Here is a 57114-nt window from a genome sequence, read left to right as displayed (position 1 = left end):
CCGACGTCCTGACGGTCCTCGCCGACTGGGTCCGGCACTCCCGGTCCGACACCCGGCAGCCGCCGGTGAGCGAGTACACGATGGAGCTGGTCGAGGGCTACGCCGAGCGCGCCGAGCGTGTCGACGAGCTCATCGCCCAGTACTCGGTCGGCTGGACGCTCGACCGGATGCCGGTCGTCGACCGCAACATCCTGCGCCTGGGCGCGTACGAGCTGATCTGGGTCGACGAGACCCCGGACGCCGTCGTCCTGGACGAGATGGTGCAGCTGGCGAAGGAGTTCTCCACGGACGAGTCGCCGGCGTTCGTCAACGGCCTGCTCGGCCGGCTGAAGGACCTCAAGCCTTCACTGCGTCGCGAATAGCTCCACGACGTGCCAAAACCGCCGGGGTGGCGGGAACCGAACGGTTCCCGCCACCCCGGCGGCACGTTTCTGCTGAGGCTGCTGCGGCTCAGATCTCCTCGTGGGACGCCACCGCGCGGCGCGCGTCCGCGTCCAGGACACCCCAGCTGATGAGCTGCTCGGTCAGGACCGAGGGCGACTGGTCGTAGATGACGGCGAGCGTGCGCAGGTCGTCCTGGCGGATCGACAGGACCTTGCCGTTGTAGTCACCGCGCTGCGACTGGATCGTGGCCGCGTAGCGCTGGAGCGGGCCCGCCTTCTCGGCCGGCACCGTGGCCAGCCGCTCCAGGTCCAGGACCAGCTTCGGCGGGGGCTCGGCGGCACCGCCCGGGGTGGTGCCCGGGAGCAGCTCCTGCACGGGAACGCCGTAGAAATCCGCCAGCTCGGCGAGGCGCTGCACGGTCACGGCGCGGTCGCCGCGCTCGTACGAACCCACCACCACGGCCTTCCAGCGGCCCTGGGACTTCTCCTCGACACCATGGAGGGAAAGGCCCTGCTGGGTGCGGATGGCCCGGAGCTTGGCCCCGAGCTGTTTGGCGTATTCGCTGGACATATGGCTCCCCGGACAAGGTGTCGACGCGGTCCGCACTGGTGCGCACCCGCGCGGCTGGTAACTCACTGTGAGGTTACGCAGCGTTACTCTTCTGCGTCAAGCCGAATGGTCCGCACCGACTCTTCCGTGGTATCCGCCGCCCGTTGCTCCGAACGGGTGGTGCCGGGGTGTCGTAAGGGTGACGCGCGAGCGTCCTGGGGGTCGCGAAGGCGGGTCTGTGGGCCTGGTACCGTGGACGGCGCACATCCCGACGTCCTTTAAGGTCCGTCCCGTGAGGCGGAGAAGGAGGTCCGTTTCGTATGGACAAGCAGCAGGACGCGTCTTCGGGCGCGCAATCCGATGCGCGGCCCGTTCTCGAAGGCCCCGACATCGCCCGGGTCCTGACCCGCATCGCCCACGAGATCGTCGAACGCGCCAAGGGCGCCGACGACGTGGTGCTCCTCGGTATCCCGACCCGCGGCGTCTTCCTCGCCCGGCGGCTCGCCGACAAGCTGGAGCAGATCACCGAGCGCAAGGTGCCGGTCGGCTCGCTCGACATCACCATGTACCGCGACGACCTGCGCATGCACCCGCCCCGCGCCCTGGCCCGCACCGAGATCCCCGGTGACGGCGTCGACGGCCGCCTGGTCGTCCTCGTCGACGACGTGCTCTTCTCCGGCCGCACCATCCGCGCCGCCCTCGACGCGCTGGGCGACATCGGCCGCCCGCGCGCGGTGCAGCTCGCCGTCCTCGTCGACCGCGGCCACCGCGAACTGCCCATCCGCGCCGACTACGTCGGCAAGAACCTCCCGACGTCGCTGCGGGAGACGGTCAAGGTCCAGCTCGCCGAGGAGGACGGTCGCGACACCGTGCTGCTCGGCGCCAAGCCGGCCGCCCAGGGCGCCCACCCGTAGCACCCGCGCGTACGCGCCCACTTGTGCCGTACGCCTGCTCGGTGTGCCCGCACGCACGCCCGGCCGCCCGAATTATCCCGCTCTTCCGCATGAATCGCCCTACGGAGCCTGACAGATGCAGCGTCATCTCATCTCGGCCGCCGACCTCACCCGCGACGACGCCGTCCTGATCCTCGACACCGCCGAGGAGATGGCCCGGGTCGCCGACCGGCCGATCAAGAAACTGCCGACCCTGCGCGGCCGGACCGTCGTCAACCTCTTCTTCGAGGACTCGACCAGGACCCGGATCTCCTTCGAGGCCGCCGAGAAGCGCCTGTCGGCGGACGTCATCAACTTCACCGCCAAGGGTTCCAGCGTCTCCAAGGGCGAGTCCCTCAAGGACACCGCCCAGACCCTGGAGGCCATGGGCGTCGACGCCGTCGTCATCCGGCACAGCGCCTCCGGCGCCCCCTACCGCCTGGCCACCTCCGGCTGGATCGACGCCCACGTCATCAACGCCGGCGACGGCACCCACCAGCACCCCACCCAGGCCCTGCTGGACGCCTTCACCATGCGCCGCCGCCTGGTAGGCCCCGACGCCGGCCTCGGCAAGGACCTCGACGGCCGCCGCGTCACCCTGGTCGGCGACATCCTGCACAGCCGCGTCGCCCGCTCCAACGTCGACCTGCTGCACACCCTCGGCGCCGAGGTCACCCTGGTCGCCCCGCCCACCCTGCTGCCCGTCGGCGTCGAGACCTGGCCCTGCGAGGTCTCCTACGACCTCGACTCCACCCTGACCAAGTCCGACGCGGTGATGCTGCTGCGCGTGCAGCGCGAGCGCATGAACGCCGCCTTCTTCCCCACCGAGCGCGAGTACTCCCGCCGCTACGGCCTCGACGGCGAGCGCATGGCGAAGATGCCCGACCACGCCATCGTGATGCACCCCGGCCCGATGGTCCGCGGCATGGAGATCACCGCCGACGTCGCCGACTCCGACCGCTGCACGGTCGTCGAGCAGGTCACCAACGGCGTCTCCGTCCGGATGGCAGTCCTCTACCTGCTGCTCGGCGGAGCCGAGCCCGCCGTCACCCACGCCCGCCCCACCGAGGAGAAGTAAGAACATGAGCAAGATCCTGATCCGCGGTGCGAAGGTGCTCGGCGGCGAGCCGCAGGACGTGCTGATCGACGGCACCGTCATCGAGGCGGTCGGCCAGAACCTGTCCGCCGAGGGCGCCGAGGTGATCGAGGCCGGCGGCAAGGTGCTGCTGCCGGGCCTGGTCGACCTCCACACCCACCTGCGCGAACCCGGCCGCGAGGACTCCGAGACCGTCCTGACCGGCACCCGCGCGGCGGCGAGCGGCGGCTACACCAACGTCTTCGCCATGGCCAACACCTTCCCGGTCGCCGACACCGCCGGTGTCGTCGAGCAGGTGTGGCGGCTCGGCAAGGAGTCCGGCTACTGCGACGTACAGCCCATCGGCGCCGTCACCGTCGGCCTGGAGGGCGCCAAGCTCGCCGAACTGGGCGCCATGCACGAGTCCGCGGCGGGCGTCACCGTCTTCTCCGACGACGGCAAGTGCGTCCACGACGCCGTGATCATGCGCCGTGCCCTGGAGTACGTGAAGGCCTTCGGCGGCGTCGTCGCCCAGCACGCCCAGGAGCCCCGGCTGACCGAGGGCGCCGAGATGAACGAGGGCGTCGTCTCCGCCGAGCTGGGCCTCGGCGGCTGGCCGGCCGTCGCCGAGGAGTCGATCATCGCGCGGGACGTGCTGCTCGCCGAGCACGTCGGCTCCCGCGTCCACATCTGCCACCTGTCGACCGCGGGCAGCGTCGAGATCGTCCGCTGGGCCAAGTCCCGGGGCATCGACGTCACCGCCGAGGTCACCCCGCACCACCTGCTCCTCACCGACGAGCTGGTCCGGTCGTACAACCCGGTCTACAAGGTCAACCCGCCGCTGCGCACCGAGCGTGACGTCCTGGCGCTGCGCGAGGCGCTCGCCGACGGCACGATCGACATCGTCGCCACCGACCACGCCCCGCACCCGCACGAGGACAAGGACTGCGAGTGGGCCGCCGCCGCCATGGGCATGGTCGGCCTGGAGACCGCGCTGTCGGTGGTCCAGGAGACCATGGTGGACACGGGCCTGCTGGACTGGGCCGGCGTCGCCGACCGGATGTCCTTCAAGCCCGCCAGGATCGGACAGGCCACCGGACACGGCCGTCCCGTCTCGGCTGGTGAGCCCGCCAACCTCACCCTCGTCGACACGGAATACCGTGGCCGGGTGGACCCCGCGGGCTTCGCCTCGCGCAGCCGCAACACCCCGTACCAGGGGCGTGAGCTGCCGGGCCGTGTGACGCACACGTGGCTGCGGGGCAAGGCCACGCTCGTCGACGGGAAGCTCACGTGACATCTGTAGCACCGGTAATCCTGCTGGCCGCCGAGAAGGAATCGGCGGAAGTGACCGACTGGGCCGCCCGGATCGGCTGGGTGGTCGGCCTCGGCCTGTTCGTCGCGCTCGTCTACTGGCTGATGCGCGAGGGCTGGAAGTGGCGCGGCACCCTCCAGGGCGACCTCCCGGAGCTGCCCAGCGCGCCGGACGCCCCCGGCCCGGCGAAACTGACCCTGAGCGGCCGCTACCACGGCTCCACCACCGCCGGGCAGTGGCTGGACCGCATCGTGGCGCACGGCCTGGGCACCCGCAGCCGGGTCGAGCTCACCCTGACGGACGCGGGCCTGGACGTCGTACGCCCCGGCGCGGACGACTTCTTCGTCCCCGTCTCCGCGCTGCGCGAGGCCCGGCTCGACAAGGGCATCGCCGGCAAGGTGCTCACCGAGGGCGGCCTGCTGGTCGTCACCTGGGAGCACGGCGACAAGCTGATCGACTCCGGCTTCCGCTCCGACCACGCGGCCGAGCACAACGAGTGGGTCGAAACCCTGAACGACATGATCAACAAGACGGAAACGGAAGGCGCACGATGACGACCTCCACCCGGGGAGCCGGCAAGGCTCCCGCCGTACTCGTCCTGGAGGACGGCCGGATCTTCCGCGGCCGCGCCTACGGGGCCGTGGGGGCCACGTTCGGCGAGGCCGTGTTCTCCACCGGCATGACCGGCTACCAGGAGACCCTCACCGACCCGTCGTACCACCGCCAGGTCGTCGTGATGACCGCCCCGCACATCGGGAACACGGGCATCAACGACGAGGACATGGAGTCCAAGAAGATCTGGGTCTCCGGGTACGTCGTGCGCGACCCCGCGCGCGTGCCCTCCAGCTGGCGCTCCCGCCGCACGCTGGACGACGAGCTGGCCGCCCAGGGCGTCGTCGGTATCTCCGGCATCGACACCCGCGCCCTCACCCGCCACCTGCGCGAGCGCGGCGCCATGCGCGTCGGCATCTTCAGCGGCGACGCCATCCAGGACGACGCCGCACTGCTGGCCCGCGTCCAGGAAGCCCCCGAGATGACCGGCGCCGACCTCTCCGCCGAGGTCGCCACCACCGAGGCGTACGTCGTCCCCGCGATCGGCGAGAAGAAGTTCACCGTCGCCGCCGTCGACCTCGGCATCAAGGGCATGACCCCGCACCGCATGGCCGAGCGCGGCATCGAGGTGCACGTCCTGCCCGCCACGGCGACCGTCGAGGATGTCTACGCGGTCGACCCGGACGGTGTCTTCTTCTCCAACGGCCCGGGCGACCCGTCCACCGCCGACCACCCCGTCTCCGTCATGCGGGGCGTCCTGGAGCGCGGCACCCCGCTCTTCGGCATCTGCTTCGGCAACCAGATCCTGGGCCGCGCCCTCGGCTTCGGCACCTTCAAGCTGAAGTACGGCCACCGCGGCATCAACCAGCCCGTGCAGGACCGTACGACCGGCAAGGTCGAGGTCACCGCGCACAACCACGGATTCGCTGTCGACGCCCCGCTCGACAAGGTCTCCGACACCCCCTACGGCCGCGCCGAGGTCTCCCACGTCTGCCTCAACGACAACGTGGTGGAGGGCCTCCAGCTTCTCGACAAGCCGGCCTTCAGCGTCCAGTACCACCCCGAAGCGGCAGCGGGCCCGCACGACGCCGCCTACCTGTTCGACCGCTTCGTTTCTCTGATGGAGGGCCAGCGTGCCTAAGCGCACCGATATCCAGTCCGTCCTGGTCATCGGCTCCGGCCCGATCGTCATCGGCCAGGCCGCCGAGTTCGACTACTCCGGCACCCAGGCGTGCCGGGTCCTGAAGTCCGAGGGCCTCAGGGTCGTCCTCGTGAACTCCAACCCGGCGACGATCATGACGGACCCGGAGATCGCCGATGCCACCTACGTCGAGCCGATCACCCCGGAGTTCGTCGAGAAGATCATCGCCAAGGAGCGTCCCGACGCGCTGCTGCCCACCCTGGGCGGCCAGACGGCCCTCAACACCGCGATCTCCCTGCACGGCAACGGCGTCCTGGAGAAGTACGGCGTCGAGCTGATCGGCGCCAATGTGGAGGCCATCAACAAGGGCGAGGACCGCGACCTCTTCAAGGAGGTCGTCGAGGAGGTCCGCAAGAAGATCGGCCACGGCGAGTCCGCCCGGTCCTACATCTGCCACTCCATGGACGACGTCCTCAAGGGCGTCGAGGAGCTCGGCGGCTACCCGGTCGTCGTCCGCCCGTCCTTCACCATGGGCGGCGCCGGCTCCGGCTTCGCGCACGACGAGGAGGAGCTGCGCCGCATCGCCGGCCAGGGCCTCACCCTCTCGCCGACCACCGAGGTGCTCCTGGAGGAGTCCATCCTCGGCTGGAAGGAGTACGAGCTGGAGTTGATGCGCGACAAGAACGACAACGTCGTGGTCGTCTGCTCCATCGAGAACTTCGACCCCATGGGCGTCCACACCGGCGACTCGATCACCGTGGCGCCCGCGATGACGCTGACCGACCGCGAGTACCAGGTGCTGCGCGACGTCGGCATCGCGATCATCCGCGAGGTCGGCGTCGACACCGGCGGCTGCAACATCCAGTTCGCGGTGAACCCCGAGGACGGTCGCGTGATCGTCATCGAGATGAACCCGCGCGTGTCGCGCTCCTCGGCGCTCGCCTCCAAGGCGACCGGCTTCCCGATCGCCAAGATCGCCGCGAAGCTCGCCGTGGGCTACACGCTGGACGAGATCCCGAACGACATCACGCAGGAGACCCCGGCCTCCTTCGAGCCCACGCTCGACTACGTGGTCGTGAAGGCCCCGCGCTTCGCCTTCGAGAAGTTCCCGAGCGCCGACTCCACCCTCACCACCACCATGAAGTCGGTCGGCGAGGCCATGGCCATCGGCCGCAACTTCACCGAGGCGTTCCAGAAGGCGCTGCGCTCGCTGGAGAAGAAGGGCAGCCAGTTCACCTTCGTCGGCGAGGCGGGCGACAAGAAGGCGCTGCTGGAGGAGGCCGTCCGGCCCACCGACGGCCGCATCAACGCCGTCATGCAGGCCATCCGCGCGGGCGCCACGCCGGAGGAGGTCTTCGAGTACACGAAGATCGACCCCTGGTTCGTCGACCAGCTCTTCCTGATCAAGGAGACCGCCGACGAGCTGGCCGGCGCCCCGGAGCTGACCGCCGACCTGCTCGCCGAGGCCAAGCGGCACGGCTTCTCCGACCACCAGATCGGCGAGATCCGCGGCCTGCGCGAGGACGTCGTCCGCGAGGTGCGCCACGCGCTCGGCATCCGCCCGGTCTACAAGACGGTCGACACCTGCGCCGCCGAGTTCGCCGCGAGGACGCCGTACTTCTACTCCTCCTACGACGAGGAGACCGAGGTCGCGCGCCGCGAGAGGCCGGCCGTCATCATCCTGGGATCCGGCCCGAACCGCATCGGCCAGGGCATCGAGTTCGACTACTCCTGCGTCCACGCCTCCTTCGCGCTGTCCGACGCCGGGTACGAGACCGTGATGGTCAACTGCAACCCGGAGACCGTCTCCACCGACTACGACACCTCCGACCGGCTGTACTTCGAGCCGCTCACCCTGGAGGACGTCCTGGAGATCGTCCACGCGGAGCAGCAGGCCGGCCCGGTCGCCGGCGTCGTCGTCCAGCTCGGCGGCCAGACCCCGCTGGGCCTCTCCCAGGCGCTCAAGGACAACGGCGTGCCGATCGTGGGCACCTCGCCCGAGGCCATCCACGCCGCCGAGGACCGCGGCGCCTTCGGCCAGGTCCTGGCGCAGGCCGGGCTCCCGGCCCCCAAGCACGGCACCGCCACCACCTTCGCCGAGGCCAAGGCCATCGCCGACGAGATCGGCTACCCGGTCCTGGTGCGGCCCTCCTACGTCCTCGGCGGACGTGGCATGGAGATCGTCTACGACGAGACCCGCCTGGAGGCGTACATCGCCGAGTCGACCGAGATCAGCCCGTCCCGGCCGGTCCTGGTCGACCGCTTCCTCGACGACGCGATCGAGATCGACGTCGACGCCCTGTACGACGGTGAGGAGCTGTACCTCGGCGGCGTCATGGAGCACATCGAGGAGGCCGGCATCCACTCCGGCGACTCGGCGTGCGCCCTGCCCCCGATCACGCTCGGCGGCTTCGACATCAAGCGGCTGCGCGCCTCCACCGAGGGCATCGCCGCGGGCGTCGGCGTGCGCGGCCTGATCAACATCCAGTTCGCGCTGGCCGGCGACATCCTCTACGTCCTGGAGGCCAACCCGCGCGCCTCGCGCACCGTGCCCTTCACCTCGAAGGCGACCGCGGTGCCGCTGGCGAAGGCCGCCGCCCGCATCTCGCTGGGCGCGACCATCGCCGAGCTGCGCGCCGAGGGCCTGCTCCCGGCGAACGGCGACGGCGGCACGCTCCCCATGGACGCGCCGATCTCCGTCAAGGAGGCCGTGATGCCGTGGTCCCGCTTCCGCGACATCCACGGCCGCGGCGTCGACACGGTGCTCGGCCCGGAGATGCGCTCCACCGGCGAGGTCATGGGCATCGACTCCGTCTTCGGCACGGCGTACGCCAAGTCGCAGGCCGGTGCCTACGGCCCGCTGCCCACCAAGGGACGGGCGTTCATCTCGGTCGCCAACCGCGACAAGCGCTCGATGATCTTCCCGGCCCGCGAGCTGGTCGCCCACGGCTTCGAGCTGCTCGCCACCTCCGGCACCGCCGAGGTCCTCAAGCGCAACGGCATCAACGCCACGGTCGTGCGCAAGCAGTCCGAGGGCACCGGACCGAACGGCGAGAAGACCATCGTCCAGCTCATCCACGACGGCGAGGTCGACCTCATCGTCAACACCCCGTACGGCACCGGCGGCCGCCTCGACGGCTACGACATCCGTACGGCGGCCGTGGCCCGCTCCGTGCCGTGCCTGACGACCGTCCAGGCGCTGGCGGCGGCGGTGCAGGGCATCGACGCCCTCAACCACGGTGACGTGGGAGTGCGCTCACTCCAGGAACACGCGGAATTCCTGACCGCGGCCCGCGACTAGCAGCCAGCCCCGAGGGGGACACCGGAAACGGTGTCCCCCTCTTCATGAGGACACCATGTACAAGATCTTCTTCTCCCTCGTCTTCAAGCGGATGGACCCGGAGCGGGCGCACCACCTCGCCTTCCGCTGGATCCGCCTCGCCGTCCGCGTCCCCGTCCTGCGCACCTTCGTCGCGGCCGTGCTCGCGCCCCGCCACAAGGAGCTGCGCACCGAGGCCCTCGGCCTGCGCATGCACGGCCCCTTCGGGCTGGCCGCCGGCTTCGACAAGAACGCCGTCGCCGTCGACGGCATGGCCATGCTCGGCTTCGACCACGTCGAGATCGGCACCGTGACGGGGGAGCCGCAGCCCGGCAACCCCAAGAAGCGGCTGTTCCGGCTGGTGAGCGACCGCGCGCTGATCAACCGCATGGGCTTCAACAACGACGGTTCCCTGACCGTCGCCGCCCGCCTGGCCTCCCGCACGCCCGTGTTCAAGACGGTCGTCGGCGTCAACATCGGCAAGACCAAGGTCGTCCCGGAGGAGGAAGCCGTCGGCGACTACGTGAAGTCCGCCGAACGCCTCGCCCCGCACGCCGACTACCTGGTCGTCAACGTCTCCTCCCCGAACACGCCCGGCCTGCGCAACCTCCAGGCCACCGAGGCGCTGCGCCCGCTGCTGACCGCCGTGCGCGAGGCAGCCGACCGCGTGGTCACCACGCGGCGCGTCCCCCTCCTCGTCAAGATCGCGCCGGACCTCGCCGACGAGGACGTCGACGCGGTCGCCGACCTGGCGGTGGAACTGGGGCTGGACGGCATCATCGCCACCAACACCACCATCGCCCGCGAGGGACTCGGCCTGACCTCCTCCCCGGCCCTCGTCCAGGAGACCGGCGGCCTGTCCGGCGCCCCGCTCAAGGAGCGCTCCCTGGCGGTCCTGCGCCGCCTCTACGCGCGCGTGGGCGACCGGATCACCCTGGTGGGCGTAGGCGGCGTCGAGACCGCCGAGGACGCCTGGCAGCGCATCCTGGCCGGAGCCACGCTGGTCCAGGGCTACAGCGCGTTCATCTACGAGGGCCCCTTCTGGGGCCGGGCCATCCACAAGGGGCTCGCCGCGCGCCTGCGGCAGAGCCCGTACGCCACCCTCGCCGACGCGGTCGGCGCCGATGTGAGGAAGCCCCGATGACCGGTACGAACGAGCCGTTCGGCGCGCGCCTGCGCCGTGCCATGGACGAACGCGGGCCGCTGTGCGTCGGTATCGACCCGCACGCCGCCCTGCTCGCGGAATGGGGTCTGAACGACGACGTGGCGGGGCTGGAGCGCTTCAGCCGCACCGTCGTGGAGGCCGTGGCCGACCGGGTGGCCGTCCTCAAGCCGCAGAGCGCCTTCTTCGAGCGCTTCGGCTCGCGCGGTGTCGCGGTCCTGGAGAAGTCGGTCGAGGAGGCACGGGCGGCCGGCGCGCTGGTCGTCATGGACGCCAAGCGCGGTGACATCGGCTCCACAATGGCCGCGTACGCCGAGTCCTTCCTGCGCAAGGACGCGCCCCTGTTCTCGGACGCGCTGACCGTCTCCCCGTACCTCGGCTACGGCTCCCTGAAGCCCGCCGTCGACCTGGCGCGCGAGAGCGGCGCGGGGCTGTTCGTGCTGGCGCTCACCTCCAACCCGGAGGGTGGCGAGGTCCAGCACGCGGTGCGGGCCGACGGGCGGAGCGTCGGGGCGACGATGCTGGCGCACCTGGCCGCCGAGAACGCGGACGAAACGCCCCTGGGCTCGTTCGGCGCGGTGGTCGGCGCCACACTCGGCGACCTGTCGTCGTACGACCTGGACGTCAACGGCCCGCTCCTCGCGCCCGGCATCGGTGCCCAGGGTGCGACGCCGGCCGACCTGCCGGAGGTGTTCGGAGCGGCGGTGCGCAACGTCGTGCCGAACGTCAGCCGGGGTGTCCTTCGTCACGGTCCCGACGTGACCGGGCTGCGGAACGCGGCGGACCGCTTCGCCGACGAGGTCAGGACCGCGGTGGCGGCCGCCTAGGCTTCCAGACCTTGGAAACATCCTCAAATCCGAGGCAATATGTCTGAAATGTCTGGCCTGACGGAGGCTGACCAGGACTTTTCCGCCGTTCTCGCTGACTCTGGCGGACTTGACCGCTAGTCTCCGTCGAGAGTCAACGGGCAAGCGTGTTGTTCGCGACTCCCCAGGTGTGGGGCGACTAGGTTCCTCACCGGTCCGTATCCGACAGTTCGACATCCGAGGTGACGTAGGCGTGGCTCTTCCGCCCCTTACCCCTGAACAGCGCGCAGCCGCGCTCGAAAAGGCCGCCGCGGCTCGCCGGGAGCGGGCCGAGGTCAAGAATCGACTCAAGCACTCCGGCGCCTCCCTCCACGAGGTCATCAAGCAGGGCCAGGAGAACGACGTCATCGGCAAGATGAAGGTCTCCGCCCTGCTCGAGTCCCTGCCCGGCGTGGGCAAGGTCCGCGCCAAGCAGATCATGGAGCGGCTCGGCATCTCCGAGAGCCGTCGCGTGCGCGGCCTCGGTTCCAACCAGATCGCCTCCCTGGAGCGCGAGTTCGGCAGCACCGGCAGCTGAGTCAGAAGCTGAGTCCGGACCACTGCGGAACAACTGGAATAATCGCCGCATGGCTGCAACATCCCGGGGGACGACCCCCGTACCCCCGGAATCACGTCCGCGGCTGACCGTGCTCTCCGGCCCCTCGGGGGTCGGCAAGAGCACGGTCGTCGCCCATATGCGCAAGGAACACCCCGAGGTCTGGCTCTCGGTGTCGGCGACGACCCGCAAGCCCCGCCCCGGCGAGCAGCACGGAGTCCACTACTTCTTCGTCACCGACGAGGAGATGGACAAGCTGATCGCCAACGGCGAGCTGCTGGAGTGGGCCGAGTTCGCCGGCAACCGCTACGGCACGCCGCGAGCTGCCGTGCTGGAGCGCCTGGAGGCGGGTGAGCCGGTGCTGCTGGAGATCGACCTCCAGGGCGCGCGGCAGGTCAGGGAGTCCATGCCGGAGGCCCAGCTGGTGTTCCTGGCCCCGCCCTCCTGGGAGGAGCTGGTGCGCAGGCTCACCGGCCGGGGCACCGAGCCTCCGGAGGTCATCGAGCGCCGCCTCGCCGCGGCCCGGATCGAGCTGGCGGCCGAGCCGGAGTTCGACCAGACCCTGGTGAACACCTCCGTCGAGGACGTGGCGCGCGAGCTGCTAGCCTTGACGAACGTCGTGTGATCGTCACTGGTCACCCAGCGGTCGTCCCGACTGAATCTTTCCCATCCATCGGAAGGTAGAGCGTGTCCTCTTCCATCTCCGCGCCCGAGGGCATCATCAACCCGCCGATCGACGAGCTCCTCGAGGCCACGGACTCGAAGTACAGCCTCGTGATCTACGCGGCCAAGCGGGCCCGCCAGATCAACGCGTACTACTCGCAGCTCGGCGAGGGTCTCCTCGAGTACGTCGGTCCGCTCGTCGACACCCACGTCCACGAGAAGCCGCTCTCGATCGCCCTGCGCGAGATCAACGCGGGTCTGCTGACCTCCGAGGCCATCGAAGGCCCGGCGCAGTAACCAGTGCCCCGCCGACATCGGCGGTAGTATTTTCAGCCTGAAGCTGACTTATCCACAGGCCCGGCAGTCCGACTGTCGGGCCTGTGGTGTGTGATGGGTCGTACGCGCTGCCCGAGCGCGTCATCCGAGCCGGGGAGAGACGGTGGACAAGCCCAAGGTCGTTCTGGGGGTCAGTGGCGGGATCGCCGCGTACAAGGCCTGTGAGCTGCTGCGCAGACTCACGGAGTCGGGGCACGAGGTCCGCGTCGTCCCCACCGCCTCCGCGCTGCACTTCGTCGGCGCCGCCACCTGGTCGGCCCTGTCCGGCAACCCGGTGTCGACCGAGGTGTGGGACGACGTCCACCAGGTGCCGCACGTCCGCATCGGCCAGCACGCCGACCTCGTCGTCGTCGCCCCGGCCACCGCCGACATGCTCGCCAAGGCCGCCCACGGCCTCGCCGACGACCTCCTCACCAACACCCTGCTCACCGCCCGCTGCCCCGTCGTCTTCGCCCCCGCCATGCACACCGAGATGTGGGAGCACCCGGCCACCCAGGAGAACGTGGCGACACTCCGCCGCCGCGGCGCCGTCGTCATCGAGCCGGCCGTCGGCCGTCTCACCGGCGTCGACACCGGCAAGGGCCGGCTGCCCGACCCGGGCGAGATCTTCGAGGTCTGCCGCCGGGTCCTCGCCCGCGGCGTGCGCGAACCGGACCTCGCCGGACGGCACGTCGTGGTCAGCGCCGGCGGCACTCGCGAGCCCCTCGACCCGGTCCGCTTCCTCGGCAACCGCTCCTCCGGCAAGCAGGGGTACGCGCTGGCCCGCAGCGCCGCCGCGCGAGGCGCCCGCGTCACCCTGGTCGCGGCGAACGCGTCACTGCCGGATCCGGCTGGCGTGGACGTCGTCCCGGTGGGCACCGCCGTGGAGCTGCGCGAAGCCGTGCTGCACGCCGCGGCCGACGCCGACGCCGTCGTCATGGCCGCGGCGGTCGCGGACTTCCGCCCGGCCACATACGCCTCCGGGAAGATCAAGAAGAAGGACGACCAGGAGCCCGCACCGATCGCCCTGGTGCGCAATCCGGACATCCTCGCCGAGATCGCGGGCGACCGGGCGCGCCCCGGCCAGGTGATCGTCGGCTTCGCCGCCGAGACCGACGATGTCCTCGCCAACGGACGGGCCAAGCTGAAGCGCAAGGGCTGCGACCTGCTCGTGGTGAACGAGGTGGGGGAGCACAAGACCTTCGGTTCGGAGGAGAACGAGGCGGTCGTCCTCGGTGCCGACGGCAGCGAGACCCCGGTGACACACGGTCCGAAGGAAGCACTGGCCGAAACCGTGTGGGACCTCGTGGCGGAACGGCTCGGCTGAATGACTCATTCACTCCACGGGCCCCGCCAACCCCGCGCATTCGAGCGTGGCGACCCTGGCCAAGGGCGCTCCGTTCTGGGCAGAATGCCCGTGCCGCAGGTCACAGCCCTTCCGACAGCCGAGACGGGTGGGCCCACGGCGATGCGCGACCGATAAACTGTTCTCGGACGTCGCCGGGTGCAGCTCCCCGTGCCGTCCACCAATGATCAGCCAGCAGCCGCTGCAACCCCAGGGAGCGTTGTGTCCCGTCGCCTGTTCACCTCGGAGTCCGTGACCGAAGGTCACCCCGACAAGATCGCTGACCAGATCAGCGACACCATTCTCGACGCGCTTCTGCGTGAGGACCCGACCTCCCGGGTCGCCGTCGAAACCCTGATCACCACCGGACTGGTGCACGTGGCCGGCGAGGTCACCACCAAGGCCTACGCGGACATCGCCAACCTGGTCCGCGGCAAGATCCTGGAGATCGGCTACGACTCCTCGAAGAAGGGCTTCGACGGCGCCTCCTGCGGCGTCTCGGTCTCCATCGGCGCCCAGTCGCCTGACATCGCGCAGGGTGTCGACACCGCGTACGAGAACCGGGTCGAGGGCGACGAGGACGAGCTCGACCGCCAGGGCGCCGGCGACCAGGGCCTGATGTTCGGCTACGCGTCCGACGAGACGCCCACGCTGATGCCGCTCCCGGTCTTCCTGGCGCACCGCCTGTCCAAGCGCCTGTCCGAGGTCCGCAAGAACGGGACCATCCCCTACCTGCGCCCGGACGGCAAGACGCAGGTCACCATCGAGTACGACGGCGACAAGGCAGTCCGTCTCGACACCGTCGTCGTCTCCTCCCAGCACGCCAGTGACATCGACCTGGAGTCGCTGCTCGCGCCCGACATCAAGGAATTCGTCGTCGAGCCCGAGCTGAAGGCGCTGCTGGACGACGGCATCAAGCTCGACACGGAGAACTACCGCCTCCTGGTCAACCCGACCGGCCGCTTCGAGATCGGCGGCCCGATGGGTGACGCAGGCCTCACCGGCCGCAAGATCATCATCGACACCTACGGCGGCATGGCCCGCCACGGCGGCGGCGCCTTCTCCGGCAAGGACCCGTCCAAGGTCGACCGCTCCGCCGCGTACGCGATGCGCTGGGTCGCCAAGAACGTCGTCGCCGCCGGCCTCGCCTCCCGCTGCGAGGTCCAGGTCGCCTACGCGATCGGCAAGGCCGAGCCCGTCGGCCTCTTCGTCGAGACCTTCGGCACCGCCAAGATCGACGCCGAGAAGATCGAGAAGGCGATCGACGAGGTCTTCGACCTCCGCCCGGCCGCCATCATCCGCGACCTCGACCTGCTCCGCCCGATCTACGCCCAGACCGCCGCGTACGGTCACTTCGGCCGTGAGCTGCCCGACTTCACCTGGGAGCGCACGGACCGCGTGGAGGCGCTGCGGCAGGCGGCGGGGCTGTAAAGAACCCCGACAGGCCACCGCCGTCCCCGCCGGACGGCACGTGACGAGGCCCGGTGTCCCGATGGGGACGCCGGGCCTCGGCGTGTCCGGTGCGGCGGGGCCGCATGGTCCGAGGCGGAGTCGGACCGTCGCTGGTGGGACGCGGTGCGGACCCGGGCGCCGTCGGTTGTCAGTGGCCTTTGGTAAGAATGCAGGCGTGAGCAGCGAGAACGAAGCGACGGGCGGTGGCGCGGGGGACGCGCCGCCCGAGCAGCTCGCGCTCATCCGGGAGAGTGTGCGCCAGGCGAAGACACCGCGGGCCAAGCCGAGGACCTGGCGCGGAGCGGCCCTCGCCAAGGAGCTGCCCGTCGCCCGGGTCCTCGTCGACAAGGGCGTGCTCCATCTCGACCGCTACTTCGACTACGCGGTGCCCGAGGAGCTCGACGCCGACGCCCAGCCCGGAGTGCGGGTGCGGGTGCGCTTCGGGGCCGGGCGGCACCGGGTGCGGGAGGGGCGGCGCGAGGGCGGCGGACTCGTCGACGGGTTCCTGATCGAGCGGCTCGCCGAGTCCGACTACTCGGGCCCCCTCGCCGCGCTGGCCCAGGTCGTCTCGCCCGAGCGGGTGCTCGACAGGGAGCTGCTGGGGCTCGCGCGAGCGGTCGCGGACCGGTACGCGGGCAGTCTCGCCGACGTCCTGCAGCTCGCCGTACCGCCCCGCAGCGCGCGCGCCGAGAAGCGGACGTCGCCGGACCCGCTGCCCCCGCCGCCCGTGCCGGAGCCCGGACCGTGGGCGCGGTACGAGCAGGGGGAGGCGTTCGTGGCGGCCCTCGCCTCGGGCGGTGCGCCGCGTGCGGTGTGGAACGCGTTGCCCGGCCCGCGGTGGGCCGAGGAACTGGCGCTGGCCGTCACGGCGACACTGGCCTCGGGACGGGGCGCGCTCGTGGTCCTGCCCGACGGACGGGCGGTCGCCCGCGCCGACGCCGCGCTGACCGCCCTGCTGGGCGAGGGACGGCACGCGGTGCTCACCGCCGACGCCGGGCCCGAGAAGCGGTACGCGCAGTGGCTCGCGGTACGCCGGGGGGCGGTGCGGGCCGTGATCGGGACCCGGGCCGCCATGTTCGCGCCGGTGCGGGACCTCGGCCTGGTCGCCCTCTGGGACGACGGCGACGACAGCCACAGCGAGCCGCACGCACCGCAGCCGCACGCGCGCGAGGTGCTGCTGCTCCGCGCCGCCCAGGACCGGTGCGCCTTCCTGCTGGGCGGCTGGAGCTGCACCGTCGAGGCCGCCCAGCTCGTGGAGACCGGCTGGGCCCGGCCCCTGATCGCCGCGCGCGAGCAGGTACGGGTCGCCGCACCGCTGGTGCGGACCGTGGGGGACCAGGACCTGGCCCGGGACGAGGCCGCCCGCGCCGCCCGGCTGCCGACCCTCGCCTGGCAGGCCGTCAGGGACGGGCTGCGGCGCGGGCCGGTGCTCGTGCAGGTGCCCCGCCGGGGCTACGTCCCGCGGATGGCGTGCGCCTCGTGCCGGACGCCCGCGCGGTGCCGGCACTGCGCGGGGCCGCTGGAGGGCCAGGAGTCCGGTTCCGCGCTGCGGTGCGGCTGGTGCGGGCGCGAGGAAGGTGCCTGGCACTGCCCGGAGTGCGGGGCGTTCCGGCTGCGCGCCCAGGTCGTGGGGGCGCGTCGCACCGCAGAGGAACTGGGGCGCGCCTTCCCGGCCGTGCCGGTGCGCACCTCCGGACGCGAGCATGTGCTCGACACCGTGTCCGAGGCGCCCGCGCTGGTGGTGAGCACCCCGGGTGCCGAACCCGTCGCCGAGGGCGGCTACGCGGCGGCCCTGCTGCTCGACGGCTGGGCGATGCTCGGGCGGCCCGACCTGCGCGCCGGTGAGGACGCGCTGCGGCGCTGGCTGGCCGCTGCCGCGCTGGTGCGCCCGCAGGGCGCCGGGGGCACCGTCGTCGCGGTCGCCGAGCCGACCCTGCGGCCGGTGCAGGCGCTGGTGCGCTGGGACCCCGTCGGCCACGCGCTGCGGGAGCTGGCCGAGCGGTCCGAGCTGGGCTTCCCGCCGGTTTCGCGGATGGCGTCCGTGGCGGGGCCCGCGGAGGCGGTGGCCGATTTCCTCCGGGCGGCCGGACTGCCGGGCGAGGCCGAGGTGCTCGGCCCCGTGCCGCTGCCGGTCACGGCCGTGGGGCGTCCGCGCCGCGTGGGCGCGCCGCCGCCGGGTGAACACTGGGAGCGCGCGCTGATCCGGGTGCCGCCGGGGCGCGGAGCGGCGCTGGCCGGCGCGCTGAAGGCCGTGCAGGCGGCGAGGATGGCGCGGGGGAGCGACACGGCGGTGTGGGTGCGGATCGATCCGCTCGACATCGGCTGAGACCGTCCGCACACGGCCCGGCCCTCCGCCTGCCCGGGGGAGCGGGGAGGCGGAGGGCCGGTGAGTCCCGGTGCGTGCGGCTCAGCCGTTGCGCGGGCCGGGGAAGGCCGTGGGCCGGACGTCCTCGCGCAGGGCCGGACTGCCCGCCGTCGGCTGGGTCGGCATCGAACGGGCCGCCGGGACGGTGGGCACGGCGGGCAGGCCGGGGCCCACGTTGACCGGGCGGGGGCCGGTCGGCTCCGGTGCGTGCTCGGTGGTCTCGGCCGCGGGCGCCGTCTGGGCGGCGGCACGGCGGGAGCCGTACCGGCGGTGCACCGCCTGCTTGGTGACGCCGAGCGCGGAGCCCACCGCGTCCCACGAGAAGCCGAGCGAGCGGTCGAAGTCCACGGCGGCGGTGACCAGGGTCTCGACACTGTCCCGGAGTTCCTGGGCGAGACGGACCGTCGGGGCGGGGGCGCGTCCGTAGACGACGAAGCCCGTGGAAGGGCCGGAGCGGCGCGGGCGGTAGACGTTGCCCAGCTGGGCAGTGAGGGTGCGCAGTGCGTCCACCTGCCGGCGGACCCGCTCGATGTCCCGCACCAGCAAGTGCAGGCTGGCCCGAGCCTGGGCGTCGTGGGTTGCGTGGTCGGCCATGAACAAGCCTCTCGAACCGGCGTTGAAAGGAATCGGGCCGCGCGGGCGGCCCGGTGGTCAACTCTTCCTTGACCAACGCGTGGGCGCTCCGCTGGTCACGGGGTGGGGGCGTGGCGGCATATGCGTGCGCCTGGTTTCGGGGGGTGTGCGCCTCGGCCTTCGGCCTTCGGCGGGTTCTCTCCCGCCCGCGCACCACTCGTTTCCAGTCGGCCGAGAAGCCGAGGTCTGCCGCGGGGGTGCGTCGCCGTCGGCGGCTACCCGTGTTCTCCGGGCTCGTAGACTGGTGCGCTGCCCGCTGTCCGCCCCTGCCCGAGAGGCCCGTCCCACCCATGAAGCTCGTCTTCGCCGGCACCCCCGAGGTCGCCGTTCCCGCCCTGGACGCCCTGATCGCCTCCGGGCGCCACGAGGTGGCCGCCGTCGTCACGCGGCCCGACGCTCCGGCCGGGCGCGGTCGCCGGCTGGTCGCCTCTCCCGTGGCCGAGCGGGCCGAGGAGGCCGGGATCGAGGTGCTCAAGCCCGCCAGGCCGCGCGAGCCGGAGTTCCTGGAGCGGCTGCGCGAGATCGGGCCCGACTGCTGCCCCGTCGTCGCCTACGGGGCGCTGCTGCCCCGCGTCGCCCTCGACGTGCCCGCCCGCGGCTGGGTCAACCTGCACTTCTCGCTGCTGCCCGCCTGGCGTGGGGCCGCGCCCGTGCAGCACGCGCTGATGGCGGGCGACGAGATCACCGGCGCGTCCACCTTCCTGATCGAGGAGGGCCTGGACTCCGGCCCCGTCTACGGCACGGTCACCGAGACCGTCCGCCCCACCGACACCAGCGGCGACCTGCTGACCCGGCTCGCCTTCGCCGGGGCCGGGCTGCTGGCGGCCACCATGGACGGCATCGAGGACGGCAGCCTGAAGGCGGTGCCGCAGCCCTCCGACGGCGTCACCCTCGCCCCGAAGATCACCGTCGAGGACGCCCGGGTCGACTGGTCCGCCCCGGCGCTGCGCGTGGACCGGGTGGTGCGCGGCTGCACCCCCGCCCCCGGCGCCTGGACCACCTTCCGCGGCGAGCGGCTGAAGCTCGTGCAGGCGGTCCCGGCCCCGGACCGGACCGACCTCGCCCCCGGGCGGCTCGCCGCGGGCAAGAACAACGTGTACGTCGGCACCGGCTCGCACGCCGTCGAGCTGCTGTGGGTGCAGGCCCAGGGCAAGAAGCCGATGCGCGCCGCCGACTGGGCGCGCGGCGTGCGGATCGCCGAGGGCGAGCTGCTGGGCGGCTGACCTGCGCCTGCGCACCACCGTTCACCGGCCCGGCGTACGCTGGTGAGCGCACTTCACCCCACACCCGGAGCACCTTTTTCGTGAGCGAGCAGCCCCGCCGTCCCCGCAAGCCCGGCAAGCCGTACCGCAGGCCCCAGAAGGACCCCGTCCGCATCCTCGCCTTCGAGGCGCTCAGGGCCGTGGACGAGCGGGACGCGTACGCCAACCTCGTCCTGCCGCCGCTGCTGCGCAAGGCCCGCGAGCAGGGGGACTTCGACGCGCGGGACGCGGCGCTGGCGACCGAGCTGGTGTACGGGACGCTGCGCAGGCAGGGCACGTACGACGCGATCATCGCCGACTGCGTCGACCGGCCGCTGCGGGAGGTCGACCCGCCGGTGCTGGACGTCCTCAGCCTGGGTGTCCACCAGCTGCTCGGCACGCGGATCCCGAGTCACGCGGCCGTGTCCGCCTCCGTGGAGCTGGCGCGGGTCATGCTCGGCGACGGACGGGCCAAGTTCGTCAACGCCGTGCTGCGCAAGGTCGCGCGGGACGATCTCGACGGGTGGCTGGAGCGGGTCGCCCCGCCCTACGACGAGGACCCCGAGGACCACCTCGCCGTCGTGCACTCGCACCCCCGCTGGGTCGTCTCGGCGCTGTGGGACTCGCTCGGCGGCGGCCGGGCCGGCATGGAGGAGCTGCTGGCCGCGGACAACGAGCGTCCCGAGGTCACCCTGGTCGCCCGCCCCGGCCGGGCCACCCGCGACGAGCTGCTCGCCGAGGAGGCCGCCGTTCCGGGCCGCTGGTCCCCGTACGCCGTGCGCCTGAGCGAGGGCGGCGAGCCCGGCGCCGTCGAGGCCGTACGGGAGAACCGGGCCGGCGTCCAGGACGAGGGCAGCCAGCTCGTCGCCCTGGCCCTGGCCAACGCGCCCCTGGACGGCCCGGACCGGCGCTGGCTGGACGGGTGCGCGGGCCCCGGCGGCAAGGCCGCGCTGCTCGGCGCCCTGGCCGCCGAACGCGGCGCCTTCCTCCTCGCCTCCGAGAAGCAGCCGCACCGCGCCGGTCTGGTGGCCAAGGCCCTGGACGGCAACCCCGGGCCGTACCAGGTGATCACCGCCGACGGCACCCGCCCCGCATGGCGTCCGGGCAGCTTCGACCGCGTCCTGGTCGACGTGCCGTGCACCGGCCTCGGCGCCCTGCGCCGCCGCCCGGAGGCCCGCTGGCGCCGCCGCCCCGAGGATCTGGACGGCTTCGCCCCGCTCCAGCGGGCCCTGCTGGGCAGCGCGCTCGACGCCGTCCGCGTCGGCGGCGTCGTCGCCTACGCGACCTGCTCGCCCCACCTCGCCGAGACCCGGGCGGTGGTCGCGGACGTCCTCAAACAGCACCCCGACACCGAACTCATCGACGCCCGCCCCCTCCTCCCGGACGTCCCCCATCTCGGCGAGGGCCCCGACATCCAGCTCTGGCCCCACCTCCACGGCACCGACGCGATGTACCTGTCCCTGATCCGCCGCACCGCGTAGACACGGGCCCACGCAGGCGCCGGCAGGGGAGCGCACCCAGCCCCCACCCGACCGACACCCGACGACCATCCCCCCCCCGGGGCCGGACAGAGCCGCTTCACTCACACCCCGCGCCCAGAAGGACACCCCCCAGGGGCGCGGGGAACTGCGCGACCAGCCCCCACCCACCCGCACCCGACAACCGACCCCCACCCCCCGGGACCGATGCCGCTCACCCCCGGAGGGCATGGCAGGCTTGGGGGCATGGCCGCGCAGATCAACCCCAGCATCCTGTCCGCCGACTTCGCCCGCCTCGCGGACGAGGCCAAGGCGGTCGAGGGAGCCGACTGGCTCCACGTCGACGTCATGGACAACCACTTCGTCCCGAACCTCACCCTCGGCGTCCCGATCGTGGAGTCCCTGGCCCGGGCGACGGACACCCCGCTGGACTGCCACCTCATGATCGAGGCCCCCGACCGCTGGGCCCCCCAGTACGTGGAGGCCGGCGCCGGTTCCGTCACCTTCCACGTCGAGGCGGCCACCGCCCCCGTGCGTCTCGCCCGCGAGATCCGGGCCAAGGGAGCCCGCGCCTCCATGGCGCTGCGGCCCGCGACGCCGATCGAGCCGTACGAGGACCTGCTCCCCGAGCTCGACATGCTGCTGATCATGACGGTTGAACCCGGCTTCGGTGGGCAGGCGTTCCTCGACATCATGCTGCCGAAGATCCGCCGCACCCGTGAGCTGATCAAGAAGCATGGTCTGGAGCTGTGGCTCCAGGTCGACGGAGGCGTCTCGGCGTCGACGATCGAGCAGTGCGCCGACGCCGGAGCGGACGTCTTCGTCGCGGGTTCCGCCGTGTACGGGGCGTCCGACCCGGCCGAGGCGGTACGTGCACTGCGCAACCAGGCCGACGCGGCCACCGCCAAGGCGTCCTGGGCGTGCGACCACTGAGGAACAGAACGTGAACGGCTCCCATCAGGGCTGATCAAGCGCGCCGAATCTGCAAGGATGAACGGCGAATCCAGAGTGTGAACAGCAGTGAGGAGAACGCCGTGTCGGGTATGTCGGCGGGCCGTTCAGCCATGCGGATGGGACCCGCTGAGCTGGTCCAGGCGGCGGCCATGGCCCGCCGCTTCTACCTCGAGGGCAAGTCCAAGATCCAGATCGCGGAGGAGTTCGGCGTCAGCCGCTTCAAGGTGGCCCGGGTTCTCGAGACCGCCCTCGAGAGAGACCTAGTACGAATCGAGATCCGGGTGCCGGCCGAGCTGGACGCCGAGCGCTCGGACGCCCTGCGGGCCCGCTACGGCCTCAGGCACGCCGTGGTCGTGGAGTCCCCGGCCGACGCCGAGGAGACGCCCGACCCGGAGAACCTGGGCGAGGTGGCCGCCGACCTGCTCGGCGAGCTGGTCAACGAGGGCGATGTGCTCGGCCTGGCCTGGGGCCGGTCCACCATCCACATGGCGGCGGCGCTGGACCGGCTGCCGCCGTGCACAGTGGTGCAGCTGACGGGCGTGTACGACGCCGGGACCGCCGAGCGCGGCTCGGTCGAGGCCGTCCGCCGCGCCGCCCAGGTGTCGGGCGGCGATGCCCACCCCATCTACGCGCCGATGCTGCTGCCGGACGCGGCGACCGCGCAGGCGCTGCGCCACCAGACCGGGATCGCCCGGGCCTTCGAGTACTTCGACAAGGTCACGGTCGCCTGCGTCTCCATCGGTTCCTGGGAGCCGGGCATCTCGACGGTGCACGACATGCTCAGCGACGAGGAGCGCGCGCACTACGCCTCGCTCGGTGTCGCCGCCGAGATGTCCGCGCACCTCTTCGACGCGGAGGGGCGCCGGGTCGGGCGCGACCTGGGGGAGCGGTGCATCACGGTCAAGGCCGACCAGCTCCGCCGTATCCCCGAGGTCGTGGCGATCGCGGGCGGGCAGCGCAAGGCGGCGGCCATCGACGCGGTGCTGCGTTCCGGGCTGGTCACCAGCCTGGTGACGGACACGTCGGCCGCCGACTACCTGATGACGGCCGGTCCGACGCCCAAGTCGACGCTCAACCGGGCCGACCCGGACGGCGTCTGACGGGCGTTCAGGAGAAAGGTGAGGGACGATGACCGAGGACCCCGCGGGGCGGCTCGTGGTCACGCTGGACCTCGACGGCGTCACGGACAAGGCGGGCCTGATGGACCGCTGCGCCCGCGACCTCGCGCTGCCCGACTGGTTCGGGCGGAACTGGGACGCGCTCGCCGACTCCCTCGCCGACCCCTCCGTCTGGCCCGAGGGAGCGCGGGAGCAGGGGCTGGTCCTGGTCGTCCGGGGCTGGCGGGCGTACGCCGAGGAGCGGCCGGACGAGTGGGCGGTCGCCGAGGAGGTCTTCGCCGAGGCGACGGACCGGGGCCCGGGGCTCTTCGTCGCCCTCGGCCCTGGAGGTTCCTCCAAGGAGGCCGCTGACCAGCCTGGATGATCTGCCCGGGGATTACCGGCCACCCGGCATGGGAGAATGAAGTACGTGCTCTTTCCCCCTGGCTGACCTGTCCGGGGGCCACCTCTGATCGACTGGGATGTGCAGCACGTGCGTTTCCTCAATGACATCCAGCCCTCGTACGACCTGACGTACGACGACGTCTTCATGGTGCCGAGCCGCAGCGCCGTCGGCTCCCGGCAGGGCGTGGACCTCGGCTCCCCGGACGGCACGGGCACCACCATCCCGCTGGTCGTCGCCAACATGACCGCCATCGCCGGGCGCCGCATGGCCGAGACGATGGCCCGGCGCGGCGGCCTCGTCGTCATCCCGCAGGACATCCCGATCGAGGTCGTCACCGACGTCGTCTCCTGGGTGAAGAGCCGCCACCTGGTCCTGGACACCCCCATCGTGCTGGCCCCGCACCAGACCGTCGCCGACGCGCTCTCCCTGCTGCCCAAGCGGGCGCACAACGCCGGTGTCGTCGTCGACGAGGACCACAAGCCGGTCGGCGTGGTCACCGACACCGACCTGACCGGCGTCGACCGCTTCACCCAGCTCGAAGAGGTCATGTCCAAGGACCTGCTCCTCATCGACGCGGACCTGGACCCGCGCGAGGCCTTCAACACCCTCGACGCCGCCAACCGCCGCTACGCGCCCGCCGTGGACGCGGACGGCCGCCTGGCCGGCATCCTCACCCGCAAGGGCGCCCTGCGCGCCACCCTCTACACCCCGGCCACCGACGCCAACGGCAGGCTCCGCATCGCCGCCGCCGTCGGCATCAACGGCGACGTGGCCGGCAAGGCCAAGCAGCTGCTCGACGCCGGCGTGGACACGCTCGTCATCGACACCGCGCACGGCCACCAGGAGTCGATGATCAGCGCGGTCAAGGTGGTGCGCGACCTCGACCCGCAGGTCCCGATCGTCGCGGGCAACATCGTCTCCGCCCAGGGCGTGCGCGACCTGATCGAGGCGGGCGCCGACATCATCAAGGTCGGCGTCGGCCCCGGCGCCATGTGCACCACCCGCATGATGACCGGCGTCGGCCGGCCGCAGTTCTCCGCCGTCCTGGAGTGCGCCGCCGAGGCGAAGAAGTACGGCAAGCACGTGTGGGCCGACGGCGGCGTCCGCCACCCGCGCGACGTGGCCATGGCCCTCGCGGCCGGCGCGTCCAACGTGATGGTTGGCTCCTGGTTCGCCGGGACCTACGAGTCCCCGGGCGACCTCCAGCACGACGCCAACGGCCGCGCCTACAAGGAGTCCTTCGGCATGGCCTCCGCCCGCGCGGTGCGCAACCGCACCTCCGAGGAGTCGGCCTACGACCGGGCCCGCAAGGCGCTGTTCGAGGAGGGCATCTCCACCTCCCGCATGTTCCTCGACCCGGCCCGCCCCGGCGTCGAGGACCTGATCGACGCGATCATCGCGGGTGTCCGCTCCTCCTGCACCTACGCCGGCGCCGGCTCCCTGGAGGAGTTCGCCGAGAAGGCCATCGTCGGCATCCAGAGCGCCGCCGGCTACGCCGAGGGCAAGCCGCTGCACGCCAGCTGGAGCTGACGCCGCGCGTCCGCGCCGCACGGCCCCCGTCCCTCCCGCCGCCCGGGAAGGGCGGGGGCCGCTCCCTTTCAGGCGATCGACCCGGCCGGTGGACGGGCCCTGACCAGGCTCGATCCGTCGGCAGCCGGGCCCGTGCGCAACGCTGTGCACCCTCCGCGCAACGAACACACGCCCCGCCCCGGGCAACGCAACGATCGTGCTCAGATGCGCAAGGTTGCTGCATTACCGGCGCGGCGCCCCCCTCGTAGTGTTCTGCGCTGTACGTGGCGTGGCGGGGACCCCGCTCGGTGGGTCTCCGTGCTTGTGCACGGCTGCCCGCCGCGTCCCCGCCGCTCCAGAGCCCGCCGCGAGCCCGTCCGCTCACACCGACGGGCCCGACCGGCAGCGACAAAGGAGTCAACGCGTGCTCGACCAAGGCGCACCCCCGCACCACGACACACCGGCCGGCCCCGCGTCCCCGGGCCTGGCCGCGCGCCTCATGCGCCGCAAGCCCGTGGAAACGCTGGTCGCCGAGGGCGGCCAGGGCGAGGGCGGCACGCTGCGCCGCTCCCTCGGCCTGTGGCAGCTCACGATGATCAGCATCGGCGCCACCCTCGGCACCGGCATCTTCGTCGTCCTCGGCGAGGCCGTCCCCAAGGCCGGCCCGGCGGTCACGCTCTCCTTCGTCATCGCCGGACTCACGGCGCTCTTCTCGGCCCTGTCCTACGCCGAACTGGCCGGCACCATCCCGGTCTCCGGCTCCTCCTACTCGTACGCCTACGCCACGATGGGCGAGCTGGTCGCCTGGGTCTGCGGCTGGTGCCTGGTCCTGGAGTACGGCGTGTCCGTCGCCGCCGTCGCCGTCGGCTGGGGCGAGTACCTCAACGAACTCCTCGACGGCACCATCGGCGTCACCATCCCGGCCGCCCTGTCCGCCCCGCCCGGCGACGGCGGCGTCTTCAACCTGCCCGCGCTGATCGTCGTGCTGCTCGCCATGACGTTCCTGCTCGGCGGCGCCCGCGAGTCCGCCCGCGCCAACACGATCATGGTGGTCGTGAAGATCGCCGCGCTGGTGCTCTTCTGCGCGATCGGCGTCCAGGGCTTCCGCTCCGGCAACTACGAGAACTTCATGCCGCTCGGCATGGCCGGCGTCAGCGCGGCCGGCGCCACGCTCTTCTTCTCGTACATCGGCTTCGACGCCGCCTCCACCGCCGGTGAGGAGGCCAAGAACGCCCAGCGCGACCTGCCCCGCGCGATCATGCTGTCCCTGGTCATCGTCACGGTGCTGTACGTCCTCGTCGCCGCCGTCGCCGTCGGTGCCCGCCCCTGGCGCACCTTCACCGACTCCGAGGCCTCCCTCGCCCAGATCATGACCGACGTCACCGGCCAGGACTTCTGGGGGACCCTGCTGGCCTTCTGCGCGGTCGTCGCCATCGCCAGCGTCGTCCTGACCGTGCTCTACGGCCAGACCCGCGTCCTGTTCGCCATGTCCCGCGACGGGCTGGTGCCGAAGGTGTTCTCCCGCGTCCACCCGAAGACCGGCGCACCCCGCGCCAACACGCTGATCGTCTCCCTGTTCTGCGGCGTCCTGGCCGCCGCCATCCCGCTCGGACAGCTCGCCGACGCCACCAGCATCGGCACCCTCTTCGCCTTCGCCCTGGTCAACGTGGCCGTCGTGGTGCTGCGCCGGACCCGCCCCGACATGCGCCGCACCTTCCGGGTGCCGCTGTCGCCGGTCCTTCCGGCGCTGGGCTTCGCCTTCTGCGTCTGGATGATGGGCAGCCTGTCCACCGTCACCTGGGTCGTGTTCGGTGTCTGGATGGCGGTCGGGCTCGTGATCTACTTCGGTTACGGCCACCGCCGCTCCCGGCTGGCCGCACCGGACACCGTGACACCAGAAGCGAAGTGAACCACCCGCAGTGCTGAACGATCTCGACGAACGCATCGTGCACGCCCTCGCCGAGGACGCCCGCCGCTCCTACGCGGACATCGGGCAGTCGGTCGGCCTGTCCGCGCCCGCCGTGAAACGGCGGGTGGACCGGCTGCGCGCCACCGGAGCCATCACCGGCTTCACCGTCCGGGTCGACCCCGCCGCGCTCGGCTGGGAGACCGAGGGGTTCGTCGAGATCTTCTGCCGCCGCAACACCTCGCCGGAGACCATCCAGCGGGGTCTGGAGCGCTACCAGGAGGTCGTGGCCGCGTCCACCGTCACCGGGGACGCGGACGCGGTCGCCCAGGTCTTCGCCTCCGACATGCGCCACTTCGAACGGGTCCTGGAGCGGATCGCCGGGGAGCCGTTCGTCGAGCGGACCAAGTCCGTGCTGGTCCTGTCTCCGCTGCTGCGGCGCTACTCGTCGGGCTCGCCCACGTAATCCCGGGACCGAGGCCGGGTCACCCGACTACCATCGGTGCCATGACCTGGCGACATTGATCCACCAGCCGCGCCTCCTCCCGAGGGCCGCCGCGGACGCCGTACCTCCGGTGTCCGATCCGCCCCCTCGGGAAGGCCTCATGACTCTCTCACCCGAGCGTGCCCCCACGACCGCCGGTGTCCGGCGGCTGACGCGCACGCTGTACGCATCCGCGTTCTGCGACGAGTTCGTCCTGCTCTACCCGGTGTACGCGCTGCTCTTCAGCGACACCGGTCTGTCCGTCTGGCAGCTGTCGTCCCTGTTCGCCCTGTGGTCGCTGACCGGCGTCCTGCTGGAGGTGCCCTCCGGCGCCTGGGCCGACGCGGTCTCCCGGCGCCTGCTGCTGGTGCTGGGCCCGCTGCTCACCGCCGCCGGCTTCGCCCTGTGGGTCCTCGTGCCCTCCTACGGCGCCTTCGCGCTCGGCTTCGTGCTGTGGGGCGCCGGTGGGGCGCTCGGCTCCGGGGCGCTGGAGGCGCTGGTCTACGACGAGCTGGACCGGGCCGGCGCCGCCGACCGGTACGCCCGGGTCATGGGCCGGGCGCGGGCGATCGGCATCGCCGCGACGATGGCCGCGATGGGCCTGGCCGGCCCGGTCTTCGCCTGGGGCGGCTACGACGCGGTGGGCGCGGCGAGCGTGCTGGTCTGCCTGGCCGGGGCGGCCGTGGCGAGCCGGTTCCCCGAGCACCGCACACCCTCCGCCGACGGCGACCGCTGGACCGCGACCCTGCGGGCCGGGCTCGCCGAGGCCCGCACCGACCGTTCCGTGCGCGGTGCGCTCCTGCTCGTCCCGGCCGTGACCGCGGTGTGGGGCGCGCTCGACGAGTACACGCCGCTGCTGGCCCACGACACCGGCGTGGCGCAGGAGACCGTCCCCTGGCTGCTGCTCGTGATCTGGGCCGGCGCCACGGCCGGGAGCCTGCTGGCCGGTCCCGCCGAACGCCTGACCACCACCGGGTTCGCCGTCCTGCTCGCCGGTTCCGCGCTGGCCCTGGCGGCCGGTGCCGCGGCGGGCACCCCGCCCGCCCTCGTCCTCGTCGCCCTGGCCTTCGGCGGCTTCCAGCTGGCGACCGTGCTGGCCGACGCCCGCCTCCAGCGGCGTATCGACGACACCGGACGGGCCACGCTGACCTCGGTCGCGGGCCTGGGCACCGAACTGGGTACCCTCGCCACCTACGGCGCCTACGCGGCGGCCGCCTCGGTGACGGGGCACGGCACCGCGTTCGTCTGGGCCGCGGTGCCGTACCTGGTGACGGCGCTGCTGCTGGCCGCCGCCGCCCGGACTACAGCCGCGGCTGCCAGGGCACGACCGTGAAGTCGCCGGTCCCCTTCTTGACCTTTTCGAAGGGCGCCGACGACACGCACCGGGGCAGCTCCCCGCCCTCGGCTGGGCTGCCCGTCGCGGCCCAGCTGTAGCCGAGCCGGTCGTGGTGGCCGCGGTCGTGGACGGTGACGCCGACCCGCTTGCCCTCCGCCCCGGGCAGGTCGGATTCGGTGATGACGCCGGAGACGACGGCCACGTCACCGCCGGTGATCAGACAGTCGACCTCGCCCTTCGCCCGGGCACCCCAGCCGTTCAGGTAGTGGCTGAACTCGAAAGTCCCGGTGGCCTTGAGCGGATCGTCGTTGTCCTTGGCCGCCAGGTGGGCGTCGAAGGTGAAGGTGATGTCGTCACCGGCCGACCGGTACAGCTTCGCGGTGCCGGTCAGCGCGGCGGCCTCCCGCGGGGGGCGCCCCTCGTGGGGGCCGGAGGCGACGGCCGCGCCCGAGGTGACGGCGGTCAGCAGCAGGGCGACGCAGAGCATGGCGGTCGTCGTACGGCGTTTCATGGCGGGTCCTCTCCCAAGGATTGAAGCCGGTGAACCGAACGGTCACCACTGTCCCGGCGCGGCGCCCGCTTCACATCGCGCTCAGGGCGGGAGCGGCCTCCGCCGCGCGGCGGGGGAGGGGCGGAGGGGTCCCCTTCTCGGGGATGACGGGAGGGGAGCACGGGGGCGGCACGGGGTGGCACGGGGGCGGCGCAACGAATCGCCGGGAGATGCCGGGCGCACGCAACGATCCGCTCACCGGCGCGCAACGCGTCCTTCTTGTCCCGCCGAGCGCGCCGACCGTACCGTCTATCTGGCCCACCGACCCCCTACCCTCCGGTGAGGAACACGCATGCGCACCGCCCTGCTCCAGAGCTCCGGCCGGCCCGGCTCCGTCGCCGAGAACCTCAAGGTCCTCGACGAGGCCGCCGCCCGCGCCGCGGCCTCGGGTGCCGGGCTGCTCGTCACCTCGGAGCTGTTCCTGACCGGCTACGCGATCGGCGACGACATCGCCGTGCTCGCCGAGCCCGCCGACGGCGACTCGGCCGACGCCGTCGCGGAGACCGCCGGGCGCCACGGCCTGGCCGTCGCGTACGGCTACCCCGAGCGGGACGGCGAGCGTGTCTTCAACTCCGTGCAGCTGATCGCCGCCGACGGCACCCGCCTGGCGAACTACCGCAAGACCCACCTCTTCGGCTGCTTCGAGCGCGACCACTTCACCCCCGGCGAACAGCCCGTCGTCCAGGCCGAGCTGAACGGTCTCACCGTCGGCCTGATGATCTGCTACGACGTGGAGTTCCCGGAGAACGTCCGCGCCCACGCCCTGGCCGGCACCGACCTGCTGCTGGTCCCGACCGCGCAGATGCACCCGTTCCAGTTCGTCGCCGAGTCGGTCGTGCCGGTGCGGGCCTTCGAGAACCAGATGTACGTCGCGTACGTCAACCGGACCGGGCCCGAGGGCGACTTCGAGTTCGTCGGGCTGTCCGTGCTCGCCGGCCCCGACGGAACGTCCCGGGCCCGCGCCGGGCGCGGTGAGGAACTGGTCCTCGCCGACGCCGACCCGGCCTTCCTCGCCGCCTCCCGCGAGGCCAACCCGTACCTGAAGGACCGCCTCCCCGGCCTCTACGGGTCCCTCGTCCGCAACCGCTGAACCACCAGAAGCCCAGCCCCCCGCTCCACCCCGCAAGGAGTCCGTACCCCATGACGTCCACCGTGCCCAACGCGATCGAGCACGCAGACGAGCAGCAGCCGCCGATCACCATGTTCGGGCCGGACTTCCCGTACGCGTACGACGACTTCCTCGCCCACCCCGCCGGCCTCGGCCAGATACCCGCCACCGAGCACGGCACCGAGGTCGCCGTCATCGGCGGCGGCCTCTCCGGCATCGTCGCCGCCTACGAACTGATGAAGATGGGCCTCAAGCCCGTCGTCTACGAGGCCGACAAGATCGGCGGCCGGCTGCGCACCGTCGGCTTCGACGGCTGCGACGAGTCGCTGACCGCCGAGATGGGCGCGATGCGCTTCCCGCCCTCCTCGACCGCGCTCCAGCACTACATCGACCTGGTCGGCCTGAGGACGAGCCCCTTCCCCAACCCGCTCGCCGAGGCCACGCCCTCCACGGTCGTCGACCTCAAGGGCGAGTCGCACTACGCCGAGACCCTCGACGACCTGCCGCAGGTCTACCGGGACGTCGCCGACGCCTGGGCGAAGTGCCTGGAGGAGGGCGCCGACTTCTCCGACATGAACCGCGCCCTGCGCGAGCGCGACGTACCGCGCATCCGCGAGATCTGGGCCAGGCTCGTCGAGAAGCTCGACAACCAGACCTTCTACGGCTTCCTCTGCGACTCCGAGGCCTTCAAGTCCTTCCGGCACCGCGAGATCTTCGGCCAGGTCGGCTTCGGCACCGGCGGCTGGGACACCGACTTCCCCAACTCCATCCTGGAGATCCTCCGCGTCGTCTACACCGAGGCCGACGACCACCACCGCGGCATCGTCGGCGGCTCCCAGCAGCTGCCGCTGAGGATGTGGGAGCGAGAGCCGGAGAAGATCGTCCACTGGCCGTACGGCACCTCGCTGAAGTCCCTGCACACGGACGGCGAGCCGCGCCCGGCGGTGACCCGGCTGAACCGCACCGCCGGCAACCGGATCACCGTGACCGACGCCGACGGCGACATCCGCACGTACCAGGCGGCGATCTTCACCGCCCAGTCCTGGATGCTGCTCTCGAAGATCGCCTGCGACGACTCGCTCTTCCCGATCGACCACTGGACCGCGATCGAGCGCACCCACTACATGGAGAGCTCCAAGCTCTTCGTACCCGTCGACCGGCCCTTCTGGCTGGACAAGGACGAGGAGACGGGCCGGGACGTCATGTCGATGACGCTCACCGACCGCATGACCCGCGGCACCTACCTCCTGGACGACGGCCCGGACAAGCCCGCCGTCATCTGCCTCTCCTACACCTGGTGCGACGACAGCCTGAAGTGGCTGCCGCTGTCCGCGAACGAGCGGATGGAGGTCATGCTGAAGTCGCTCGGCGAGATCTACCCGAAGGTCGACATCAGGAAGCACATCATCGGCAACCCGGTGACCGTCTCCTGGGAGAACGAGCCCTACTTCATGGGCGCGTTCAAGGCCAACCTCCCCGGCCACTACCGCTACCAGCGGCGCCTGTTCACGCACTTCATGCAGGAGGAGCTGCCCGAGGACAAGCGGGGCATCTTCCTCGCCGGCGACGACATCTCCTGGACGGCCGGCTGGGCCGAGGGAGCCGTCCAGACCGCGCTCAACGCGGTCTGGGGCGTCATGCACCACTTCGGCGGGCAGACCGACGCGACCAACCCCGGCCCGGGCGACGTGTACGACGAGATCGCGCCGGTCGAGCTGCCCGAGGACTAGTCGGCCGTTCTAGACCCCGGCCGCCCGTGCCTTCTCGTACACCTGGGCGGCCAGGTCCGTCAGCTCCCCGGCGTCGCGGGCCGAGCCCTGGAGGTCGATCAGGATCTCGTCGAGGCCGATTTCGGCGTGGGCGGCGAGGTCCTCGACGATCTGGTCGACGCTGCCGTGGAAGGGGCGGCGGTCGGCGCCCGTCCGGGCCGACGCGCTGTACCGGGCGTTGACCCGCAGCACCGTCCGGATCGGCTCCGTACGGCCGCGTTCCTCGGCCAGCTCGCGCAGCTGCCGCCACTGCCCGGCCACGGCCTCGACGCCGAGGGCGTTGGGCAGCCAGCCGTCGGCGTGGTCGACGAGCCTGCGCCGGGCCCTCCCGCTGCCCGCCGCCAGCAGTACCGGGATGGGCCGGGCGGGCTTGGGGCCCACCACGGCGGACGCGATCTTCGTGAGGTGCCCGTCGTACACCACCGGGTCCGGGCCCCACACCGCACGGCAGACCCCGATCAGCTCGTCCAGGGCCTGCCCGCGCTCGGCGAACGGCCGCACGCCCGCCGCCGCGTACTCGTCGTGCGACCAGCCCGTGCCGAGACCGGCCACCACCCGGCCGCCGCTCGCCGCGTCCAGCGAGGCCAGCGCCTTGGCCAGCTGGAACGGCCCGTGCAGCGGGGCGACCAGCACGCTGCTGCCCAGCTCCGCCCGTTCGGTGGCCGCGGCGGCGAGGGTCAGGGTGATCAGCGGGTCCGCCACGCTCCGGTACGCGTCCGGCCAGGGCAGGCCCTCGATGCCGTACAGGCCCTGGGTGGCGGGCTCGGGGAACAGGGCGCGCTCGAAGACCCACAGGCTCTCGTAGCCCATGCCCTCCGCCGCGCGGGCCACGTCGGGGACGTCCTTGCCGAGGTCGTACTGCCGCATCTGGGGGAGGCCGAGGCCGAGCCGGGTCGCCATGTCCGGGTGCTCCTTCGCCGTCGGGACGCGATGTCGCTCAAGGGTGCAACGTACAGCTACGGCACGGGTGTTCCGGACGTGCGCGCCGGGAACGGCCGGATCAGTCCGGCAGCGGGGTGAGCAGCATGCGGCCCGCGAAGCCGACCGCGGCGTCCAGCCGCTCGGTGAACTCCCCGGCGACGTCCGGCAGCCGGCGCAGCGCCCACAGCGCGCGGGCCGCCGCCCAGGTGGCGTCGCGGGCGCGCTCCAGGCTCCAGGAGCCGAGCAGATGGGTGAGCGGGTCGGCGATCTGGAGGAGGTCGGGACCCGGCATCAGCTCCTCGCGGACCCGCTCCTCCAGCGTCACGAGGAGATCGCCCACCCGGTCGAACTCGTCCTCCACGTCGACGGGTTCGCAGCCGAGCGTACGGCAGGTGTCCACCACGGCCAGCGCGAGATCGTGCCCGATGTGCGCATTGATGCCCGCCAGCGCGAACTGCAGCGGACGTACGCCGGGATGGCGGCGGAACTGGAACAGGGGCCGCCAGCAGGCGGGCGGGCGGCGGCCGTCCTCCACCGCGTCGACGGCCGCCAGATAGCGCTCCGCGAACCGCACGTCCAGCGCGATCGCCGAACGGGCGTCCGGGAACCGGCCGTCGTCGATGTGCCGGTCGACCGCCTCCGTGACGGTCAGGTAGACGCGGTTGAAGACCGCCACCCCGTCCCGCGCGGGCAGCGCCGCATCGAGGGCGCGCATCCGGGTCAGGACCGTGTCCACCGACCGGACGGCCGTCGGGACTTGCTCGCAGTGCGCCATGGCGGCAGGGTCGCAGCTTTAGGCTTGCGGGAGTGCCGGCGGGCCCGGTGCTTCCCCAGAACGGGGGAACGCGCCCGCCGTGCGGGGGAGGGGGAACCGTACGTGTCAGGCCTTCGTGCCCGGCGCCTGGCCGCTCGCAGGGCCGAGCGCAGGCGTGCCGCCCGTCGCAGCGCGATGGTCGCGGCGGCGTCCGTCGTCGTCGCGGTCGGCACCGCGACCGGCATGCTCACCGCGCTCGGCGACGGCGGCGGCACCGACGAGGCCCGGCCGGAGGTGACGCGCTCGCCGAGGCTGCAGTCCCTGCCCCTCGTGCCGTCCCCGTCCCCGTCGGCGAAACCGTCGGCCTCCGCCTCACCGTCCGCCTCCGCCTCGGCCCCGGCGAAGAAAGCGAGTCCCGGCCCCTCGCGGAAGAAGACACCGGAGGCGAAGTCCCGGGCGACCCCGGCGTCCACCCGGCTCTACCGGCATCCCGAGTCACAGGTCCTCGACTGGGTCCGGGCCCACGCCGACGACCCGCGCCAGGACGTCATACGGTCGCGGATAGCCGACCACCCGGCCGCCGTATGGTTCGCCGACTACACGCCCTCGACCATCACCTCCCGGGTCCGGGCCGTGACGTCGGGCGGTGCCGCCGAGGGCCGGGTGCCGGTGATCGTGCCGTACGCGATACCCGACCGGGACTGCGGCGGCCACTCGCAGGGCGGCGCGCCCGACCTCGACGCCTACGACGACTGGATCGACCTCTTCGCCGCCGGGCTCGGCTCCCGGGAGGTCGTGGTCGTCCTGGAGCCCGACTCGGTGGCCCAGGCGGAGTGCCTGTCCGCCGGGGAGCGCGCCGACCGCTTCGCCTCCCTGGCCCGCGCCGGCCGTGTGCTGAAGGACGCCAATCCCCACGCCCGCGTGTACTACGACGCGGGGCACTCCGGCTGGCACGCGCCCGCCAAGCAGGCGGGCTGGCTGAAGGAGGCCGGTGCCGCCTCGGCCGCCTCCTCCGACGGCATCTTCAGCAACGTCTCCAACTTCCACACCACCGCCGACGAGGTCGCCTACGACCGCGCGGTCCTCGACGCCCTGGGCGGACCGGAGAGCCTCGGCGCCGTCATCGACACCAGCCGCAACGGCAACGGCGCCCCGCCCGACGGCGAGTGGTGCGACCCGGCCGGCCGCAAGATCGGCCGCACGCCGACCCTGAGCACCGGCCTGGGCCGCATCGACGCCTACCTGTGGGTCAAGCTGCCGGGGGAGTCGGACGGCTGCAAGGGCAGACCGGGCACCTTCACGCCGTCCTACGCCTACGACTTGGCGCGCTGAGAACCGTCACCGGGCCCCTCGCCGCCCGCCGCCTTTTCGTCGTAGGACGACGTGCCCTCGTCCAGCAGCGGCTGCTGGGTCTTGAGGTGGGCCGGGGCGAAGGCGCGCAGCGCGTGGTAGCCGGTGATGACGACGAGGGTGCCGAGCGCGATGCCGCTGAGTGAGAAGTTGTCGGTGAACTCCATGCTGACGTTGCCGACGCCGATGATGATGCCCGCGGCGGCCGGCACCAGGTTCAGCGGGTTGCGCAGGTCCACCCCGGCGTTGATCCAGATCTGCGCGCCGAGCAGGCCGATCATGCCGTAGAGGATGACGGTGATGCCGCCCAGCACCCCGCCGGGGATCGCGGCGACGACCGCGCCGAACTTCGGGCAGATCCCGAAGAGGAGCGCGAAGCAGGCGGCGGCCCAGTACGCGGCGGTCGAGTAGACCCGGGTCGCCGCCATCACGCCGATGTTCTCGGAGTACGTGGTGTTGGGCGGACCGCCGACCGCGGTGGACAGCATCGAGCCGACGCCGTCCGCGGAGATCGCGGTGCCCAGCTTGTCGTCGAGCGGGTCGCCGGTCATCTCGCCGACCGCCTTCACGTGTCCGGCGTTCTCCGCGACCAGCGCGATGACGACCGGCAGGGCGACCAGGATCGCCGACCACTCGAAGCTCGGCCCGTGGAACGACGGCAGCCCGATCCAGTCGGCCTGCCCCACGGCGGAGAAGTCGAGGCGCCAGTGGTCGGTGACCTTGCCGCTGCCGTCCACCGAGTGGATCTTGCCGAAGATCCGGTCCAGGGCCCAGGAGAGCACGTACCCGAAGACCAGCCCCAGGAAGATCGCGATCCGGGACCAGAAACCGCGCAGGCAGACCACGGCCAGCCCGGTGAACAGCATCACCAGCAGCGCCGTCCACTGGTCCTGCGGCCAGTAGGTCGAGGCGGTGACCGGGGCCAGGTTGAAGCCGATCAGCATCACCACCGCGCCGGTGACGATCGGCGGCATCGCGGCGTGGATGATCCGCGCCCCGAACCGCTGCACCGCGAGCCCCACCAGGAACAGCGCCGCACCGACGACCAGCACCGCGCCGGTCACCGTGGCACTCGTACCGCCCTGGGCCCGGATGACCGCGGCGACACCGACGAAGGAGAGCGAGCAGCCGAGGTAGCTGGGCACCCGGCCGCGGGTGGCGAGCAGGAAGATGGCGGTCGCCACGCCCGACATCATGATCGCGAGGTTGGGGTCCAGGCCCATCAGGACCGGAGCCACGAAGGACGCCCCGAACATGGCCACCACGTGCTGGGCGCCGAGCCCGAACGTGCGGGGCCACGAGAGCCGTTCGTCGGGGCGGACCACCGCTCCGGGGGCGGGGACCTTCCCGTCCCCGTGCAGCTTCCAGCGCACGCCGAGGTCCATGGTGAGGTTTCGCTTTCTCTGTACGTGATGACTGTCCGGACCATTGTCGGGGGTGCCCGGCCGTGCGGCTGACCTGCACCCTTCCCGGACGGGTGTGCTGAGCGTCCGCTTAGGATGGGAGTGATCGCCCGTACGCCCACCGCACCGCGTACCACCCCGCACCACCCAGGAGCCCACCGTGACCGCCGAAGCCCCCGCCGCCCCCGCCGTGTCGTACGGCCGCCTCGTCCCCGTCACCGTGCACTTCGACGACCTCGACGCGCTCGGCCTGCTGCACAACGCCCGCTACCCGGTGATGGCCGAGCGCGCCTGGGCCGGGCTGTGGACGGAGTACGGCTTCCGGTTCGAGGGCGACTGGGCGGCGGCCGGCGACGCCTGCAACGCGGTGAAGGAGCTGACCATCACCTACGAGGCCCCGGTCACCCGGCCGGGCGCCTACGCCGTCCACCTCTGGCTGGACCGGCTCGGCACGACCGGGCTGACCTACGGCTTCCGCTTCTGCTCGGCGGACGGTGCCACCACGTACGCCCGCGGCACCCGGGTGCTGGTCCGGCTGGACTCGGAGACCCTGCGCCCGGCGCCGTGGAGCGACACCTTCAGGGCTGCCGGTCGGGCACTGCTGCGCTCGGCGGACTGACCTTCGGCCGGTCCCGGTCCCCGGCGCGCAGCACCTTCGCGAACACCACCAGGCAGCAGGCCAGCACGGTCACCAGGCCGAACGACACCACCAGGCTGGTCGCCTGGGCCAGGCCGCCGATCGCGCTCGGGGCGATCAGGCCCGAGGTGTACGTGATGGTGGCGACGCCCGCGATGGCCAGGCTCGGGTTGGAGCCGGCCCGGCCGGCCGCCGCGAAGCACAGCGGGACGACCACGGCGATACCCAGCCCCATCAGCGCGAAGCCGGCCATCGCCACCGCCGGATGGCCGCCGACGACGACCAGCAGGCCGCCGAGGGTTGCCAGCACCCCGCTCACGCGCACCGTGCGCACCGCGCCGAAACGGTCCACCACCTTGTCGCCGGCGAACCGGGCCACGGCCATCGTGAGCGTGAATCCGGTCGTGCACGCCGCCGCCAGTCCGGCCGACGTCTCCAGCTCGTCCCGCAGGTAGACCGCCGACCAGTCCAGGCTGGCGCCCTCCGCGAACACCGCGCAGAACCCGACCGCGCCGATCAGCACGGCCGACCGGGGCGGCAGCGCGAACCTCGGCGGCGGGTCCTCGTCCTCGGCGGGCTGGAGGTCCAGCACCCAGGCGCAGGCGACCAGACCGGCCACGGTCAGCACGGCGGCGGCCAGGACGTGGTGCAGGCGGGCGTCCGCGCCCAGGTGGGCGGCGAGCGTGCCGGCCGCCGAGCCGATCAGGGCGCCCGCGCTCCACATGCCGTGCAGGCCGGACATGATCGACTTGTCCAGCCGGTTCTCGACCTCGACGCCGAGCGCGTTCATCGCCACGTCCGACATGCCCGCCGTGGCCCCGTACACGAACAGGGCCAGGCACAGGGTGAGCAGGTCGGGGGCGAGGGAGGGCAGGACCAGCGCCAGCGTCCACAGGGCCAGCAGGCCGCGCAGGGCGGTGCGGGCGCCGAAGCGGTGGGTGACGCTGCCGGCCAGCGGCATGGCGACCGACGCGCCGAGCGCCGGGAAGGCGAGCGCCAGACCCAGCTGGCCCGCGCTCACGCCGGCGTGGTCCTGGATCCACGGCACCCGGGTCGCGAACGAACCGGTGACCGCGCCGTGCACGGCGAACACGGCCGCCACGGCGTACCGGGCGCGCCTCACCTGGCGTTGCTCGTAGACCACTGCGCTCATTCTCGGCCCCTCCGTCGGATCCGCACCGGCTCGTCTGCCTGCGCACCGCACACTGCCGCGCTGCGCCGGGTAAACTATCAGGGACCCTTCCTGATGGATAGGGGATATCAGGCGCGAGCCACCGCGCCGCCGATCTGGAAGGATCCCGGCATGCCCGCATCACCGCGCACCGCCCGGGCCATCAACGACCGGCTCGCCCTGCGTCTGCTCCAGCAGGAGGGCCCGCTGACGGCGGGGCAGCTGAAGCAGCTGACCGGTCTGTCCCGGCCCACCGTCGCCGACCTCGTCGAGCGCCTCATCGCCGCCGGACTGGTCGAGGTGGTGGGGGAGTCGGGCGAGCAGCGCCGCGGCCCCAACGCCAAGCTGTACGGCATCGTCGCCGGCCGCGCGTACCTCGCCGCCCTCGACGTGCGCACCGAGAGCGTCGCCGTCCTCGTGTCCGACCTGCTCGGCCGCGTCCTCGCCGAGGCGTCCGTGCCGATCGGCGACGACACCGGGACGGGGCCCGCGGTGGAGCAGGCGGTGAGCCTGGTCGAACGGGCGGCGAAGGAGGCCGGGGCCGACCGGCTGCACACCGTCGGTATCGGCGCGCCCGGCCTGATCGACCCGGCGAGCGGGGACCTCCGCCCGTCCACGGGCCTGCCCGCGTGGCACCGCCGGCTGACGGCCGCGCTGCAGGAGAAGTTCCCCGAGGCACGGGTCGGAGTGGAGAACGAGACGAACCTCGCCGCCCTGGCCGAGCAGCGCGACGGGGCGGCCCGGGCCCGGGACACGTTCGTCCTGCTCTGGCTCGGCCTCGGCATCGGTGCCGCGGTCGTCCTCGACGGCACGCTGCGCCGGGGCGTCTCCGGCGGTGCGGGCGAGATCGGCTTCATGCCGGTGCCGGGCACCGCGGGCCTGCCGTCGGCCACCGACTGCGACGGCGGCTTCCACTCCGTGGCCGGTGCGGCGGCGGTGAGCGCGCTGGCGGCGGAACACGGCGTGACGGCCGTGCCCGAGGGGCCCGAGCCGCACGCCGCCGCGCTGGTCCGGGAGGCGGTGCGCCGGTCGGACACGGCACCGGAGGCCGCCCGCTTCCTGGACGCCCTCGCCGACCGGGTCGCCCTCGGCGCGGCCACCGTCGTCTCCGTCCTGGACCCCGGCTGCGTGGTGCTGGCCGGCGAGATCGGCCGGGCCGGCGCCGACGCGCTCGCCGCCCGCGTCCAGGACCGCCTCACCCGCATGTCGCCGCTGGCCACCGAGGTACGGGCCACCGCACTGGGCGGCGGCGCCGTCCTGCGCGGGGCACTGCTGACGGCCCGGGACCGAGCGCAGGACGAGCTGTTCGCGCCGCCGGAGCGGTAGCCGGCGGACGGCACTCGCCGGGCAGCCCGGCGAGTGCGGGCCTGCCCCCGGACCGGGCCGCCGGCCTCGGTGTTGCCGGCACCCCACGGACGCGACACGCGGGTAACCGTTGAGAGACCCGGCGGCGGGCAAGGGCCGTCGTCACCGCCGCCGGGCCGGTACTGCCGGGGCTCAGCAGGCGCCGAGGTCCTGCCAGACGCCCCACTCGCCGGTGGTTCCGGGCTCCTCGCCCTTCGTCCACCACTTGGACTTCCACGAGTGCCCCTCGTGGGAGACGGTGACGCCCCCGCCGTACGGCGACGCCGCGTCCCAGGCCGGTGCCGTGCACTGCCCGGTGCCGCCCGTCGGGCCGGGCGTCGGGCTCGGCGACCCGGTCTCCGTCGGTGTGGGCGTCGGGCCCGGAGTCTCCGTCCCCGGTTCCACCACGGTCGTTCCCCGGGCCAGGTCACCCGCCAGGGCGTACGTCTTGCCGCCGAAGGACACCGTCCAGTTCGACGGGGTCGACACCGGCAGGTAGTAGACGAAGTCGACCGTCGTGGACGCGCCCGGCGCCAGCGACTGCCAGGCCGGCAGCTTCAGCGAGACGCGGTGGTAGTCGCCCTTCAGGCCGCCCACGTTGTCGCCCGTGTGGTCGCTGCGGATCACCGAAGTGCCCCAGCCGGACTGGTCCTTGGCGTTGCCGGGCGCGGAGGTGGAGTAGTCGAACTGGAACTCCGTACCGCCCGGCAGGGCCGTCTGCGTGTTGTTGGTGATCTTCAGCTTGGGGCTGATCGGGTAGTTGGAGTCACCGAGCGGGAACTCCCCGAACTCGACGTCGACGTCCAGCGCCTCGGCCGGCAGGTCGGTCGTGGCGCGCTTCGCACCGTACGGGGAGGCGTTCCTGAATGCCTGGTACATCGTGTCGGTGAGCGTCGAACCCGGCACGTACTGCCCCTTGCCGGCGTCCCAGGCGTAGTCGCCCGCGAGCTCCCACACCATCGTGCCGCCGATGCCGCGGTCGACGACGTAGTCCGCCTTGGCCTGGACCGACTGCTCGTCCTCGGTGGACAGGAAGACCTTCTTCTCGGCGTTCCACAGCCAGGGCGCGACCAGCGTGGCGTCGTAGTGGCGTTCGTACGTCCCGGTGAGCTTCGTGCCGGCCGGGAAGCCGTAGTCGGTGACGTAGTCGCCGACGATGCCCTTCTCCAGGTTCTTGGCGTGCCACATCGGGTTGGAACCGGCGGGCGACTCCTCGCCGGCGGTGTCCAGGTCGTGCCACAGGTTGTCGATGCCGACCGCGCCGTCGCCGCACTTGGTCAGGCCGGAGCCGGCCGGGCAGTCCGTGGAGGGTGCCTTGCCCCAGAGCCCGTTGGTGCCGCCGGTGACGTTCTTGAAACCGCGCGTGTAGTACGGCAGCCCGATGTTGATCCGCCCGGCGGGCATCGAACCGCGGAAGTAGTGGTACGCCCAGTCGGTGTTGAGGTAGCCGATGCCGCCGTACTGGGAGGTCGTGTACACGCCCGCGCCGGCGAGCTCGGGGTCCCTGCCGTCGTCGAAGAGCGAGGCGTTCGGGCCGACGTGCTCGTTCCAGGCGCCGTGCAGGTCGTACGACATGATGTTGACGTAGTCCAGGTACTTCTGGACCTGGAAGGTCTCCATGCCGCGCAGCAGGTACCCGGAGGACGGCGCGGCGACGGTGAGCAAGTAGTGCTTCCCGTCCGCGGCGCCCGCGCGGTCCAGCTTCCCGCGCAGCGTCTTCATGAGCGCCGCGTAGCCCTCGACCAGCCCGGCGCGGCGTCCGTTGGCGAAGGACCAGTCCAGCGGGTTGCCCGCGTCCTTCATCGTCGTCGGGTACTCATAGTCGATGTCGACGCCGTTGAAGCCGTACTTCCGGATGAAGTCGACCGCCGAGTCGGCGAAGGCGTCGATGCCCGCCTGGTTGACCGAGCCGTCGGCGTTGGTGGCCATCGAGTAGAAGCCGCCCGAGTCCACGCGGGTGCCGTCGTCGGCGAAGTAGCCGCCGGTCTCGGCCCAGCCGCCCACCGAGATCAGCGTCTTGACGTCCGGGTGCTGCTTCTTGAACTTGTTGAGCAGGTTGAAGTGGCCCTTGTAGGGGAGGTCCGGGTCCATCTCCGCGCCCTCGACCCCGGGCCACGTCATGCCGGTGGCGGGGTTCTTCGCGCTGTCCGAGCCGACGGAGAGCTTGTTGCCGCCGTCGACGTGCGCGAAGGCGTAGTTGATGTGGGTGATCTTGTCCCAGGGGATGTCCGAGGCGAGGTAGGCGGGCTTGCCGTCCTTGCCGGTGCGCCAGCCGGTGAAGTAGCCGATCACCCGGCGCTGGTGGTCGGCGCCCATCTTCTCCCGGCCGTCGGCGTCGTAGACCGAGCAGTACGGGACGTCGACGCCGGGCGTCCGGTAGAGCCCGTCGGGGCGGCAGGACTCCTGGTCGGCGGCGGCCTGCGACGCGGTCGCCGGGAGGCCGGCGAGCACCAGGCCCGCGACGGCGGCGGCCGCCGCGAACAGGGCCGGTCTCGCTCCGCGGCCGGTTCTGGAGCGTGAGGGGGAAGGCACAGTCGGTTCCTCTCCACGGAAGTTGCGCAGACCCTAGAGAGGACTAGACCAGTGAGTCAATAGGTATGGACCAATCTCAAGGCGCCCGGGTGACAGCCCAGTTGGGTCGCCATGGCGCGGTGGAGTCACGCCGGAGGAGCGCTCTGTGAGCCACCTCACACACTCCGTCCGCATGGGCGGTCATCGGGCGTGGCACACTGGCCCTGTACCAGAAGCAGCGCACTCCGGGGTCGGTGAAAGTCCGAACCGGCGGTTACAGTCCGCGACCCGGTCGCCTCCAGCGACCGGTTGACCAGGTGAAATTCCTGGACCGACGGTTAAAGTCCGGATGGGAGGCAGTGCGCGGCGGGCGAGCATGCGTGCGCGCCGCCGACCTCTGGGCTCGCCCGTCACGGGCGGGCCCCGTCCGGCGTCGCTCCCGGTGTCCTCGCTCGCGATCTCTGTCGCTCTCGACAGCCCCGGAGTCCGTGCCCGAAGAGGCAGGAGGACCCGGGAAGTGTTCACCGGAATCGTCGAAGAGCTGGGCGAGGTCACCGCCGTCGAGACCCTCGACGACGCCTGCCGCTTCCGCCTGCGCGGCCCCGCGGTCACCGAAGGGGCACGGCACGGCGACTCCATCGCCGTCAACGGCGTCTGCCTCACCGTCGTCGACCACGAGGGCGACGAGTTCACCGCCGACGTGATGGCGGAAACCCTGAACCGCTCCAGCCTGGGCGTCCTCACCACCGGCTCCCGCGTCAACCTGGAGCGCCCCACCGCCGTCGGCGCCCGCCTCGGCGGGCACATCGTGCAGGGCCACGTGGACGGCACCGGCGAGATCCTGGAACGCAAGCCGTCCGAGCACTGGGAGCTCGTCAAGATCTCCCTCCCGGCCGACCTCGCCCGCTACGTCGTCGAGAAGGGCTCCATCACCGTCGACGGCATCAGCCTCACCGTCGTGGACGCCGGCCCCGACTTCTTCACCGTCAGCCTCATCCCCACCACCCTCGCCCTGACCACGCTCGGCATCAAGCAGCCCGGCGACCCGGTCAACCTCGAGGTGGACGTCATCGCCAAGTACGTGGAGCGGCTGCTCGGCACCCAGGGAGGCACCCGGTGAACTGGCTCAACTCCGAGGCGTTCACCCTCTTCGACCAGCACATCAAGTGGTCGGACATGATCGGCAACGTGATCGGTCTGCTCGGCCTCGCCCTGGGCTGGCGGCGCTCGATATGGACCTGGCCCGTGCAGTTCGTCTCCGGGCTGATCCTCTTCACGGCCTTCGCCACCGCCCACCTCTCCGGCAGCGCCGGCAAGCAGGTCGTCGTCATGGTCGTCGCCGCCTGGGGCTTCTGGCAGTGGAACCGCGGCCGGCAGCAGACCCAGGACGGCTCCATCGCCGTCCGCTTCGCCACCTGGCGCGAGCGCGGCGCCCTCGTCGCGGCCGCCGCCGTCGGCACCCTCGCGGTCGGCGGCCTGTTCACCGCCTTCCCCACCCTGTCCTGGGATCCCTGGCCGGACGCGTACATCTTCGTCGGCACCGTCGTCGCCATGTACGCCCAAGCGCGCGGCATGGTCGAGTTCTGGTTCGCCTGGCTGCTGGTCGACCTGGTCGGCGTACCGCTGAACTTCGCCAACGGCTTCGCCTTCTCCGGCTTCGTCTACGTCATCTACGGCGCGCTCGTCCTGTGGGGCCTGCGCGATTGGTGGCTGCGCTCCCGCACCGCGGCGCGGCCCGTCCCGGAAGGAGCGCCCGCATGAGCACGGCACCCGTCCTCTACAGCACCGACGGCATCGAAGACCTCGTTCTCGACCCCGTCGAACAGGCCATCGCCGACATCGCCGCAGGGCGCCCGGTCGTCGTCGTCGACGACGAGAACCGCGAGAACGAGGGCGACCTCGTCATCGCCGCCGAGAAGGCGACCGAGGAGATCGTCGCCTTCATGATGAGCGAGTGCCGCGGCCTGGTCTGCGCCCCCATGGAGGGCGACGAACTGGACCGGCTGCGCCTGCCGCAGATGGTCGACGACAACACCGAGTCGATGAAGACCGCCTTCACCGTCTCCGTGGACGCCACCGCCGCGCACGGCGTCAGCACCGGCATCTCCGCCTCCGACCGCGCCACCACCCTCCAGCTCCTGGCGAGCGGCACCGCCGAGCCGACAGACCTGGTCCGCCCCGGGCACATCTTCCCGCTCCGCGCCCGCTCCGGCGGCGTCCTCGTCCGCGACGGCCACACCGAGGCCGCCGTCGACCTCGCCCGCCTCGCGGGCCTGCGCCCGGCCGGCGCCATCGTCGAGATCGCCGGCGAGGACGGGCGCATGCTGCGGCTGCCGGAGCTGATCCCGTTCGCCCGCAAGCACGGCCTGACGATCATCTCCATCGAGGACCTGATCGCCTACCGCCGCAGCGAGGAGCCCACCGTCCGCCGCGAGGCCGAGGTCCACCTGCCCACCCGGCACGGCGAGTTCACGGCGCACGGCTACCGCTCCACCGTCGATGGCGTCGAGCACGTCGCCCTCGTCCACGGCGAGGTCGGCGACGGCGAGGACGTCCTCGTCCGGATCCACTCCGAGTGCCTCACCGGCGACGTCTTCGGCTCCCAGCGCTGCGACTGCGGCCCCCAGCTGGACGCCTCCCTGGACCGTATCCAGGCCGAGGGCAGGGGAGTGGTTGTCTACCTGCGCGGCCACGAGGGACGCGGCATCGGCCTGATGTCCAAGCTGCGCGCCTACGAACTCCAGGAGCGCGGCCGCGACACCCTCGACGCCAACCTGGAACTCGGCCTGCCCGCAGACGCCCGCGACTACGGCGCCGGCGCCCAGATCCTCGACGACCTCGGCGTACGCTCCGTCCGCCTGATGACCAACAACCCGGACAAGAGCGACGCCCTGGAACGGCACGGCATCCAGGTCACCGGCCGCGAGCCGATGCCCGTCCAGGCGGGCGAACACAACCTCCGCTACCTGCGCACCAAGCGGGACCGGATGGGACACGACCTGCCCTGGCTGGACACGACGCCCGTGTCCACCTGCGGCAACCAGTAAGCAAGCAACGCGAGGAGAGACGTGAGCGGCAAGGGTGCACCGGACCTGTCCGTACGCAACGTGGGGGACCTGCGGGTCGCCGTCGTCGCGGCACAGTGGCACGACAAGGTGATGGACGGACTGGTCGACGGCGCCCTGCGCGCCCTGCACGAGCTGGGCATCGACGAGCCGACGCTGCTCAGGGTCCCCGGCAGCTTCGAGCTCCCGGTCGTCGCCAAGGTCCTCGCCGGCCGCGGCTACGACGCGATCGTCGCCCTCGGCGTCGTCATCCGCGGCGGCACCCCCCATTTCGACTACGTCTGCCAGGGCGTCACCCAGGGCCTGGTCCAGGTCTCCGTGGAGACCGGCGTCCCCGTCGGCTTCGGCGTCCTCACCTGCGACACCGAGGAGCAGGCCCTCGACCGGGCCGGCATCGAGGGCTCCAGCGAGGACAAGGGCCACGAGGCGGTGACCGCGGCCGTCGCCACGGCGGCTACGCTCCGTTCAGTATCTGAACCCTGGCGTTAGGTCGACCGGCACAACCCGTAGAGTGGTCGGCACCATGTCCAAGAAGACTTTCGAGGAGCTCTTCACCGAGCTCCAGCACAAGGCCGCGAACGGCGACCCCGCCACCTCCCGCACCGCCGAACTGGTGGACAAGGGGGTCCATGCCATCGGCAAGAAGGTCGTCGAGGAGGCCGCCGAGGTCTGGATGGCCGCCGAGTACGAGGGCAAGGACGCGGCGGCCGAGGAGATCTCCCAGCTGCTGTACCACGTCCAGGTGATGATGGTCGCCCGCGGCATCTCCCTGGACGACGTCTACGCCCACCTGTAAGCCGAACCCCCTTTTCTCCACCCCTTCACACAAAGGAAGCCGACCTCATGCTGCGCATCGCCGTCCCCAACAAGGGTTCCCTGTCAGGCCCCGCGGGGGAGATGCTGCATGAGGCCGGCTACCAGCAGCGCCGCGAGTCCAAGGAACTGCGCATCGTCGACCCGACCAACGAGGTCGAGTTCTTCTACCTGCGCCCCCGCGACATCGCGATCTACGTCTCCTCCGGCAAGCTCGACATCGGCATCACCGGCCGCGACCTGCTGATCGACTCCGGCGCCGACGCCGAGGAGATCCTCCCGCTCGGCTTCGCCCGCTCCACCTTCCGCTTCGCCGGCAAGCCGGGCACCGCGAACGGCGTCACCGACCTCAAGGGCCGCACCGTCGCCACCTCCTACGAGGGCATCGTCGCCGCCCACCTGGCCGAACAGGGCGTCGACGCCTCCGTCGTCCACCTCGACGGCGCCGTCGAGACCGCCATCGAGCTGGGCGTCGCCGAGGTCATCGCGGACGTCGTCGAGACCGGGACCTCGCTGCGCAACGCGGGCCTGGAGGTCTTCGGCGAGCCCATCATGAAGTCGGAGGCCGTCGTCATCCGCCGCTCCGGCGCGGACGCCGAGGAACCCAAGGTCCAGCAGTTCCTGCGCCGCCTGCAAGGCGTCCTGGTGGCCCGGACGTACGTGATGATGGACTACGACTGCCGGGTGGAGCAGCTGGAGAAGGCCGTCGCCCTCACCCCCGGCCTGGAGTCCCCGACCGTCTCCCCGCTGCACAACGAGGGCTGGGTCGCCGTCCGCGCCATGGTCCCCGCCAAGGACGCCCAGCGGATCATGGACGACCTGTACGAGATCGGCGCCCGGGCCATCCTGACCACGGCCATCCACGCCTGCCGCCTCTGAGCGGGACCCGGAGCCATCTCATGCCCGACACCACGCCGGACCTGCCGGCCCTGCCCGTCACCTTCCGGCCGGGCCGCACCCGCGCCGTCCTGACCGTCCTCGCCGTCCTCACCTTCGCGGCCATCACGGCGGTCGGCATGCTGCTGAACGGCCTCGGCACGGGGGAGCGCCTCAGCTTCATGCTGACCGCACTCCTCCTCGCCGGGGTCCTGTTCCTGCTGGCCCGACCCCACGTCACCGCCGACGAGACGGGCGTCACCGTCGTCAACCTCACCACCAAGCGGCGCCTGGCCTGGGCCGAGATCCTCCGGGTCAACCTCCGGCAGGGCGACCCCTGGGCCTTCCTCGACCTCAGCGACGGCACCAGCCTGCCCGCGCTCGGCATCCAGCCGGGCATCGCCCGGCAGCGCGCCATCCAGGACGCGCGCGCCCTGCGCGCCCTCGTCGAAGCCCGTTCCGGCGCCGCCCCCGAGGCACCACGCGGCTGACGCGGGAGCGCCGCCCCTGCCGCGGGCGCCCTTTTCGTGATTAATCTGGGAACGAGGACGCGGCCGTCGCGTCCTCGCCCCCGTCGCTCCGCCCGGTGCGCGGGGGTTCCCGCTACCCGAGGAGTGACTCCCTCCGGCGATGGACGGACCGTCCTGCAGTACCTGCGCCGCCCCCTGCTGTGAACCCCCACAGGCGGCGGCATCATGACCACCCCCCTGCTGCTCCTGGCAGCCGCCTTCGTGCTGATCCTCGCCAACGGCTTCTTCGTAGCCGCCGAGTTCGGCCTGGTGACCGTCGAACGCCCCGACGCCGAACAGGCCGCCGCCGACGGCGACCGGCGCGCCCGCCGCGTCGTCGAGTCCCTGAAGGAGCTGTCCTTCCAGCTCTCCGGCACCCAGCTCGGCATCACCATCACCTCCCTCGTCGTCGGCATGCTCGCCGAACCGGCGCTCGCCCGCCTCCTGGACGGTCCCTTCACGGCGATCGGCATCCCCGACGGTGCCGTCCCCGGCATCGCCGTCGTCGTCGGCATGCTGCTGGCGTCGGCGGTCCAGATGGTGATCGGCGAGCTGGTGCCCAAGAACTGGGCGGTGTCCAGGCCCCTCCAGGTCGCCCGCTTCGTCGCCGGCCCCCAGCACGCCTTCGCCCGCCTGTTCCACCCGGTGATCGCCTCCCTGAACGCCGTGGCCAACCGCCTGGTCCGCACGCTCGGCGTCGAGCCCGCCGAAGAGCTGGCCTCCGCCCGCACCCCCGACGAACTGGTCTCCCTGGCCCGGCACTCCGCCCGCGCCGGCGCGCTGGAACAGGACACCGCCGACCTGTTCGTCCGCACGCTGTCGCTGGGCGAACTGACCGCACAGCACGTCATGACCCCACGCGTGAAGGTCAGCGCCCTGCACTCCTCGGCCACCGCCGAGGACGTGGTCAACCTGACCCGCGCCACCGGCCTGTCCCGCTTCCCCGTCTACCGGGAGAAGATTGACGAGATCGTCGGCATGGTCCACCTCAAGGACGCCCTCGCCGTCCCCGCCCACGACCGGCTGCGCACCCCCGCCGGCCGCATCGCCCAGCCGGCGCTGCTGGTCCCCGAGACCCTGCCCGTCCGGCCCCTCCTCACCCGCCTGCGAAGCGAGCAGCCCATCGCGGTCGTCGTCGACGAGTACGGCGGCACGGCCGGCGTCGTCACCCTGGAGGACATCGTCGAGGAGCTGGTCGGCGAGGTCCGCGACGAGCACGACGGCCTGGACGCCCCCGAACTCGCCGCCGCCCCGCCCGAGGACGGCCGGCCCGCCTGGGACGTCGACGGCAGCTGCCGCGTCGACGCCCTGCGCCGCATCGGCCTCGACGCCCCCGACGGCCCGTACGAGACCGCGGCCGGCCTCGTCGCCGACCTGCTCGGCCGCATCCCGGCCGTCGGCGACCGCGCGGAACTGCCCGGCTGGCGCCTCTCCGTCCGCCGGGTCGGCCACTACCGCGCCGAGCGCATACGACTGGTGCGGACGGCACCGGTCTCCGTGCCGGAGGCCGCCCGATGAGCGTCCTGCAACTCCTCTTCGCCGCGCTGCTCGTGCTCGCCAACGGCTTCTTCGTCGGCGCCGAGTTCGCCCTGGTCTCGGTCCGCCGCAGCCAGATCGAACCGCTCGGCACCGCCCGGGCCCGCCAGGTGCTGTACGGCCTGGAGCGGCTGCCGCAGATGATGGCCGCCGCCCAGTTCGGCATCACGGTCTGCTCACTCACCCTCGGCGCGGTCGCCGAACCGACCGTCGCGCACCTGCTGGAACCGGTCTTCGAGTGGATGCACCTGCCGCACGGCGTCATCCACCCCCTCGGCTACGTCATCGCGCTGGCCGCCGTGGTCTTCTGCCACCTCGTCATCGGCGAGATGCTTCCGAAGAACCTCGCGATGGCCGCCCCCGAGAGGACCGCGCTGTGGCTGAGCCCCGGCCTCGTCGCCTTCGCCCGTCTCTGCAAGCCGGTCACCTTCGCCCTGGGCGCCTGCTCCCGGGGCATCCTGCGGCTGTTCCGCGTCGAGCCCAAGGACGAGGTCGAGGCCGTCTTCACCAGTGCACAGCTCAACCGGCTGGTGGAGGACGCCGGCCAGGCCGGCCTGCTCGACCCCGAGGAGCAGGAACGCCTGGAGGACGCCCTGGAACTGGGCTCCCGCCCGGTGACGGACGTACTGCTCGGCCGCGAGTCCCTGGTGACGGTCGGCCCGTCGGCCACCCCGGGCCAGATCGTCGGGCTCACCGCCCGCACCGGGTACTCACGCTTCCCGGTCGCGGCCGGCAAGGGCCCCTTCATGGGCTACCTCCACGTCAAGGACGTCCTCGACGCCGAGGATCCCGACCGGGCCGTCCCGCAGCACCTCTGGCGCCCGATGACGACCCTCCGCCCCGACCTCCCCCTCGACGACGCCCTCACCGTGATGCGCCGCGCCGCCACCCACCTGGCCCAGGTCACGGACGCGTCGGGCAAGGTCCTGGGCCTGGTCGCCCTGGAGGACGTACTGGAACTCCTGGTCGGCGAGGTACGGGACCCGGCCCACCGAGAGGTGACCTTGGCGACGTGACCGCCTTGGCCGCGGGCCTCACAGGGCCGACTGATCCCCCGGCCCCCTCCCCGACAGCACCTCCCCGTACGCCTGCATCAAGTCCGGCAACCGCAACGTCGCCAGGTCGTCCCGGCTCAACACCCCCGGATACACCGACAACCGCAGATCCCGGTACGCACAGCTCTTCTCGTACAGCGTCCGCAGGAACCGCCCGTTCCCCAGCTCGTCGATCCACCCCTGATCCACCACGTGCCCGGCGATCGACCGCAACTCGTCCAGCGCCTCCTCGTCCCACACGTCACCGTTCTCCGCCGCGAGCACCTCCCCGATCGAGGTGAGTTCCAGCGGCCGGTACGAGGGGAAGTCGACCCGCGTCGTGAAGCGCGAGGACAGCCCGGGGTTGGCGCCCAGCAGCCGGTCCATGCCCTCCGGATAGCCGGCCAGGATCACCACCAGGTGGTCCCGGTTGTCCTCGGCCCGCTTCAGCAGCACCTGCAGCGCCTCGTCGCCGTACGCGTCCCCCTTGCCGTACCCGGAGTTGGACAGGGAGTACGCCTCGTCCACGAAGAGGACGCCGCCGAGCGCGGAGTCGATCAGCTCGTTGGCCTTCACGGCGGTCTGGCCCAGGTACTCGCCGACCAGGTCGGCCCGCTGCGCCTCCACGAGGTGGTCGCCGCCGAGCAGGCCGAGGGCGTAGAAGACACGGCCCAGGATGCGGGCGACGGTGGTCTTGCCGGTGCCCGAGGGGCCGGAGAAGACGAAGTGACGTTTGGGCGGCTGGACCGGCAGCCCCTGACCGGCCCGCAGCCGCGCCATGTTCAGCTGGGCGGACAGCGCCTTGACCTGCCGCTTCACCGGTTCGAGCCCCACCATGCGCTCCAGTTCGGCGAGCGCCTCCTCCAGCAACGCGGGGTCGGTGGGACCGGTGGGCAGGGAAGGGTCCGTCCCGTCGGTCTTCTCGCGCACCGGCGGTCCGGACAGCGAGGGCAGCGGGGCGGGCGGACCGGGCTCGGGGACGGACAGTTTGAGGTCGCGTTCGTCGGCTCCGGAGAGGGGGTCGAGCCCGTCCGGGCCGTCCAGGCAGTCCGGTCCCAGGCCGGCCTGCGCCAGTCCCGCGAGGTCGGCCGCGTCGTCGTAGCCGTCGCCCTCGGCGATCGCGGCCAGCCGGGCGGAGGTGTCCATGAAGGCGGGGTCGACGCGGTGCACGGCCCGGTACAGCGGCAGCGCCGCCGCGCTGCGGCCCGTGCCCTCGTGCGCCCGCGCCAGCCAGTACCGCAGCTCCTTGCGCTGCGGCTGTTCGCTGCGGCACCGCATCAGGGCCGCCGACAGCAGCGGCTCGGCCTGCCCGTACATCTCCAGCCGCACCCGGGCCATGCCGCTGAACAGACCGGCCTCGATGCCCAGCAGGGCATCACCGAGCAGCGGGTCGGTGTGCCGGACGAGCTGCTCCCAGTCCTTGACCAGGTAGGCACGGCAGGCGTGCAGGAACCGGACCTGGGCGTCGGTGTCCACGGGCGGCAGCCCGGCCAGGGCCCGGTCCAGTTCCGGGACGTGACGGCCGTCCAGCCAGTGGGAGGCATGCGCGAGCAGCAGGTCGCGGGGGCTTTCCAGCACGGGCTGCACCCACCAGCCCAGCCAGTACCAGGAGTTGAGGGTCCGGCGGTGGCGGGCGCGCTGCTCGCCGAAGCGCTCGCGGTGCCGGAACATCCTGAGCAGGGCGTTGGCGGTGTCGACGCGCAGCGCGTGCAGTCCCAGCCAGCCGTCGGCCATCGCGGGGTCGATACGTACCGCGGCCCGGAACTCCTCCTCGGCCTGCGGATACGCCCCCATGGTGTAGGCGTCCACGCCGCGCAGCCAGGCGAGGTCGGCCGGGGCCTGTGGGCCCTGCGTGCCGAAGTCCATCCCGTCCCCCACGTACCGTGCCCCCGTCGGTATGCCGCCGGGCCGTCGCCCGCCGGCCGCCTCGGCCAACGGCTCTGCCGCGGGCCGGAGTTGCAAGGTGCGCGCGGCAACTGCGCTCCGGGTCGCACCGAGGGCATCGTACCCGCGGCGGTCTTCCCTCCGAAGGGCGCCGGGGAGGCCTGTTCCACGAGGTGGGAGCGGACGGGGCGCATACGAGAACGTCACCGAGGGTGAGCGGACAGCGTCGCGGAGCAGCCGCAGAACGCGCTCAGGGCAGAACGAAGCCCCCGGTCACGGGGGAACAACCGGGGGCTTCGCGACTGCGGGCGGCTTCGAACGGCCGCACAACCAGAACGTAAGACCTGTACGGGCCCTGGGTCAAGCGGAGTTGAGGCGTTCCGGCCCGGTGTCGCACAGCGATCTTCACGAGTTCAGCACATTGCGGACGGCTCGTCACTCTGGGTGAGAATCAGGGTCGGGAGACGAGTCCCGCGGGTCCCGGCAGCACCTCGTACCCCTCCTCGCGCTGCAGCACCAGAAGATGCGCGAAGGGGCGTGACGGGTCGGTGGCGAAGTGCCGGCGCTCCGCCTGGATCCACCCGTCCCAGAACGCCCGCTGCTCCGCTCCGTCGCGCGCCCGTCCGCGCCCCCATGCCTCCTCGCGCGGCAACTCCATCCAGAACAGCCGGGCCAGGTGCGGGCGCAGCGCCTCGCGCCCCGCGCCCACACCCTCGACCAGCACCACCGGGGCCGGCGGCAGAGGCCGGGGCGCGCAGAAGTGCCGGGCCCGCCAGTCGTAGGGGGCGTAGTGCGCGGTGTCGCCCCGCCGCAGGGGCTCGATCACCTGGCTCAGCAGCCGTCCGGTCCAGTCGAAGAGCTCGTCGTGGCTGGCGATGTCGTCGAGGTGCAGCACCGGCGCGCCTCCCAGCTCCGCGGCCAGCAGCCCGGCGAACGTGGACTTCCCGGAACCGGCGTGCCCGTCGACGCCGATCAAACGTACGGGGCCGCAGGACGGGGGAAGCCGGCGGAGCCGGTCTGCGAGGTCGTGGATGGCGGGTCCCGAGTGGTGCGAAGGGGCGGGCGGTGTTCGCACGCACCCTAACCGCGCCACTGGTAGACACCAATGTTCATGGCGTGGCGCGTGCAGAAGTGCTGGCAGGAGCGGACGCCTGCGGCCATAGTTGGCGCACGACCGTGCAACGGACCCGCCCGACTCGGACACCTGGGGGTTCTCCACCCATGAGCAGAGCCGAACAGCCGTCCCGCAGAACCGTATTGGCCGCCGCGGTCGCCGCCGCGGTGGCCGGCGGCGCGATCCCGGCCACCGCCGCCGAAGCCGCGGCGGGCGAGGGCGGCGGCCCGGCGGACGCCGGCCGCACCCCCGGCCGACAGGCCGACTACCGCGCCTGGACCACGTTCCGGGACTGGCGGTGCGGGACCGTGCGGGGTGCCCGCGCCGTCGCCGGTGCCCGGCCCGGTGTCGTGATCGGCACACCGGCGGGCACCGCCGACCACACCGACCCGCACACCGGCAGGACCGCGGCCTGGGAGTACGCGACCTGGACCTCGCCGGTCCACCGGCTCGCCGTGCCCGCGACCGAGGCCATCGCCTCCTGGAACGCGCACACCCCGTCCGGCACCTGGATCCAGGTCGAGCTGAAGGGGACCTACTCCGACGGCACGGACACGCCCTGGTACGTGATGGGCCGCTGGACGGCGGGCGACGGCGACCAGGACATCCGGCGCACCTCGGTCGACGACCAGGGCGACGGCCGCAGCAGCGTCTGGACGGACACCTTCTCGGTCGACGACGCCTCCACCGGCCTGCGCCTGGCCTCGTACCGGCTCCGGCTCACCCTGTACCGCCGCCCGGGCACGAGGGCCACGCCCACCGTCTGGCGGCTCGGCGCGATGGGCTCCGACGTCCCCGACCGCTTCACCGTGCCCGCCTCCACGCCGGGTCTCGCCCGGGAACTGCGCGTCCCGCGCTACTCCCAGGAGATCCACAAGGGCCAGTACCCCGAGTACGACAACGGCGGCGAGGCCTGGTGCAGCCCCACCTCCTCGCAGATGATCATCGAGTACTGGGGCGGCCGGCTCACCGAGGAGCAGCTCGCCTGGGTCGACCCCTCCTACGCCGACCCGCAGGTCTGCCACGCGGCCCGGTACACGTACGACTACCAGTACGCCGGCTGCGGCAACTGGCCCTTCAACGCCGCCTACGCGGCCACCTTCAAGGACCTCCAGGGCGTGGTCACCCGCCTCGGCTCCCTCACCGACCTGGAGACGCTGATCGCGGCCGGCATCCCGGCCATCACGTCCCAGTCCTTCCTGGAGGAGGAGTTGACCGGGGCCGGCTACGGCACCGCGGGCCACCTGATGACCGTGGTCGGCTTCACCGCCGACGGGGACGTGATCGCCAACGACCCGGCCTCGGACGACAACGAGGCCGTGCGCCGCGTCTACAAGCGGCGCGAGTGGGAGAACATCTGGCTGCGGACCAAGCGGTACAACGCCAGTGGCAAGGTCGTCTCCGGAACCGGCGGCGTCTGCTACCTGTACTTCCCGGCGCACCCCAGCCCGCGTCAGCGCAAGGCCCTCGCGGCGGTGGGCGTGCGCTGACCGGCCCCGCTGTGACCAAGCTCTCGGCCGCAAAAGCCGCTCACGGTGGCAAGGTGGACACCGTGAGCGGGGGGACCTCACCGAAGCCGAAGCCCGAGAGCAGCGAGAAGCCATGACCGCACACACCGCCACCGCCACCCGCGTCCGTACCGGCGGCCCCAAGGAAGACGGCCCGAAGATCCTCGAGCACGTCATGGGCTGGACCCTTGTCGTGGTGCTCGCGATGCTCGTGGTCCAGCTGGGCCTGCTGTGACGTGACCCGCATGTGACCTGCCCCACGACCCGGCCTGCCATACTGCGGATGTCCCGCCCCCCGTAGGAGACCAGGGTCGAAATTGAATATCAGTCAACAGCGCGCCGACGCCCGTCCCCAGGCGCGCGGCACCGAGCGTTCGCTCGCACGCCGCGCCGAACTCATCGCCATCGGGCGGAAGTTGTTCGCCGACACGTCGTACGACGCGCTGTCGATGGACGACATCGCGCGCCAGGCGCATGTCGCCAAGGGGCTGATCTACTACTACTTCCGGTCCAAGCGGGGCTACTACCTGGCGATCATCCAGGACTCCGTCGCCGACCTGGTCACCACCGCCGCGGGCGGCACCGAACTGCCGCAGGCGGACCGAGTCCACCGGACCATCGACGGCTACCTGCGCTACGCCGAGCACCACCAGGCCGCCTACCGCACCATCGTCAGCGGCGGTGTCGGCTTCGACGCCGAGGTGCACGCCATCCGGGACGGGGTGCGCGAGGCGATCGCCGTCACCATCGCCGAGGGGGCGTACGGCCGCTCGGACATCGGACCGCTGGCCCGCATGGGCCTGCTCGCCTGGGTGTGCAGCGTCGAGGGCGCCACCCTGGACTGGATCGGCCGCCCCGGGCTGCCCCGCGAGACCATGCGCGACCTGCTGGTGAAGTCGCTCGGCGGGACCTTGCGCGCCATCGAGGAGCTGGACCCCGCCTACCCGGCCCCGCCCGCCGCCCGCCGGGACTGACCGGAGGCGGGGCCCGCCGGAGCCCTACCGGCCCTTTCTCGAAGTAAGCGGTCGTTAACTGGTGACGCCGTGCCTCCGATCGGGCATACTCACAGGCCACAGCCGCTGGTCAGCCGCTTCCGCGACCCGGGAGTGCGAGCATCGGCCCAGCCGAACAGAGCCGGCGGAACCGCGTCCACCCAAGACGCCCTCCGCCGACGCGCCCGACAGGGAGGAGAGCGTCGCCATGCCCGACCGCGCCCCGCAGCCGGTGGACCGGCAACTGCCCACGGACGAGGCACGGGACCTGATCTCACTGGTCCGCGAGATCGCGCTCCGTGAGATCGCCCCGAGCGCGGCCGAGGAGGAGGACGCCGGACGCTTCCCGCGCGAGGTCTTCGCCCTGCTCTCCGAATCCGGCCTGCTGGGCCTGCCCTACGACACCGAGCACGGCGGCGGCGAGCAGCCGTACGAGGTGTACCTCCAGGTCCTCGAAGAGCTCGCCGCGGCCCGCCTCACCGTCGGCCTCGGCGTCAGCGTGCACACCCTCGCCTCCTACGCGCTCGCCGCCTTCGGCACCAAGGAGCAACAGGCCGAGCACCTGCCCGCGATGCTCGGCGGCGGGCTGCTGGGCGCCTACTGCCTCTCCGAGCCCGCCTCCGGCTCGGACGCCGCCTCCCTGCGCACCAAGGCGGTGCGGGAGGGCGACGACTGGGTCATCACCGGCACCAAGGCGTGGATCACGCACGGCGGCATCGCCGACTTCTACACGGTCATGGCGCGTACGGGGGAGGAGGGTCCGCGCGGCATCACCGCCTTCCTGGTCCCCGGCGACGCCGAGGGGCTGAGCGCCGCGGTGCCGGAGAAGAAGATGGGGCTCAAGGGATCGCCCACCGCGCAGGTCCACCTCGACGGCGTCCGGGTCCCCGACGCCCGGCGCATCGGGGACGAGGGCCAGGGCTTCGCGATCGCCCTGTCCGCGCTCGACTCCGGGCGGCTCGGCATCGCCGCCTGCGCGATCGGCGTGGCCCAGGCGGCGCTCGACGAGGCGGTGACCTACGCGGCCGAGCGGCGCCAGTTCGGCAAGCCGATCGCCGACTTCCAGGGGCTGCGCTTCATGCTCGCCGACATGGCGACCCAGATCGAGGCCGGCCGCGCGCTGTACCTCACGGCGGCGCGGCTGCGCGACGCCGGACTGCCGTTCGCCAAGCAGGCGGCCATGGCCAAGCTGCACTGCACCGACACGGCGATGCGGGTCACCACCGACGCCGTGCAGATCCTCGGCGGCTACGG

General features: G+C 72.2%; 51 protein-coding genes, 1 pseudogene and 1 riboswitch (2 of these 53 running past the window's edge). Of the genes and pseudogenes, 42 read left to right on the top strand and 10 right to left on the bottom strand.

The genetic code is table 11. The annotated features are described in order from the left end of the window. Positions 1 to 362, top strand: partial view of a transcription antitermination factor NusB gene (nusB, locus tag AMK11_RS27660; RefSeq protein ID WP_073730804.1) — the 3' portion only. The gene continues 67 nt to the left of window position 1, outside the view; 362 of the gene's 429 nt are visible here — the last part of the coding sequence; the start codon falls outside the window, past its left edge; its stop codon occupies positions 360 to 362. Between the two features lie 88 nt (positions 363 to 450). Here the strand turns inward: nusB and bldD are convergent, their stop codons facing one another. Continuing rightward, positions 451 to 954: a transcriptional regulator BldD gene (gene bldD, locus AMK11_RS27655; RefSeq protein WP_073730803.1), complete on the bottom strand. Its 504-nt coding sequence runs from the start codon at positions 952 to 954 to the stop codon at positions 451 to 453. Positions 955 to 1253: 299 nt separating this feature from the next. Between bldD and pyrR the strand changes: the two genes are divergently transcribed. The 14 genes from pyrR (at position 1254) to AMK11_RS27585 (ending at position 17928) form a co-directional block, all read left to right on the top strand. Next, positions 1254 to 1847 carry a bifunctional pyr operon transcriptional regulator/uracil phosphoribosyltransferase PyrR gene (gene pyrR, locus AMK11_RS27650; protein WP_073730802.1) on the top strand — a complete coding sequence of 198 codons (594 nt, stop codon included), beginning with the start codon at positions 1254 to 1256 and terminating at the stop codon, positions 1845 to 1847. Between the two features lie 115 nt (positions 1848 to 1962). After that, positions 1963 to 2943, top strand: a complete 981-nt coding sequence (locus AMK11_RS27645) for an aspartate carbamoyltransferase catalytic subunit (RefSeq protein WP_073730801.1) — start codon at positions 1963 to 1965, stop codon at positions 2941 to 2943. A gap of 4 nt (positions 2944 to 2947) precedes the next feature. Then, positions 2948 to 4234 carry a dihydroorotase gene (locus AMK11_RS27640; RefSeq protein ID WP_073730800.1) on the top strand — a complete coding sequence of 429 codons (1287 nt, stop codon included), beginning with the start codon at positions 2948 to 2950 and terminating at the stop codon, positions 4232 to 4234. Further along, a complete protein-coding gene (locus tag AMK11_RS27635; RefSeq protein ID WP_073730799.1) occupies positions 4231 to 4806 on the top strand; it encodes a PH-like domain-containing protein in 576 nt (191 codons plus the stop codon). Before AMK11_RS27640 ends, AMK11_RS27635 begins: the two co-directional genes overlap by 4 nt. Then, on the top strand, positions 4803 to 5945 hold the full coding sequence (gene carA / locus AMK11_RS27630; RefSeq protein WP_073730798.1) for a glutamine-hydrolyzing carbamoyl-phosphate synthase small subunit: 1143 nt from the start codon (positions 4803 to 4805) through the stop codon (positions 5943 to 5945). The genes AMK11_RS27635 and carA overlap by 4 nt, the downstream gene beginning before the upstream one ends. Then, a complete protein-coding gene (gene carB, locus AMK11_RS27625) occupies positions 5938 to 9246 on the top strand; it encodes a carbamoyl-phosphate synthase large subunit (RefSeq protein WP_073730797.1) in 3309 nt (1102 codons plus the stop codon). The genes carA and carB overlap by 8 nt, the downstream gene beginning before the upstream one ends. A 55-nt stretch (positions 9247 to 9301) precedes the next feature. Continuing rightward, on the top strand, positions 9302 to 10408 hold the full coding sequence (locus tag AMK11_RS27620) for a quinone-dependent dihydroorotate dehydrogenase (protein WP_073730796.1): 1107 nt from the start codon (positions 9302 to 9304) through the stop codon (positions 10406 to 10408). Then, a complete protein-coding gene (gene pyrF, locus AMK11_RS27615) occupies positions 10405 to 11253 on the top strand; it encodes an orotidine-5'-phosphate decarboxylase (protein ID WP_073730795.1) in 849 nt (282 codons plus the stop codon). Before AMK11_RS27620 ends, pyrF begins: the two co-directional genes overlap by 4 nt. A 232-nt stretch (positions 11254 to 11485) precedes the next feature. Then, positions 11486 to 11809, top strand: coding sequence for an integration host factor (locus tag AMK11_RS27610; RefSeq protein ID WP_003977346.1), 324 nt, complete (start codon positions 11486 to 11488; stop codon positions 11807 to 11809). 49 nt (positions 11810 to 11858) lie between these two features. After that, complete coding sequence (gene gmk, locus AMK11_RS27605) at positions 11859 to 12452, top strand: guanylate kinase (RefSeq protein ID WP_073730794.1); 594 nt, start codon at positions 11859 to 11861, stop codon at positions 12450 to 12452. A gap of 62 nt (positions 12453 to 12514) precedes the next feature. After that, complete coding sequence (rpoZ, locus tag AMK11_RS27600; RefSeq protein WP_003977348.1) at positions 12515 to 12787, top strand: DNA-directed RNA polymerase subunit omega; 273 nt, start codon at positions 12515 to 12517, stop codon at positions 12785 to 12787. A 142-nt stretch (positions 12788 to 12929) separates the two neighbouring features. After that, on the top strand, positions 12930 to 14132 hold the full coding sequence (coaBC, locus tag AMK11_RS27595; protein WP_073730793.1) for a bifunctional phosphopantothenoylcysteine decarboxylase/phosphopantothenate--cysteine ligase CoaBC: 1203 nt from the start codon (positions 12930 to 12932) through the stop codon (positions 14130 to 14132). 240 nt (positions 14133 to 14372) lie between these two features. Beyond that, entirely contained in the window at positions 14373 to 15581 is a 1209-nt protein-coding gene (gene metK / locus AMK11_RS27590) for a methionine adenosyltransferase (RefSeq protein WP_073730792.1), read from the top strand. 196 nt (positions 15582 to 15777) lie between these two features. After that, positions 15778 to 17928 (top strand): primosomal protein N', encoded by a 2151-nt coding sequence (locus tag AMK11_RS27585; RefSeq protein WP_073730791.1) that lies wholly within the window; start codon positions 15778 to 15780, stop codon positions 17926 to 17928. Positions 17929 to 18009: 81 nt separating this feature from the next. Here the strand turns inward: AMK11_RS27585 and AMK11_RS27580 are convergent, their stop codons facing one another. Continuing rightward, complete coding sequence (locus tag AMK11_RS27580) at positions 18010 to 18561, bottom strand: hypothetical protein (RefSeq protein WP_073730790.1); 552 nt, start codon at positions 18559 to 18561, stop codon at positions 18010 to 18012. 329 nt (positions 18562 to 18890) lie between these two features. On the opposite strand from AMK11_RS27580, the gene fmt reads away from it, so the two are divergent. The 9 genes from fmt (at position 18891) to AMK11_RS27535 (ending at position 29008) form a co-directional block, all read left to right on the top strand. Next, the gene (gene fmt / locus AMK11_RS27575) at positions 18891 to 19823 is read left to right on the top strand and encodes a methionyl-tRNA formyltransferase (protein WP_073730789.1); all 933 of its coding nucleotides are present in this window, start codon (positions 18891 to 18893) and stop codon (positions 19821 to 19823) included. An 80-nt stretch (positions 19824 to 19903) separates the two neighbouring features. Continuing rightward, positions 19904 to 21322, top strand: coding sequence for an RsmB/NOP family class I SAM-dependent RNA methyltransferase (locus AMK11_RS27570; RefSeq protein WP_073730788.1), 1419 nt, complete (start codon positions 19904 to 19906; stop codon positions 21320 to 21322). Between the two features lie 243 nt (positions 21323 to 21565). After that, entirely contained in the window at positions 21566 to 22252 is a 687-nt protein-coding gene (gene rpe, locus AMK11_RS27565) for a ribulose-phosphate 3-epimerase (RefSeq protein WP_073730787.1), read from the top strand. Between the two features lie 77 nt (positions 22253 to 22329). Further along, a complete protein-coding gene (locus tag AMK11_RS27560; RefSeq protein ID WP_073730786.1) occupies positions 22330 to 23373 on the top strand; it encodes a sugar-binding transcriptional regulator in 1044 nt (347 codons plus the stop codon). Positions 23374 to 23401: 28 nt separating this feature from the next. Beyond that, complete coding sequence (locus AMK11_RS27555) at positions 23402 to 23755, top strand: barstar family protein (protein WP_073730785.1); 354 nt, start codon at positions 23402 to 23404, stop codon at positions 23753 to 23755. Between the two features lie 108 nt (positions 23756 to 23863). Next, on the top strand, positions 23864 to 25306 hold the full coding sequence (locus AMK11_RS27550) for a GuaB1 family IMP dehydrogenase-related protein (RefSeq protein WP_073731070.1): 1443 nt from the start codon (positions 23864 to 23866) through the stop codon (positions 25304 to 25306). 403 nt (positions 25307 to 25709) lie between these two features. Next, positions 25710 to 27194: an amino acid permease gene (locus tag AMK11_RS27545; protein ID WP_073730784.1), complete on the top strand. Its 1485-nt coding sequence runs from the start codon at positions 25710 to 25712 to the stop codon at positions 27192 to 27194. Positions 27195 to 27204: 10 nt separating this feature from the next. Next, complete coding sequence (locus AMK11_RS27540; RefSeq protein WP_043375183.1) at positions 27205 to 27657, top strand: Lrp/AsnC family transcriptional regulator; 453 nt, start codon at positions 27205 to 27207, stop codon at positions 27655 to 27657. 139 nt (positions 27658 to 27796) lie between these two features. After that, complete coding sequence (locus AMK11_RS27535) at positions 27797 to 29008, top strand: MFS transporter (RefSeq protein ID WP_073730783.1); 1212 nt, start codon at positions 27797 to 27799, stop codon at positions 29006 to 29008. Here AMK11_RS27535 and AMK11_RS27530 read toward each other — a convergent pair. Then, complete coding sequence (locus tag AMK11_RS27530; protein ID WP_073730782.1) at positions 28977 to 29522, bottom strand: Repetin; 546 nt, start codon at positions 29520 to 29522, stop codon at positions 28977 to 28979. The two genes, AMK11_RS27535 and AMK11_RS27530, sit on opposite strands and share 32 nt — an antisense overlap. A 331-nt stretch (positions 29523 to 29853) precedes the next feature. On the opposite strand from AMK11_RS27530, the gene AMK11_RS27525 reads away from it, so the two are divergent. Together AMK11_RS27525 and AMK11_RS27520 are read left to right on the top strand one after the other, a co-directional pair. Then, positions 29854 to 30651, top strand: a complete 798-nt coding sequence (locus AMK11_RS27525; RefSeq protein WP_073730781.1) for a carbon-nitrogen hydrolase family protein — start codon at positions 29854 to 29856, stop codon at positions 30649 to 30651. Between the two features lie 50 nt (positions 30652 to 30701). Beyond that, complete coding sequence (locus tag AMK11_RS27520) at positions 30702 to 32399, top strand: flavin monoamine oxidase family protein (RefSeq protein WP_073730780.1); 1698 nt, start codon at positions 30702 to 30704, stop codon at positions 32397 to 32399. A 9-nt stretch (positions 32400 to 32408) separates the two neighbouring features. On the opposite strand, the gene AMK11_RS27515 is transcribed toward AMK11_RS27520, so the two are convergent. Both AMK11_RS27515 and AMK11_RS27510 read right to left on the bottom strand, forming a co-directional pair. After that, on the bottom strand, positions 32409 to 33338 hold the full coding sequence (locus AMK11_RS27515; protein ID WP_073730779.1) for an LLM class F420-dependent oxidoreductase: 930 nt from the start codon (positions 33336 to 33338) through the stop codon (positions 32409 to 32411). A gap of 100 nt (positions 33339 to 33438) precedes the next feature. Further along, positions 33439 to 34134, bottom strand: coding sequence for a DUF5995 family protein (locus AMK11_RS27510; protein ID WP_073730778.1), 696 nt, complete (start codon positions 34132 to 34134; stop codon positions 33439 to 33441). A gap of 174 nt (positions 34135 to 34308) precedes the next feature. Between AMK11_RS27510 and AMK11_RS27505 the strand changes: the two genes are divergently transcribed. Further along, the gene (locus AMK11_RS27505) at positions 34309 to 35445 is read left to right on the top strand and encodes a glycoside hydrolase family 6 protein (RefSeq protein ID WP_073730777.1); all 1137 of its coding nucleotides are present in this window, start codon (positions 34309 to 34311) and stop codon (positions 35443 to 35445) included. Here the strand turns inward: AMK11_RS27505 and AMK11_RS27500 are convergent. Beyond that, the gene (locus AMK11_RS27500) at positions 35427 to 36848 is read right to left on the bottom strand and encodes a uracil-xanthine permease family protein (protein WP_073730776.1); all 1422 of its coding nucleotides are present in this window, start codon (positions 36846 to 36848) and stop codon (positions 35427 to 35429) included. The two genes, AMK11_RS27505 and AMK11_RS27500, sit on opposite strands and share 19 nt — an antisense overlap. A gap of 178 nt (positions 36849 to 37026) precedes the next feature. Between AMK11_RS27500 and AMK11_RS27495 the strand changes: the two genes are divergently transcribed. After that, positions 37027 to 37485: an acyl-CoA thioesterase gene (locus AMK11_RS27495; protein ID WP_073730775.1), complete on the top strand. Its 459-nt coding sequence runs from the start codon at positions 37027 to 37029 to the stop codon at positions 37483 to 37485. Here the strand turns inward: AMK11_RS27495 and AMK11_RS27490 are convergent. Further along, positions 37445 to 38656 (bottom strand): MFS transporter, encoded by a 1212-nt coding sequence (locus AMK11_RS27490; protein ID WP_073730774.1) that lies wholly within the window; start codon positions 38654 to 38656, stop codon positions 37445 to 37447. The two genes, AMK11_RS27495 and AMK11_RS27490, sit on opposite strands and share 41 nt — an antisense overlap. 150 nt (positions 38657 to 38806) lie before the next feature. Between AMK11_RS27490 and AMK11_RS27485 the strand changes: the two genes are divergently transcribed. Then, positions 38807 to 40000, top strand: coding sequence for an ROK family transcriptional regulator (locus tag AMK11_RS27485; RefSeq protein ID WP_073730773.1), 1194 nt, complete (start codon positions 38807 to 38809; stop codon positions 39998 to 40000). Positions 40001 to 40171: 171 nt separating this feature from the next. Here AMK11_RS27485 and AMK11_RS27480 read toward each other — a convergent pair whose 3' ends face one another. Then, a complete protein-coding gene (locus AMK11_RS27480; protein ID WP_073730772.1) occupies positions 40172 to 42550 on the bottom strand; it encodes a chitinase C-terminal domain-containing protein in 2379 nt (792 codons plus the stop codon). Positions 42551 to 42765: 215 nt separating this feature from the next. Further along, a riboswitch (FMN riboswitch) is annotated at positions 42766 to 42896 on the top strand. A 150-nt stretch (positions 42897 to 43046) separates the two neighbouring features. Here AMK11_RS27480 and AMK11_RS27475 point away from each other — a divergent pair. The 9 genes from AMK11_RS27475 to AMK11_RS27435 all read left to right on the top strand — a co-directional run bounded on the left by AMK11_RS27475 (position 43047) and on the right by AMK11_RS27435 (position 50344). Further along, positions 43047 to 43649: a riboflavin synthase gene (locus AMK11_RS27475; protein WP_073730771.1), complete on the top strand. Its 603-nt coding sequence runs from the start codon at positions 43047 to 43049 to the stop codon at positions 43647 to 43649. Continuing rightward, complete coding sequence (locus tag AMK11_RS27470; RefSeq protein WP_073730770.1) at positions 43646 to 44290, top strand: nicotinamide mononucleotide transporter family protein; 645 nt, start codon at positions 43646 to 43648, stop codon at positions 44288 to 44290. Before AMK11_RS27475 ends, AMK11_RS27470 begins: the two co-directional genes overlap by 4 nt. Continuing rightward, positions 44287 to 45576, top strand: a complete 1290-nt coding sequence (locus AMK11_RS27465) for a bifunctional 3,4-dihydroxy-2-butanone-4-phosphate synthase/GTP cyclohydrolase II (RefSeq protein WP_073730769.1) — start codon at positions 44287 to 44289, stop codon at positions 45574 to 45576. Before AMK11_RS27470 ends, AMK11_RS27465 begins: the two co-directional genes overlap by 4 nt. Before the next feature lie 21 nt (positions 45577 to 45597). Further along, positions 45598 to 46083, top strand: coding sequence for a 6,7-dimethyl-8-ribityllumazine synthase (ribH, locus tag AMK11_RS27460; RefSeq protein WP_073730768.1), 486 nt, complete (start codon positions 45598 to 45600; stop codon positions 46081 to 46083). 34 nt (positions 46084 to 46117) lie between these two features. Then, on the top strand, positions 46118 to 46390 hold the full coding sequence (locus AMK11_RS27455) for a phosphoribosyl-ATP diphosphatase (protein ID WP_011027788.1): 273 nt from the start codon (positions 46118 to 46120) through the stop codon (positions 46388 to 46390). 47 nt (positions 46391 to 46437) lie between these two features. Beyond that, entirely contained in the window at positions 46438 to 47286 is an 849-nt protein-coding gene (gene hisG, locus AMK11_RS27450; RefSeq protein WP_073730767.1) for an ATP phosphoribosyltransferase, read from the top strand. A gap of 20 nt (positions 47287 to 47306) precedes the next feature. After that, positions 47307 to 47774 (top strand): PH domain-containing protein, encoded by a 468-nt coding sequence (locus AMK11_RS27445; protein WP_073730766.1) that lies wholly within the window; start codon positions 47307 to 47309, stop codon positions 47772 to 47774. 204 nt (positions 47775 to 47978) lie between these two features. Beyond that, entirely contained in the window at positions 47979 to 49310 is a 1332-nt protein-coding gene (locus AMK11_RS27440) for a hemolysin family protein (protein ID WP_073730765.1), read from the top strand. Then, positions 49307 to 50344 carry a hemolysin family protein gene (locus AMK11_RS27435; RefSeq protein WP_073730764.1) on the top strand — a complete coding sequence of 346 codons (1038 nt, stop codon included), beginning with the start codon at positions 49307 to 49309 and terminating at the stop codon, positions 50342 to 50344. Before AMK11_RS27440 ends, AMK11_RS27435 begins: the two co-directional genes overlap by 4 nt. A gap of 18 nt (positions 50345 to 50362) precedes the next feature. On the opposite strand, the gene AMK11_RS27430 is transcribed toward AMK11_RS27435, so the two are convergent. Both AMK11_RS27430 and AMK11_RS27425 read right to left on the bottom strand, forming a co-directional pair. After that, positions 50363 to 52228 carry an AAA family ATPase gene (locus tag AMK11_RS27430; RefSeq protein WP_073730763.1) on the bottom strand — a complete coding sequence of 622 codons (1866 nt, stop codon included), beginning with the start codon at positions 52226 to 52228 and terminating at the stop codon, positions 50363 to 50365. 431 nt (positions 52229 to 52659) lie between these two features. After that, positions 52660 to 53279: pseudogene (locus tag AMK11_RS27425) on the bottom strand (uridine kinase family protein). 188 nt (positions 53280 to 53467) lie between these two features. On the opposite strand from AMK11_RS27425, the gene AMK11_RS27420 reads away from it, so the two are divergent. From AMK11_RS27420 to AMK11_RS27410, 4 genes are all read left to right on the top strand, one after another. Then, positions 53468 to 54850 (top strand): peptidase C39 family protein, encoded by a 1383-nt coding sequence (locus AMK11_RS27420; RefSeq protein WP_073730762.1) that lies wholly within the window; start codon positions 53468 to 53470, stop codon positions 54848 to 54850. A gap of 112 nt (positions 54851 to 54962) precedes the next feature. Further along, positions 54963 to 55103 (top strand): SCO1431 family membrane protein, encoded by a 141-nt coding sequence (locus tag AMK11_RS37605; RefSeq protein WP_107429753.1) that lies wholly within the window; start codon positions 54963 to 54965, stop codon positions 55101 to 55103. Between the two features lie 82 nt (positions 55104 to 55185). Then, a complete protein-coding gene (locus AMK11_RS27415; RefSeq protein ID WP_073730761.1) occupies positions 55186 to 55842 on the top strand; it encodes a TetR/AcrR family transcriptional regulator in 657 nt (218 codons plus the stop codon). A 226-nt stretch (positions 55843 to 56068) separates the two neighbouring features. After that, on the top strand, positions 56069 to 57114 hold the 5' portion of the coding sequence (locus tag AMK11_RS27410) for an acyl-CoA dehydrogenase family protein (protein ID WP_073730760.1). It continues 127 nt past the right edge of the window; 1046 of the gene's 1173 nt are visible here — the first part of the coding sequence; the start codon lies at positions 56069 to 56071; its stop codon lies beyond the right edge, outside the window.

This window comes from Streptomyces sp. CB02414, from assembly GCF_001905385.1.
In the GTDB taxonomy this organism is placed as follows: Bacteria; Actinomycetota; Actinomycetes; order Streptomycetales; family Streptomycetaceae; genus Streptomyces.
This window is presented reverse-complemented; position numbering and strand designations above follow the sequence as displayed.

Excerpts from the sequence above, each read along its gene's own strand:
- bldD (WP_073730803.1), bottom strand. The coding sequence starts at position 954 with ATGTCCAGCGAATACGCCAAACAGCTCGGGGCCAAGCTCCGGGCCATC.
- pyrR (WP_073730802.1), top strand. The coding sequence starts at position 1,254 with ATGGACAAGCAGCAGGACGCGTCTTCGGGCGCGCAATCCGATGCGCGG.
- AMK11_RS27645 (WP_073730801.1), top strand. The coding sequence starts at position 1,963 with ATGCAGCGTCATCTCATCTCGGCCGCCGACCTCACCCGCGACGACGCC.
- AMK11_RS27640 (WP_073730800.1), top strand. The coding sequence starts at position 2,948 with ATGAGCAAGATCCTGATCCGCGGTGCGAAGGTGCTCGGCGGCGAGCCG.
- carA (WP_073730798.1), top strand. The coding sequence starts at position 4,803 with ATGACGACCTCCACCCGGGGAGCCGGCAAGGCTCCCGCCGTACTCGTC.
- AMK11_RS27620 (WP_073730796.1), top strand. The coding sequence starts at position 9,302 with ATGTACAAGATCTTCTTCTCCCTCGTCTTCAAGCGGATGGACCCGGAG.
- pyrF (WP_073730795.1), top strand. The coding sequence starts at position 10,405 with ATGACCGGTACGAACGAGCCGTTCGGCGCGCGCCTGCGCCGTGCCATG.
- gmk (WP_073730794.1), top strand. The coding sequence starts at position 11,859 with ATGGCTGCAACATCCCGGGGGACGACCCCCGTACCCCCGGAATCACGT.
- AMK11_RS27580 (WP_073730790.1), bottom strand. The coding sequence starts at position 18,561 with ATGGCCGACCACGCAACCCACGACGCCCAGGCTCGGGCCAGCCTGCAC.
- fmt (WP_073730789.1), top strand. The coding sequence starts at position 18,891 with ATGAAGCTCGTCTTCGCCGGCACCCCCGAGGTCGCCGTTCCCGCCCTG.
- rpe (WP_073730787.1), top strand. The coding sequence starts at position 21,566 with ATGGCCGCGCAGATCAACCCCAGCATCCTGTCCGCCGACTTCGCCCGC.
- AMK11_RS27555 (WP_073730785.1), top strand. The coding sequence starts at position 23,402 with ATGACCGAGGACCCCGCGGGGCGGCTCGTGGTCACGCTGGACCTCGAC.
- AMK11_RS27535 (WP_073730783.1), top strand. The coding sequence starts at position 27,797 with ATGACTCTCTCACCCGAGCGTGCCCCCACGACCGCCGGTGTCCGGCGG.
- AMK11_RS27530 (WP_073730782.1), bottom strand. The coding sequence starts at position 29,522 with ATGAAACGCCGTACGACGACCGCCATGCTCTGCGTCGCCCTGCTGCTG.
- AMK11_RS27525 (WP_073730781.1), top strand. The coding sequence starts at position 29,854 with ATGCGCACCGCCCTGCTCCAGAGCTCCGGCCGGCCCGGCTCCGTCGCC.
- AMK11_RS27520 (WP_073730780.1), top strand. The coding sequence starts at position 30,702 with ATGACGTCCACCGTGCCCAACGCGATCGAGCACGCAGACGAGCAGCAG.
- AMK11_RS27515 (WP_073730779.1), bottom strand. The coding sequence starts at position 33,338 with ATGGCGACCCGGCTCGGCCTCGGCCTCCCCCAGATGCGGCAGTACGAC.
- AMK11_RS27510 (WP_073730778.1), bottom strand. The coding sequence starts at position 34,134 with ATGGCGCACTGCGAGCAAGTCCCGACGGCCGTCCGGTCGGTGGACACG.
- AMK11_RS27505 (WP_073730777.1), top strand. The coding sequence starts at position 34,309 with ATGGTCGCGGCGGCGTCCGTCGTCGTCGCGGTCGGCACCGCGACCGGC.
- AMK11_RS27500 (WP_073730776.1), bottom strand. The coding sequence starts at position 36,848 with ATGGACCTCGGCGTGCGCTGGAAGCTGCACGGGGACGGGAAGGTCCCC.
- AMK11_RS27490 (WP_073730774.1), bottom strand. The coding sequence starts at position 38,656 with ATGAGCGCAGTGGTCTACGAGCAACGCCAGGTGAGGCGCGCCCGGTAC.
- AMK11_RS27485 (WP_073730773.1), top strand. The coding sequence starts at position 38,807 with ATGCCCGCATCACCGCGCACCGCCCGGGCCATCAACGACCGGCTCGCC.
- AMK11_RS27465 (WP_073730769.1), top strand. The coding sequence starts at position 44,287 with ATGAGCACGGCACCCGTCCTCTACAGCACCGACGGCATCGAAGACCTC.
- AMK11_RS27455 (WP_011027788.1), top strand. The coding sequence starts at position 46,118 with ATGTCCAAGAAGACTTTCGAGGAGCTCTTCACCGAGCTCCAGCACAAG.
- hisG (WP_073730767.1), top strand. The coding sequence starts at position 46,438 with ATGCTGCGCATCGCCGTCCCCAACAAGGGTTCCCTGTCAGGCCCCGCG.
- AMK11_RS27445 (WP_073730766.1), top strand. The coding sequence starts at position 47,307 with ATGCCCGACACCACGCCGGACCTGCCGGCCCTGCCCGTCACCTTCCGG.
- AMK11_RS27440 (WP_073730765.1), top strand. The coding sequence starts at position 47,979 with ATGACCACCCCCCTGCTGCTCCTGGCAGCCGCCTTCGTGCTGATCCTC.
- AMK11_RS27435 (WP_073730764.1), top strand. The coding sequence starts at position 49,307 with ATGAGCGTCCTGCAACTCCTCTTCGCCGCGCTGCTCGTGCTCGCCAAC.
- AMK11_RS27430 (WP_073730763.1), bottom strand. The coding sequence starts at position 52,228 with ATGGACTTCGGCACGCAGGGCCCACAGGCCCCGGCCGACCTCGCCTGG.
- AMK11_RS27420 (WP_073730762.1), top strand. The coding sequence starts at position 53,468 with ATGAGCAGAGCCGAACAGCCGTCCCGCAGAACCGTATTGGCCGCCGCG.
- AMK11_RS37605 (WP_107429753.1), top strand. The coding sequence starts at position 54,963 with ATGACCGCACACACCGCCACCGCCACCCGCGTCCGTACCGGCGGCCCC.